The sequence below is a fragment of the Actinoplanes utahensis genome, from assembly GCF_016862455.1.
GTDB lineage: Bacteria > Actinomycetota > Actinomycetes > Mycobacteriales > Micromonosporaceae > Actinoplanes > Actinoplanes utahensis.
On the sequence record NZ_BOMZ01000109.1, the window covers coordinates 1 to 57190 of the forward strand.

Genomic DNA, 57190 nt, shown 5'->3' on the forward strand with positions numbered 1-57190 from the left:
GTGGGGCGGACAGCGCAATCTCCACGATCGACAAGAGGGGCGGCGAATCAGCCAGCAGGGTCACTGCTGTCTCGGAGTCGCCGAGACAGCGGTGCGACCAGCCAGAAAACCGCGGCCGGTTCGCACCGCTGTCTCAAGACGCGGGAGACAGCGGTGAGGGCCGGCCGGGCAAGATCCGACGCTGCGCGGGCAGTCCGGGCCGGACACGATCGGTGTGCTGTGGTCTCTGTCCGGGATCACCGTGAGTGGTCCGCATGGCCGTACGTTCGATAGGGCCGGAACCACCGCATTCAGCCCGGTGGCCGCGTCGCGGCCTCGACCCGGGACCACCTCGCGCGGAGACGGCGGAACGGTTGTGCTGGGCGGGGGCGGCGACGTGCGTACGACATCGGGGTGGGGAAGGACCGGAATCCGGGAGGCGCGGCAGCGACGTCGCGCCCGCACGCCTCGCGGATCCGGGGTGACCGTGAGCCGAAGGGAACCGACGGCCGGGCGGGTCAGGCGGGCGAGAGGACGATTTCGGCGCGGGCGCGGCCGGCACGTTCGCTGACGATGGCCAGGACCTCGCCGGAGGGGTCGAAGACGGCGTAGGGGCCGTCGATTCCGGCGGGGGCGAGGGGACCGCCGTGACGGAGGATGCGGGTCTCGTCGTCGGTGGCGGTGCGCTGGGGGAACGATCGGCGGGCGGCTTCGGAGAGCGGGAGGCCGATCACGTCGGGGGCGCGTTCCTCCAGGTCGGCGAGGGTGGCGGCGGTGTCGAGGGTCATGGTTCCCACGGCGGTACGGCGGAGCGCGGTCAGGTGGCCGCCGACGCCGAGGGTCGTGCCGAGGTCGCGGGCGATGGCGCGGATGTAGGTTCCCGAGGAGCAGGTGACGTCGATGTCCACGTCGATCACGTCCGGGTTCTCCGGGCGGCGGATGTCCAGGACGTCGAGACGGTGCACGGTCACCCGGCGGGCGGGGATCTCGACGGTCTCGCCCTCGCGGACCCGCTTGTAGGCGCGCTCGCCATTGATCTTGATGGCGCTGACCGCGCTGGGGACCTGATCGATCTCGCCGGTCCGGGCGGCCAGACCGGAACGGATCGCCTCGTCGGTCACCGCGCCCGCCGGAGTGGTCGCGGTCACCTCACCCTCGGCGTCGTCGGTGATCGTGGACTGGCCGAGACGGATCGTCGCGGTGTAGCTCTTCTCCGAACCGATCACATAGGTCAGCAGGCGGGTCGCCCGGTTGACGCCGATGATCAGGACACCGGTGGCCATCGGGTCCAGCGTGCCCCCGTGCCCGACTCGCCGGGTCTTCGCCAGCCGCCGAATCCGGGCGACGACGTCGTGCGACGTCATCCCCGCCGGTTTGTCCACCACGATCAGTCCGTCCGTGTTCACCCACCCACCCTATTTCCACCCGTGTACGCCTCCCCTCACCGCCCGGCCCATCCCCGCCCGGCCTTCCCATCGCCCCGGTTTTCCCGTGGCCGCCCGGCTTTCCCGTAACCGCCCCGCGGCCGGCCTCCGGAAAGGCCGGAGTTCGGAGCCGGAGGTGAGAGTGGCGGGGTCAGCGAGTGGCGGGGTCAGCGGGTCGCGCCGGGGATCAGCCAGTGGGGTGAGCGCCAGCGCCAGGTCAGGCCGGCGAAACGGGCGACGGTGAACAGCCCCAGACCGGCCCAGATGCCGGCGAGGCCCCAGTCGAAGGCGTACGAGAGCCAGATCACCGGCAGGAAGCAGAGCAGCGCCGACAGGATCGTCAGGGTACGGAGGAAGGCGACGTCACCGGCGCCGATCAGCACCCCGTCCAGGGCGTAGACGACGCCGGCGAACGGGAGCAGGCAGACGAACCACGGCCAGATGACGGCGGCCTGGGCGTGCACCGACTCGTCGGGGGTGAACCAGCCGGGGACGACCGAGGAGCCGGCGGCGGCCAGGGCGGCGAAGAGCACTGCCGCGATGCCGCCGGCCACGGTGACACGGCGGGCCACGTCGCGGGCTTCGGCGGTGTTGCTGGCGCCGAGGGCGGCGCCGACCATGGACTGCGCGGCGATCGCGACGGCGTCGAGGGCCAGGGCGGCGAAGAACCAGAGTTGCAGGGCGATCTGGTGGGCGCCGACGGCGGCGATGCCGAACCGGGACGCGACGGCGGTCGCGGAGAGGAAGCAGGCCTGGAAGGCGGCGCCGCGGATCAGCAGGTCACGGCCGAGCACCAGCTGCTGGACGATGATCGGCGGGACGGGCCGCAGGGCCCGGGTCTCGCGGATCAGGGCGAGCAGGAAGAGGGCGCCGCCGACGGTCTGGGCGGTGACGTTGGCGATGGCGGAGCCGGTCAGGCCGAGGCCGGCGGGATAGACCAGCACCGGGCAGAGGATGGCGGAGAGCACGTTGGCGCCGAGCACGATCCAGAGGGGGCGGCGGGTGTCCTGGACGCCGCGCATCCAGCCGTTCCCGGCGGCGGCGAGCAGCAGGCCGGGCGCGCCCAGCGCGGCGATCCGGAGCCATCCGGCGGCGGCCTCGGCGGTGCGTGGGTCACCGGCCAGCAGGCCGGCGAGCGGACCGGCGAAGGTGACGCCGAGCACCGCGAGGACGACCCCGGCGGTGAGGGCGAGCCAGGACGCCTGGACTCCTTCGGCGACGGCGGCGGCCCGGTCCCCGGCGCCGAAGCGGCGGGCGGCGCGGCCGGTGCTTCCGTACGCCATGAGGGTGCCGAACCAGACGGCGAACGACATCACGGTCCCGCCGACGGCGACGGCGGCGAGCGGAACCGAACCGAGATGACCGACCACGGCGGTATCGACCAGGACGTAGAGCGGCTCGGCGGCGAGCACCACGAGCGCAGGTAGTGCCAGACCGGCGATCCGGCGGGCGGTCGCGGTCGGCTGCGCGGCAGGCGGGCTCATGGTTTCCCATGATGCCCGCCTACGGGTAAGGGCCACAATGATCCCTCTTACTTACAGTGGCCCCTTAGAACACGATTACTGCCGCGTGTCCATGGATGTCTGGAGGGCACGGCGGGCCTGCTCGGCGGCGTCGTCGGCGGGCTTCGGCTCGGGCTTGGCAGCCATGAGAGGGCTTCCTTCCAACAGATGGGGGCATGCCGCAGCGACGGTGCGGATGCGGGTGCGGGCGCACCGTGGCACGGGGCGCCCGACGGTCGAGCGGGAGTCACCGGCCGGCCCGGGATCGCCGGGGCTTGTGGCGCGGGTGACTCGACCGGGCCGGTGGGCCCGGGTGGCTCGAGGTCTCGCGGCTGGCGTGTCGGTGGCGGCCGCACGAGACCAAACAACCGTTCAGGCCCAAACTAACGTTCAGTCACCGGTTCGCAGGGCTGGTTCCCGCGATCCGGGACGTGAAAAGCGGGGGCCACCCGTTCAGGGGACCCCCGCTCAGCAGGGCGGACATCGATCAGTTCAAGTGTTCGTCAAGAAGGCGACGCACCGTGGCCACCACGTCGGCGGCTTCTCCGTACCCGGTGAATCCGGCGGCCAGCCGATGCCCGCCGCCACCCTGGGCCACCGCGACGCCGCTCACGTCGACCGCGCCCTTGCTGCGCAGGGACACCGACCATTCGCCGGTGGCGACCTGCTTCACCACCACCGACACGTCCGCCTCGGCCACCGAGCGCACCGGGTCGATGAGGCTGTCCAGGACGTACGGCGGCTGCCCGTGTCGTTCCAGGTCGGCGAGGGTGGCGTAGGTCCAGACCATGCCGCGCCCGCCGGCTGCCGACTCGTCCAGCACCGCCCGCCCGATCACCTCACCGGTCAGCTTCATCGCCCCGAACGGCCGGCTGTCGAAGATCCGCCGGGAGATCTCCCCCGGCCGGATCCCGGTGGCGATCAGCCGCGCCGCCAGCTCATGAACCGATACCGTGGTCATGTCGAACTTGAACGACCCGGTGTCGGTCGCCAGAGCGACGTAGAAGCACTCGGCGATCTCCGCGTCCAGCGGCACCTTCAGGCGGCTGAGCAGCCCTTCGGCGACCACCGACGTCGCCGCCGCGTGCGGGTCGACGAGCCGGACACCGCCGAACCCGGTGTTCGACGCGTGGTGGTCGAGCACCACGCTGGCCGGGGCGGCCGCGACGCGGCTCGCGAGCGCGCCGAGGCGCGACTCGCTCGCCACGTCGAAGACGATCACCAGGCGCGGTTCGCTGAACGCCTCCGGCTCCAGCAGATCAGAACCGGGAAGAAGACGGTACGGCTCCGGCACCACGAAGTCGCCGGGGAACGTCGCCCGAACCCTGGTGAACCCCAGACGCCGCAGCCCGAGCCCGAACCCCAGCATGCTGCCGAGCGCGTCCCCGTCCGGGTTCACGTGGCAGATGAGCTGGATCTCGTCGTCGGCCCCGGTCGAGCGGACCGCCTCGACCGCGGCCGCCCAATGCTCGGCGGTCGGGCCGGACAGGGTCACCCGTTGTCCTCGCGGGCTCCGACCGTCTCGGCCTCGTCCTCGTCGTCTTCCTCGACCTTGTACGGGTCGGGGTCCCCGGCGTACTTCGCGCCGGCCGCAAGACGCTGGACCTCCTGGTCCTTGTGCCGCGCCTGCGCGAGCAGGTCGTCGATCTCCTTGACGTGGGTCTGCACGTTGTCGAGCACGAACGTCAGGCTCGGCGAGTGCCGCAGGCCCAGGGCGTGCCCGACACGGCTGCGCAGCATCCCCTTGGCGCTCTCCAGGGCCGCGGCGGTCGAGGCCTGCTCGGCGGTGTCCCCGAGAACGGTGTAGAAGACCGTGGCCTCGCGCAGGTCTCCGGTGATCCGGGCGTCCGTGATCGTCACCATGCCGAGGCGGGGATCCTTGATCTCCCGCACCAGCCGGGCCACCAGCTCCTTGATGCGCTCCGCGTGCCGGCGCGTCTTGGCTGGGTCAGACATATCGCCCACCTCCGACTGTGTATCCCGCGGGTCGTACCGCTCCCGCCCTTAACTGCTGAAGCGTACCTACCGCCTAATCGTCGTCGCCGTACAGCCGACGCTTGACGGAGAGCAGCTCGATCTCGGGACGGCCGGCCACCTGGTTCTCACAGGTGTCGACGACCGCACGGGCCTGAGCGGGCTCTCCCGCCACCACGGCTACCCCGATCAGAGCGCGGCCATGCAGGTCGTGGAAACCCACCTCGGCGACGCTGACCTCGTACTTCTTCAGCATCGCGATGATCGGGCGGACGTAGGAACGCTTCTGCTTCAGCGACTGCGAGTCACCGGGCAGGAGCAGGTCGAAGACTGCGGTCTCGGTATACATCAGCGAGCAGGGTACGCCCGCCGCGCCCCCGCGGTCAGCCGGATTTACGCGCCACCAGCACATCGCGTTCGATGCCCTGGTCCACCCGGTGCGACAGCGGCAGGTGCTCGACCAGCTCCAGCCCGTTGGCCAGCAGGATGTCCTCGGCCTGCTCACGCCCGGCCACCTTGGTGTTCCAGGACAGGCCGATCGCGCCACCCGGGCGCAGCCGCGGCAGCCACTCGGGAGCGGCCCGCTCCAGCAGGTCGAGCGGGCTCCGGGTGATCCTGCCCTCACCGTCGTGGCTGCCGTGCGCGACACCGTAGGGCAGGTCGGCGACCAGCACGTCGGCGAGGTTCCGGCCGAGCAGCCCGTCCAGATCGGTGGTGTCACCCTGGATCACGGCCAGGGTCTGCGCGCCCGCTTTGAAGTCGTCCTTGGTGGGGGCGAGTCGCACCTCCAGGCGACGGGTCCGCTTGCCGTTGGCGCGCATCGGCACCATCTCGGACGTGTGCTTCAGACGCTTGATCTTGAGCCAGGTCTGGAGGAACAGCTTGTACGCCTCGAGGTCGGTGCCGTCGATCTCCACACCGATGGCGTCGTAGCCGTACATCAGCGCCTGGTTGAGTGTGGTGCCCCGGCCGCAGAGCGGGTCCAGGACGGTGAGATCCCCGTCGAGCATCCGGCCGGCGGACGCGGAGGCGAGCACCGTGAGGTTCAGCACCAGCTTGGTGAACTGCTCGTTGGTCTTGCCGGCGTACTTCGGGATGGTGATCAGGTCACTGTCGTAGACCGCGAGCGGGCTGAGCGTCAGCGGGCGCAGCAGCTCCTCGCCGGCCCGCTCGAAGAGCGCATAGGCGGCGGACAGATTCGAGAGGTACGCGATGTCGCGCTCGCTGAGCGAGCCTTCGAACGTCAGGTACTCCACCCCGCCGAGGACGGTCACCTCGACGTCGGCCAGCCCCGACGACAGCACCGGCCCGAACGCGGCCAGCTCCGCCTGGGCGATGCGGGACGCCTGGTCGGCGTAGACGCGGTTGGCGGAGGGCGCGAGCAGCATGGCGTAGCGGGACATGCCGCCATCCTCCCAGCACCGGCAGTGTCCACCGGCGAGCGGGGTGACCCGGGAGCGTGTGACTTCCGGACGGCTGAGCGGCCGGGAGCGTGTGACTTCCGGACGGCTGAGCGGCGCCGGAAGCCAGGCGCGGAACGAGGCAGCGGCCCCGGTGCCGTAGCACCGGGGCCGCTGGAAATCGCGAAGCTTACGCCCGCGGCTTCTCGCGCATCTCCCAGGTCTCGATGACGTCGCCGACCTGCGGCGAGCCGTAACCCTGGAGCGTCAGACCACACTCGAAGCCCTCGCGGACCTCGGTGGCGTCGTCCTTGAACCGCTTGAGCGAGCTGATCGAGACGTTGTCCGCCACGACCGTGCCCTCGCGGATGATGCGAGCCTTCGCGTTGCGGCGGATGAGACCCGACCGCACCACACAACCGGCGATGAGACCGATCTTGGACGAGCGGAAGACCTCGCGGATCTCCGCGGTGCCCAGCTCGACCTCCTCGTACTCCGGCTTGAGCAGGCCCTTGAGAGCCGCCTCGATCTCCTCGATGGCCTGGTAGATCACGCTGTAGTAGCGGATCTCCACGCCGGCGCGGTCGGCCATCTCCTTGACCTTGTTCGAGGCCCGGACATTGAAGCCGATGATCGTGGCGGTCTGCTCCGACGAGGCCGACGCCAGGTTGACGTCGCTCTCGGTGATCGCACCGACGCCGCGGTGGATGACCTTGAGCTGGATCTCGTCCGGAATCTCGATCTTGAACAGCGCCTCTTCGAGGGCCTCGACCGAACCGGAGCCGTCGCCCTTGATGACCAGGGTGAGCGAAGCCTTCTCGCCCTCCTTGATGTCGCGCATCATCTCGTCGAGCGTCTTCGGGCGGCTCGAGTTGGCGAAGGTCGCCGCACGACGGCGAGCCTGCCGCTGCTCGGCGATCTGCCGCACCGTGCGGTCGTCCTCAGCCGCGAGGAACGTGTCGCCCGCGCTCGGCACCGAGGTCAGACCCAGCACCAGGACCGGACGCGCCGGACGCGCCTCGGACACCTGGTTGCCGTGCTCGTCGAGCATGGCCCGGACGCGACCGTGCGCGCCACCGGCCACGATCGAGTCGCCGGCCCGGAGCGTGCCCTTCTGCACCAGGACGGTGGCCACGGCGCCGCGACCCTTGTCCAGGTGCGCCTCGACCGCGACACCCTGGGCGGGGCCGTCGATCGGGGCGGTCAGCTCGAGCGCCGCGTCGGCGGTCAGCAGGACGGCCTCGAGGAGGTCGTCGATGCCGATGCCGGGCTTGGCCGCGACGTTGACGAACATGGTGTCGCCGCCGTACTCCTCGGCGAGCAGGCCGTAGTCGGTCAGCTGCTGCCGGACCTTGTCCGGGTTGGCGTCCGGCTTGTCGACCTTGTTCACCGCGACCACGATCGGCACGTCGGCCGCCTTGGCGTGGTTGAGCGCCTCGACCGTCTGCGGCATGACGCCGTCGTCGGCCGCGACCACCAGGATCACGATGTCGGTGACCTTGGCGCCACGGGCACGCATGGCGGTGAACGCCTCGTGACCCGGGGTGTCGATGAAGGTGATCGCCCGGTCCTCCCCCTGGTGGGGGACGACGACCTGGTAGGCGCCGATGTGCTGGGTGATGCCACCCGCCTCGCCGGCGACCACGTTGGTCTTGCGGATCGCGTCGAGCAGCTTCGTCTTACCGTGGTCGACGTGACCCATGACGGTCACCACCGGCGGCCGCGTGACCAGGCGGTCCTCAGCGATCTCGGCGTCGAGGTCGATGTCGAACTGCGCGAGCAGCTCGCGGTCCTCGTCCTCGGGGCTGACGATCACCACGGTGAAGCCCAGGTGCTCACCGAGCAGCAGCAGGGTGTCGTCGGACACCGACTGCGTGGCGGTCACCATCTCACCCAGGTTGAACATCTCCTGGACGAGCGAGCCCGGGTTCGCGTTGATCTTGTCGGCGAAGTCGGAGAGCGACGAGCCGCGAGACATCCGGACTTCTTGGCCGTTACCGCGAGGAGCACCGGAGCTCATCTGCGGAGCGGACAGGTTGTCGAACTCCTGACGCCTCTGCTTCTTCGACTTGCGGCCACGCGTCGGCCGGCCGCCGGGACGCCCGAAGGCACCCGCCGCGCCACCGCCACGGCCACGGCCACCGGGACCGCCGCCACCGGGACGACCCGGAGCGCCGGCGCCGACCGGGCCACCGGTGCCGCCACCGGGACCACCCCGGTAACCGCCACCAGCGCCGCCGCCACCACCGGGACGGAAACCGCCACCAGCGCCGCCGCCACCACCGGGACGGAAACCGCCACCGCCACCGCCGGGACCACCACGGCCACCGCCCGGACCACCGGGACGGCCTGCGCCGCCGCCGGGGCCGCCACGGCCCGCGCCGGGACCGGCGGGACGCTGCGAAGGCATCGAGGCGGGGCTGGGCCGCGGCGGCATCGAGGCAGGGCTCGGCCGCGGCGGCATGCCGGGCTGGTTGGGACGCGGCATCGAGGCCGGCGACGGACGCGAAGCGCCACCACCGGAGACACCGAACGGGTTGTTGCCCGGACCACGCGCGGGCGGCCGCGGAGCGCCGCCACCGGGGCCGGGACGGGGACCACCGGGAGCACCCGGCGTCGCGTTACGGCCGGCGGCCGGGGAACCCGGACGCGGCGGGATGTTGCCGGGACCCTGACCGGGACCCGGACGGCGGGACGGCTGCGGGGTGCCGCTCTCCGGCGAACCCTGCTTGCGCTCGGCGTCACGGGTGCGGGCTGCCTGCGCGGCCTTGACCGCGGCCTCCTGCTCCGCCTTCAGCGCCGAGGCGCGCGCCTCGGCGGCCGCCACCTCGATGTCGTGCGCGCTGGCCGGCTTGGTGACCGGGCCGGGCGTGGGGCCCGGACGGCCGGGAACCGGGGGCTTCGGCCGCACGAACGGGCCGGGCGAAGGCGCCGGGGACGTAGGAGTGTTGCTGGGCGCTCCACCCTGCGGCGGGCCCGGACGACGGGGCGGCTGCGGCCGGCCCATCGGCGGTCCCGGACGGGGGGAGGGAGAGGCGCTCGGGCCGCCCGAGGGGGCGGGAGCGCTGGACGCCGGAGCGGACGGCGACGCCGGAGCGGCGCCACCCTGCTGCAGGGCGTCGCGAAGCCGCCGGGCCACCGGGGCCTCGACGGTGCTAGACGCGGATTTGACGAACTCGCCCATCTCTTTGAGCGTGGCGAGAACGGACTTGCTGTCGACCCCGAGCTCTTTGGCGAGCTCGTGTACGCGGGCCTTTCCTGGCACTGCACTCCTCACTTCGAGGTCGTGCGAGCGCACCCGCACAGACCTCACTCGTGCACTAGAAGCCTGGTCATTTCAGGGACTTCATCGTGTGCTCATCTGGGTCGTCCTACCTTGCTAAGTCGTGACGGGGCGACAACGTCCCGTCATCGTTGGTTCCACACGGCACGGAGACCGTGCGGATGTGCTCCGCAAGCAGCTCGGGGTTAGCAAATCCAGTGAGTCGCAACGCACGCCCGAAGGCGCGACGCCGCTCTGCCTGTGCGAAGCAGGCCGGATCGGGATGCAAGTGTGCTCCCCGGCCCGGCAGCCGGCGCTTTGGATCGGGCAGAAGCCGGAGATCATCCCCAGTTCCTGCCGCGACGAACCGCAGCAATGAGTCGGCCGGCGCGCGGTTGCGGCATCCGACACAGGTTCGCGTCGGGCCGACCGAGTCCAAGTCTACCCCTCGATCGCGCCGGACGCGTATCCGGTCAGTTCCCCGCCTCGGCCGCATCACGGTCCGAGACTCCGGCGGGCTCGCTGTCCGGCCGGATGTCGATGCGCCAGCCGGTCAGCCGAGCGGCCAGCCGAGCGTTCTGACCCTCCCGGCCGATCGCCAGCGAGAGCTGGAAATCCGGCACGGTGACCCGGGCCGTCCGGCTGGCCAGGTCGACCACCTCGACCCGCAGCGCCTTGGCCGGGGAGAGCGCGTTGCCGACGAACTTGGCCGGGTCGTCCGACCAGTCGATGATGTCGATCTTCTCGCCGTGCAGCTCGCTCATGACGGCCCGCACCCGCTGGCCCATCGGGCCGATACAGGCGCCCTTGGCGTTCACGCCCGCAACGGCCGATCGCACCGCGATCTTCGTCCGGTGACCTGCCTCACGGGCGATCGCGGCGATCTCCACGGTGCCGTCGGCGATCTCCGGCACCTCGAGGGCGAACAGCTTCTTCACCAGGGCCGGGTGTGAGCGGGACAGGGTGATCTGCGGGCCGCGGAAACCCTTCGCCACGTGCACCACGATGCAGCGGATCCGGGTCCCGTGCTGGTACGGCGCCTCGCCCGGCACCTGCTCGGACTGCGGCAGCACCGCCTCCAGCTTGCCGAGGTCGACGGTCACGATGTTCTTCTCGGCGCGGGCGGCGTCGGCCTGCACCACACCGGTGACCAGGTCGCCGTCGCGGCCCGCGTACTCCCCGAAGTGCTGCTCGTCGGTCGCCTCCCGCAGGCGCTGGAGGATCACCTGCTTGGCGGTCATCGCCGCGATCCGGCCGAAGTCGTGCGGGGTGTCGTCCCACTCGCGGACCAGGGTGCCGTCCGCGTCGAACTCCTGCGCCAGCACCGAGGCGACGCCGCTCTTACGGTCGATCTCCACCCTGGCGTGGCTCTCGGCGCCCTCGGTGTGCCGGTAGGCGGTCAGCAGAGCGGTCTCGATCGCCGCCAGAATGGTCTCGAACGGGATCTCCCGCTCGCGCTCCAGGGCGCGCAGCGCCGCGAGGTCGATGTTCATTCCTCGCCCTCCCCTTCGTCGTCGTCTTCGTCGTCGTCCTCGGTGTCGTCACCGAAGTCGGCCTCGTCCATACGCTTGAACTCGATCTGGACCTTGCCCGCCCCGAGACCGGCCCATGCCAGCTCACGGGTGGTCCCGTCGACGTCCAGCACCACGCCGGCGTCGCTGGTGGCGGTCACCCGGCCCACCACGCCGCCGACCTCGACCAGCCGGCCGATGTTGCGCCGCCAGTGCCGGGGCTCGGTGAGCGGCCGGTCCACCCCGGGCGAGCCGACCTCCAGCTGGTACTCCCCCGCGAGCAGCTCGCCGCCGGCCTCCTCGGCCGTGTCGAGCGCCTCGGAGATCTCCCGGGAGATCGCCGCCACGTCATCCAGGCCGACACCACCGTCGGTGTCGACGAGCACCCGCACCACGAACCGGCGGCCGGCCCGGGACAGGTGCAGGTCCTCCAGGTCGTAACCGGCCTTGGTGACCACCGGCTCGACCACCTCACGGATCCGGGCGCGAGCGGCGCTCAGATCGACACGGGGCGGGACTGGGGTCCGGTTCTCCGGCTCCGGCCGGTTACGCCGGGTGCCGGGGCGACCACCGGGCCGGGCCCCGGCGCGACCACGCTGCGTCATCGGGCTCGACCTCTCACTAGCTTTCTCGCAGGAACGACTATATGCCGCCGGGCACTTTGCGGCCCCGCGGCTGACCCTGAGCGTAACGCGCCGGTGGGCGGGGCGGAGCAGCGCCGCTCCGAATGGTTGACTGGCCGGGTGCGCAATCACTCACGGCGGGTCTTCCTGGGTGCGGCGGCGGCCGGCTCGGCCGCGCTGGCCGGCTGCGGCCTCCTCGACGGGGAACCGGCGCCGGATCCCGCTCCGGATCCCCTGCAACCCCTGCTGGACGAGGCTCTCGCGCTGGCCGCGGCGTACGACCGGGCGATCCTCGCGCAACCCGCTCTGGCCGCCCGGCTCACCCCGATGGCCGAGGACCACCGGGCGCACGCCGCCGAGCTGGCGAAGGTGATCGGCGCGACACCGCCGTCGGCCGCCCCGTCCGCCTCGGCCGGCGCCGGCGCGGCGGAGACCGCGGCCACGCTGCGTAAGGCGGAGCTGGCGGCGCAGAAGACCGCGGTCGCGGCCTGCAAGGCGGCCCCGGCCGCACGGGCCGCCCTGACCGGCTCGATCGCCGCCTGTCGTGCCACGCATGCCGAGGGGCTGCGCTGACCGGTTAGGGTTCCGGCGTGACCGAACAACTCGCCGCCGCCCTCGCCGCCGAGGAGGCGGCCATCTATGCGTACGGCGTGATCGGCGTGCATCTGACCGGCTCCGACGAGGTGTCCCGGGCGCGCGCCGCCGAGCAGGAGCACCGGGTCCGTCGGGACGACCTGGTGGCCCGCCTGGACGAGCTCAAGGCCACCGTGCCCGCGGCGCCCGCGGCGTACGCGTTGCCGTTCGAGGTCACCGACCGGGCGACCGCGCTGGACCTGGCGATCCACGTGGAGGACGGGGTGGCCCAGGCGTGGCGGGCGCTGCTGCCGGTCACCGAGAACACGGAGCGCGTCGAGGCCCTGTCGCATTTGACCGACTCCGCGGTTCGTGCGACCCGGTGGCGGCGGATCGCGGGGGCCGTACCGCTGACCCTGGCTTTTCCCGGCCGCCCGGGAGCATGACCGGCCGCCCGGGGCATGACCGGCCGCCCGGGAACACGGAACGGGCGCCCCGGGGACCGGAACGGGGTCGACCGACGACGGGAATAGCGGAGAATGAGGGCGTGATCGCCGAGCTCGACGCCTCCACGCCTCGCGGTTCACTCGCGATCCGGCTGCGCGACGCCATCCTGGAGCGCTGGCCGGCCGAGGTCAAGGCCGTCGGGTTGTGCGGTTCGATGGCGCACGGCGACGACACCGACAGCAGCGACGTGAACGTGATCGTGGTCACCTACCGGCCCAAGACCGGGCCGAAACCCACCCAGCGACGCGTCGACGGCATCCCGGTCGACCTGCGGGTGGTGACCGCCGAGGAGGGGCTGGGCCAGGCCCGGTCGCTGACGCCGAACTGGCCGCTGCTGGCCGACGCCTTCATCACCACGTTCCCGCTGCACGACCCGGAGGACTGGTTCAAGGACCGGCGGGAGGCCCACCTCAACCTGCTCTCCGAGGCCCGGCCGATGGAGTTCACCGGCCTGGCCCGGCACAACTGGGCGATCGCCGGCGGCGCGCACACCCGGGCCGCCCGGCTCGCCCAGTGGTACGACACCGACGCCGCCCTGATCCTGATGGCCCAGGCCCGCCTGCACACCGCGCTGGTCGCCGGCCTGCTGACGCACACCCATTTCCGCAGCACCGTCGACGCGGTCAAGCACACCGGGGTGGCCGCGGCCGACATGCAGGAGCTCGGCGCGATCCTGAAGTATCAGGCGGAGGAGCTGACCGCGCGCGGCCGGCCGGTGGACGGCCGGCTCGGCGCGCTGTTCGACTGAGCGGGCTCAGGGCAGGGTCAGGATCTCGTAACCGTCGTCGGTCACCACGAGGGTGTGCTCGAACTGGGCGGTCCACCGGCGATCCTTGGTGACGACGGTCCAGCCGTCCTTCCAGATCTCGTAGTCGTGGGTGCCGAGGGTGATCATCGGCTCGATGGTGAACGTCATGCCCGGCTCCATCACGATCTTGAGGTCGGGCTTGTCGTAGTGCGGGATGTAGAGCCCGGAGTGGAAGGCCTCGCCGATCCCGTGGCCGGTGAAGTCCTCCACCACGCCGTAGCCGAAACGCCGCGCGTACGCCGAGATGACTCGGCCGATCGCGTTGACCGGGCGGCCCGGGGCGACCGCGCGGATGCCCCGCATCATCGCCTCGTGGGTCCGCTCCACCAGCAGGCGGGCCTCCTCGCTGACCTCGCCCACGCAGAACGTGGCGTCGGTGTCGCCGTGCACCCCGTTCAGGTAGGCCGTGACGTCGACGTTGATGATGTCGCCGTCCTCCAGCACGGTGGAGTCCGGGATGCCGTGGCAGATCACCTCGTTGAGTGACGTGCAGCAGGATTTCGGGAAGCCCTTGTAACCCAGGGTCGACGGGTACGCGTGATGGTCGAGCAGGAACTCGTGCACCACCCGGTCGATCTCGTCGGTGGTCACGCCCGGCTTGCAGTGCTCACCGGCCAGCTGGGTGGCCTGTGCCGCGATCCGCCCGGCGATGCGCATCTTCTCGATCGTCTCGGCGGTCTGGACGTGGGAGCCGCGCCACTGTTTCGGGCTCTTCTTGCCGACGTACTCGGGACGGACGATCTGCGCGGGGACCGGTCGCTGGGGCGATTGCCTTCCCGGCACGAGTGGGGCACGTACGGTCATGTCCACAGCCTATCCGCCCGGGAGAGCACCGACCCGCCCCGTCCTTGCCGCCCCCGGACCCCTGTGAAATCGTGTTCTGGTGGATCAAGAGGGTGTGGACCCGGACTTCTCCGCGGTGGGCGAGGTCGACGGCGACCGCGTCACCGTGACGGTGACCGGCGAGGTCGACATGGCGACCGCCGGGGAGCTCTTCCGGGCCGCCACGCCCGGCCCCGCCCGGGCCGCCACGGTGGACCTGCGGGCGGTCACCTTCTTCGACTCGGCCGCCATCCACACTCTGGTCCGCCTGGCCGAGCACTATCCGGGCACGCTGGAGGTCCTGCCGTCGGAGCGGGTGCAGCGGGTGCTGGACATCTCCGGGCTGGGCTCCCAGCCGTGGCTCAGGGTGGGCTGAGCGGCCGCCGCAGGGTGACCTCGGTGCCCTCCGGGGAACGGTGCACCGACAGCTCGGTGAGCGCCCCGATCAGGGCGAGACCGCGGCCGCGGAATCCCGGCTCGGTGGCGGGCCGCCAGCTGCCGGTGTCACGGACGGTCACCAGCACCGCGTCCGGTTGCCGCGACGCGGTCACGGTGATCACCGGCTCGGCCGGGTCGACCGGATGCTCGATCGCGTTGGCGGCCGCCTCGGAGACCGCCATGATCAGGTCGAAGGCGTCGGCCTCGAGCACGCCGTGGGCGGCCAGGAAGTCCTCCAGGCGCCGGCGCAGCACGGTGAGCCGGTCCGGTTCGGCGGGCAGCCGCAGCACGAACTCGCGTGGCTCGGTGACCTCCAGGGCGACCAGGGCGATGTCGTCGCGGCGGGTCCGCCGGGACGCCTTGGCCAGCAGGTCGTCCAGCAGGTCGTCGACGTGTTCGGTGGGTTTCGCGACGTCCACGATCAGTTCGGCGAGGCCCTCGTCGATGCCCTGCCGGCGGTCCTCGATGAGCCCGTCGGTGTAGAGCAGCAGCCGGGTGCCGGCGGCCAGCCAGGTCTCCCGGGTCGGATAGGTGACGGCGCCGAGCGCCCCGATCGGCGGGCCCAGCGCGGTGTCGTACAGGAAGGTGCCCAGCTCGCCCGGCGGGCACAGCACCGGGGACGGATGCCCGGCCGAGGAGAACCGCACCCGGCGGGTCCGCGGGTCGAACCCGACGCAGAGCACCGTCGCGAACTGCCGCCGCCCGAGCGTGTCGACGAGCCGGTTCAGGCGGCTCAGCGCGGTGCCGCAGTCGAAACCCTCCAGCAGGTACGCCCGGAGCGCGTTGCGCAGCTGGCCCATGCCCGCGGCGGCCTGCACGCCCTTGCCCACCACATCGCCGATGACCAGTAACAACTCACCGTCGGGGCCGACGATCACGTCGTACCAGTCGCCGCCGACCCGGGCCTCGCTGCTTCCCGGCACGTACCGGCCGGCCACGATGGCGCCCGGCACCCGCGGCAGGGTCTGCGGCAGCAGGCTGTGCTGCAGGGTGGAGGCGATCCGGTGCTCGCTCTCGTAGAGCCGGGCGTTGGCCAGCCGCAACCCGATCAGCCGGGCCAGCTGGGTGAGCACCGCAGGGTCGGCCGGCCCACCGGAGCCGGACCACACCAGCAGCTCACCCAGCGGCGGCCCGCCGGTGTCCGGCAGCGGCAGCACCACGTCCGGCGACGCCGAGGCGGCCGCGCCGCCGTCACGTTCGGCCCGTCCCTCGGGAGTGGTCAGAACCACCCGGCCGGCTGACGTCATGGCCTGCACGTGCCGGGCCGCGACGTCGAGCACCTCGCCGGTGGTGGGGACCGCGTTGAGGGCGACCGCCGCGTCGGCGAGCCCGCGCAGCCGGCTGACGATCTCCCGGCGCAGCTGGCCCAGCTCCAGGTTGGCCCGGACCCGGGCGATCAGTTCGCGAGTGGAGAACGGTTTGACCAGGTAGTCGTCGGCGCCGGCGGCGAGGCCCTCGACCGCGGGCTCCTCCCCCGCCCGGGCGGAGAGCACCACGATCGGCACATCCCGGGTACGCGCGTCCGCCCGCAACTTCCGGATCAGGCCGAACCCGTCCAGCCGGGGCATCATCACGTCGGTGAGCACCAGGTCGAACTGCTGCTCCCGGGCCAGCTCCAGGGCCGTCACCCCGTCCACCGCGGTCGCCACCTCCCAGTACGGCCGCAGCAGCCGGGACACGTGCTCGCGCAGGTCGGCGTTGTCGTCGGCGAACAGGATCCGGCCGCCCGGCGCCTCGGGTCCCGGCTGCGGCAGGTCCGGGCCGTCACCGGCCCACCAGGTCGCCTCGTCGACCCACAGCCGCGGTTCGACCGGGTCGCCGGACGCCGCCGGATCGTCGCTGACCCGGTCGACGGGAAGGTGGGCGGTTCCGTACGGGATCCGCACGGTGAACTCGCTGCCCTGCCCCGGCCGGCTGCGCACCGCGACGGATCCGCCGTGCAGCCCGGCCAGCTCCCGGACCAGCGCCAGCCCGATCCCGGTGCCCTCGTGACTGCGCGACCAGGCCCCGGTGACCCGGTGGAAGCGGTCGAACAGCTTGCCCTGCTCCTCCTCCGAGATACCCACGCCGGTGTCCCGGACGATCAGCTCGGCCCACCCCTCGGCGGACCGGACCCGCACCTCGATACCGCCCTCCCGGGTGAACTTCACCGCGTTGGAGAGCAGGTTGAAGACGATCTTCTCCCAGAGCTCGTGGTCGACGTGGACGCTCTCGGCCAGCGGCGGGGTGTCCACGGTGAGCGCCAGCCCGGCCCGCTCGACGGCCGGCCGGAACGTCTGCGCCAGCCGGGCGGTGTGCCCGGCCAGATCGGTGGGCCGGTAGACGGCCCGGGCCCGGCCGGACTCCATCCGGGAGAAGTCCAGCACCGTGTTGACCAGCTTGAGCAGGCGCAGCCCGTTGCGGTGCACCGGGACCAGACGGTCGTGCAACGACCCGGCCACGGCGGGGTCGTCGAGGAGGTCCTCCAGGGGACCGAGGATCAAGGTCAGCGGGGTACGGAACTCGTGGCTGACGTTGGAGAAGAAGTTGGTCTTCGCCTGATCCAGCACGGCCAGCTCGGCGGCCCGGCGGCGCTCCTGCTCGTACGCCCGGAGGTTGGTCACCGCCCGCGCGATCTGCGCCGTCGCGAGGTCGAGGAAGTCGCGGTAGCCGTCGTCCAGCGCGAGGTACCGGCTCACCCCGAGGACCAGGGCCCCGGCCGTGTCCGCGCCCGCCCGGACCGGCAGGACCAGCGCCTCCTCGGCGGCGGAGGGGGCCGGCCGGGTCACCTCGGCCAGCGGGATCCGGCCGGGACGGCCGGTGGTGATCACCGCCCGGATCGCCGGGTGCGGGTCGGGGTCGTCCAGGATCAGCGCGGCGAACGGCACGTCCTCGGCGTCGCCGGTGAGCACGGCGGCGGTGTCGGCGGCGAGCGCGGTCTCGTCGGGCGAGTCGGCCAGGCGCCGGCCGAGGGCGCTCAGGGTCCGCACCCGGCGCTCGCCGAGCACCCGGCCGGTCGTCTCGTTGACGATGCACAGGACCCCGCCGGGCACGCCGTCGTCGGAACGGACCGGGTCGTAGGAGATGTCGAAGTACGTCTCCTCGAGGAACCCGTACCGCTCGATCATGAACAGGTGGTCCCGAGCGTAGAACGCCCGATCGTTGGCGATCACCCCGTCGAACAGCTCGCGCAGCACGTCCCAGATCTCGCCCCACAGCTCCCGGCCCGGGCGCCCGAGGAAACCGGGGTGCTTGCCGCCCATCGTCTGGGCGTAGGTGTCGTTGTAGAACGTCACGTACTCCGGGCCCCAGAACAGGACGATCTGCGCTCGCGACGCCAGCATCGTGGCGACCGCGTCGACGAGCTCGCGCGGCCACGAGGACGGGTCGCCGACCGCGGTGCCGGACCAGTCCAGTGCGGACATCCGGGCGCCCATCTCGCCGCCCCGTGCGAAGGCATTGCTCAGCCGCCTCGGCAGGGCGCCCATGCGTGCCTCCTGAAACTCACCGGGATCCGCCAGGCACGTTAACACCGTGGCGGCGGGCGCGCCCGGAACGTCAGGCCGCCGCGACCGCCCGGCCCCGGACCGCCGCCTCCACCAGCGCGGCGAACGACCGCAGGTCGGAGGTGCGTTCCGGATGCCACTGCACGCCCAGCGCGAACGCCTGGCCCGGATGCTCGACGATCTCCACCACCCGATCGTCCGGGCACCAGCCGACCGGGAGGAACTCACCCGGATCAGCGACCGCCTGGTGGTGGAACGAGTTCACCGTGAGGGAACGGCCGAACAGCCGGTACGCCAGCGAGCCGTCCTCGACGACCACGTCGTGCCGGCCGTAGTCGGAGGCGCCGGCGGCGAGCGGGTCGGTGCCGGTCGCGGCCCGGTGCCGTTCGTGGTTGACCAGGTCCGGCAGGTGCTGGTGCAGCGAGCCGCCGGTGGCCACGGCCATCAGCTGCATGCCCCGGCAGACCCCGAGCATCGGCAGGCCGGCCTCCAGGGCGGCACGCATCAGCATCAGTTCGGAGGTGTCGCGGACCTTGTCCACCTCGGTGGCCGGGTGCGGCGGGGCGCCCCAGTTCACCGGATCGATGTCCCCGCCACCGCAGAACACGATCCCGTCGAGCGACTCGATCACGTCGGTGCCGGGGTCGTCGGGGGTGATCAGGACGGCCCGGCCGCCGACGGCGTGCACCGCCTTCACGTAGGTCATCGGGAGCATTCCCGCCACCAGGTCGTTCCGGCCGTACTGAACCTGTTCGGCGTAGGCGGTGAGGCCGATCAGCGGTCTGCGCATGTCTCAGGGATCTCCTTCGGTCGCCGCCGCCACCAAGGCGCCGAAGAGCCGGCGGTCACGGCTGACCTCGGGGTGCCACTGCACCCCGAGGACGAACCGCCGCCGGGTGTCCTCGACCGCCTCGGGCAGGCCGTCCTCGGCCCACCCCGTCACCGTCAGTGAGCCGGGGTCGGCGACGCCCTGGTGATGGAAGCAGTTGATGGTCGTGTCGTCACCCATCAGGGTGGCGATCCGGCTGCCGGGGGCGAACCCGGCGGACTGGGAACCGTAGACGCCCGGGCCCGGCCGGTGCTTCTCGTGGCCGAGCACGTCCGGCAGGTGCTGGTGCAGGGCGCCACCGGCCGCGACGGTGAGCAGCTGCATGCCGCGGCACACGGCGAGCACCGGCATGTCCCGGTCCAGGGCCGCGCGGAGCAGCAGCAGCTCGGCGGTGTCCCGCTCCGGGTGCGTCACGGTGTACCGGCCGGTCTCCTGGCCGTACAGCGACGGCTCGAGATCGGGGCCGCCGGCCAGCACCAGGCCGTCCAGCCGCTCCAGCACGTCGGCGTCGAGGTCGTCCGGCGGCAGCAGCACCGCCCGGCCACCGCCCAGGCGCACCGCCTCGGCGTAGTCGTGCGGCACCAGCGCGCTGGGCAGATCGGCCCAGACGCCCCACGTGGCCGGAAGCACATAGGACGTTATGCCGATGATCGGACGCATCGCACCACCGTAGTCACAGGCGCGCGGCGCCGGAGAACCGGCGCCGCGTCACGGGCCCCTCTGTCCCACCCGCACGGGGACTCGACCGTACAGGCGGGGATTCGACCCCACACACCTTGTTGAACTGGGCGTATGAGGTTCCATCCCCACCGTAGCGGGTCGTTAAACCTCAGAGCGGAGTTACGTACGCCCCGGTGATGCCGCCGTCGACGACGAACTGCGAAGCCGTCATGAACGACGCGTCGTCACTGGCCAGGAACGCCACCGCGGCAGCGATCTCCGCGGGTTCGGCGAACCGGCCCATCGGCACGTGCACCAGCCGGCGGGCGGCCCGTTCCGGGTCCTTGGCGAACAACTCCATGAGCAGCGGGGTGGCCACCGGGCCGGGGCAGAGGGCGTTGATCCGGATGCCCTCACGGGCGAACTGGACGCCCAGCTCCCGGGTCATCGCCAGGACGCCGCCCTTGCTCGCGGTGTAGGCGATCTGCGAGGTCGCGGCGCCGAGCAGGGCGACGAACGACGCGGTGTTGATGATCGAGCCCTTGCCCTGCCGCTGCATGTGCGGGATCGCGTACTTGCAGCAGAAGAAGACGCTCGTGGTGTTGACCTTGAGCACGCGCTCCCACGCGTCCAGGCCGGTGACCAGGATCGAGTCGTCGTCCGGCGGGGAGATGCCGGCGTTGTTGAAGGCGATGTCGACCCGCCCGTGCCGCTGCACGACCCCGTCGAAGAGCGCCTTGACCTGCTCCTCCTCGCTGACGTCGCAGGCCACGAACTCGCCGCCGACCTCCTCGGCGACGGCTTTGCCGGCGTCCTCGGAGATGTCCACGGCGACCACTCGGGCGCCCTCGGCGGCGAACCGCCGTGCCGTCGCCAATCCGATACCGCTACCGGCGCCGGTGATCACGGCGACCCGGTCCTGCAAACGATCCACTTGATCTCCTGTAGGCGTAAACGCGTTATTCCCCGGTAGCCAGGAACACGTTCTTCACGTCCGTGAAGGACGACAATGCGTCCGGTCCGAGCTCGCGCCCGAGGCCGGACTGCTTCATGCCACCGAACGGGGTCCAGTAGCGCACCGAGGAGTTGCTGTTGACGCTCAGCGCGCCGGTCTCCACGGCCCGCGAGACGCGCAGGGCCCGGCCCACGTCCCGGGTCCAGATCGAGCCGGACAACCCGTACTCGGTGTCGTTCGCCAGCCGGATCGCCTCGTCCTCGTCCCGGAACGGCAGCACGCTCGCCACCGGCCCGAAGATCTCCTCACGCCAGTGCCGGTCGGCGGCGGAGCGCGCGAGCAGCACGGTCGGCGGGAACCACCAGCCTCCCCCGTCCGGCGCCGTGCCCTGGAAGGCCAGGTCGGCGCCGTCCAGATAGGACGACACCGAGGCGCGCTGACCGGCGGAGATCAGCGGGCCCATCTCCGACGAGTCGTCGGACGGGTCCAGCACCCGGAACGCCCGGACGGCGGGCTCGAGCCGGGCGAGGAACTCGTCGTACACCGAAGCCTGGACCAGCAACCGGGACCGGGCGCAACAGTCCTGGCCCGCGTTGTCGAAGACCGCGCCGGGCGCGGCAGCGGCCGCGGCGTCCAGGTCGGCGTCCGCGAAGACGATGTTGGCGCTCTTGCCGCCCAGCTCCAGGGTCACCCGTTTCACCTGGTCGGCGCAGCCCGCCATGATCGACTTACCGACCTCGGTGGAACCGGTGAAGCAGACCTTGCGCACCGCCGGATGGGTGACGAACCGCTGCCCCACCACGCTCCCCTTGCCCGGCAGCACCTGGAACACGTTCTCCGGCAGGCCCGCCTCGAGGGCCAGCTCACCGAGCCGGATCGCGGTCAGCGGGGTCAACTCGGCCGGTTTCAGCACCACGGTGTTGCCGGCCGCGAGCGCCGGGGCGAAACCCCAGCCGGCGATCGGCATCGGGAAGTTCCACGGCACGATGATCCCGACCACGCCGAGCGGCTCGTGGAACGTCACGTCGACGCCGCCGGCCACCGGGATCTGCCGGCCGGAGAGCCGCTCCGGCGCGCCCGCGTAGTAGTTCAGCACGTCCCGGACGTTGCCCGCCTCCCAGCGCGCGTTGCCGATCGTGTGACCCGCGTTGCGTACCTCGAGAAGTGCCAGCTCCTCCAGGTGTTCCTCGACCACCGTGGCGAACCGGCGCAGCAGCCGCGCCCGATCACCGGGCGCCACCCGGCGCCACTGGCCGAAGGCCTTCGCCGCACGGTCGATCGCCGCGTCGGTCTCTTCCGAACCCAGCGACGGTACGGTCGTGAAGACCGCCCCCGTCGCCGGGTCGATCACGTCAGTCGTCCCCACCCGAAGATCCTCACACACTCAGAGGCGCTCGAAGCCGCGTCGCAGCTCCCAGTCGGTGACCACGGCGTCGTAGGCGGCCAGCTCGACCCGCGCCATGTTGGCGTAATGGGCCACCACGTCCGCCCCGAACGCCGACGCGCCGATCTCGCTCGCGGCCCACAGGTCGTGCGCCTCCCGCAGCGTCCCCGGCACCCGGCCGGCCGTCTCGTCGTGGTAGGCGTTGCCGCGGAACTCGTCCTCCAGCGACAGCTCGTTCTCGATGCCGTGCAGCGCCCCGGCGACCAGCGCGGCGATCGCCAGGTACGGGTTCACGTCCCCGCCCGGCACCCGGTTCTCCACCCGCATGCCCTGCCCGTGCCCGGCGATCCGCAGCGCGCAGGTCCGGTTGTCGACGCCCCAGCGCAGCGCCGTCGGCGCGAACGAGCCCGGCTGGTACCGCTTGTACGAGTTGATGTTCGGCGCGAACAGAAGGCTGAACTCGCGCATCGTGGCGAGCAGCCCGGCCAGCACCCGCTGCCCGGTCTCGCTCAGATGGGCCGGCCCGTCGCCGAGCATCGCCGACCCGCCGTTCTCGTCGCGCAGCGAGAAGTGGATGTGGCAGGAATTGCCCTCCCGCTCGTTGGGCTTGGCCATGAAGGTGAGCGCCATGCCCTCCTGCGCGGCGATCTCCTTCGCCCCGTTCTTGTAGATCACGTGGTTGTCGGCGGCGGTGAGCGCCTCGGCGTACCGGAAGGCGATCTCGTGCTGGCCCAGGTTGCACTCGCCCTTGGCGCTCTCCGGGACGAGGCCGGCGCCGTACATCTCGTTGCGGATCCGCCGCAGCAGCGGCTCCACCCGCGCGGTGCCGAGCAGCGAGTAGTCCACGTTGTACTGATTGGCGGGCGTGAGGTCCCGGTAGCCCTTGGTGAACGCCGTCTCGTAGCTGTCCTTGTAGAGGACGAACTCGAGCTCGGTCCCGGCGTACGCCGTCAGCCCGTGCGCCGCCAGCCGGTCCAGCTGGCGGCGCAGGATCTGCCGGGGTGAGGCCGGCACCGGCTGCCCGGACGTGTCGAGCAGGTCGGCGAGGACCAGCGCGGTGCCCGGCTGCCACGGGACCCGGCGCAGCGTGCTGAAGTCCGGCTTCAACACGAAGTCGCCGTAGCCGGTGGACCAGGAGGACATCTCGTACCCGTCGACGGTGTTCATGTCCACGTCGACGGCGAGCAGATAGTTGCAGCCCTCGCTGCCGCCGGACACCACCTCGTCCAGGAAGAACCGCCCGTGCAGCCGCTTGCCCTGCAGGCGGCCCTGCATGTCGGTCAGGGCCAGCAGCACCGTGTCGATGCCGCCGTTGTCGACGGAGACGTCGAGCTCCTCGAGATCCATGAATCAGTCCTATCGGTGAGGGTTGTTCATGACGGTGTGGATGTATGCCGCTGCCTCACACGTACCCGCTGGTCAAGGTAGGTCATGAACAACCCTCAGTCAGTGGGCTCGCCGTGGGCTGCCTTCTCCAGGAGGTTCTGCTTCGGCCCGGTGAACCACTTCCGGGCGCTCGCGAACCACCAGATCGCGGCCGCTCCGAGCACCACCGCCACGGCGACGATCGTGTAGTTGAAGGTCTCCGCGGTGATCGGCGATGTGGGCGGCAGCACGAAGAGGACACAGATGACACCTACCCAGACGATCGCGATCCAGCCGATCGGGGCACTCCATTTCCCGAGGTTCCACGGGCCGGGCCGGAAGTCGGTGCTGAGCCGCCGCAGCAGCACCGGGCCCACGTAGGCGATGTACAGGCCGATCACCGCGATCGAGGTGGCCGCGGCGTACGCCACGGTGTTCCAGAGCGACGGCAGGACCAGGATCGTCGAGAGGGTCACGCACAGCCAGATGGAGTTGGTGGGCGTACCGGTGCGGGGGTTGACCCTCTTCCAGATCCGCGAACCGGGGATCGCGTCGTCGCGGGCGAAGGCGTAGGACATCCGGGAGTTGGCGGTGACCGACGCCATGCCGCAGAACCACTGCGCCACCATGCAGATGAAGAGCAGGAACACACCCAGGTCGTGGCCGACCGCGTCGATGAAGATCTGCGCCGGGGGCAGGCCGAGATCGGTGCCGAGAGCACCCTCGTAGTCCGTGATGGACCACGTGATCGCGACCAGCAGGACGAACCCGGCGATCACCGAGACGACCACCGACATCACGATGCCGCGGGGCGCGGCGTTGGCGGCGTCGTGGGTCTCCTCGGCGACGTGCGCGGAGGCGTCGTAGCCGGTGTACGTGTACTGCGCCATCAGCAGACCCATCAGCACCGCGTAGACGCCCGCGCCGGCAAAGGTGAAGCCGGTCGCGTTGTAGACCTCGGTGAACACCTCGGAGATCGGTTTGTGCTGATCCGGGACGACGACGAGGATCCCGACGATCACCGCGACACCGACCAGGTGCCACCAGGCGCTCACGTCGGACAGGATGCGCACCAGGTTGACGCCGAAGGTGTTCAGCAGCCCGTGCACGACGATGATGACCAGGAAGATCCCGAACGTGGAGAGCGCCGTCACCTCCAGCCCGAACGTGAGGCTGAGGAACGCCGCCGTGGTGATCGCCGCACCGAAGTCGATGGCCGCGGTCACCGCGACCTCGCCGAGGAAGTTGAACCAGCCGATGAACCAGGCCCATGCGGGCTTGTTCCGTTTGGCCAGCGCGGCGGCCCACCAGTAGAGGGCGCCCGCGGTCGGATAGGCCGAGCAGACCTCGGCCATGGCCAGGGCCACGAAGGTCACCATGACGCCGACGAACAGCCAGCCGAGGGTGATCGCGATCGGGCCGCCCGCCTTCATCGCGATGCCGTACGAGGTGATCGCCCCGGCCAGGATCGAGATGATCGAGAACGAGACGGCGAAGTTGGAGAAGCCGGAGAGCCGGCGGTGGAGTTCCTGTTTGTATCCGAGTTGGGCGAGTCGTTCTTCGTCGGTACTCATCACGACCTCCTATGTGACCTGAGCCACTGACGCGGTGATCTTCGCTCCACCGTGTTACGGGAGTCAATGCATAGCGTTAATTGCATTGCCGCCAACCAGCGCCGATGGGAGCCTCGAAGGCATCCGGACCTCTCTCCGGGCCGGCGGCGCGGGGCGCGGTCACCTCTCTCTCGGCATAGCGCCCGCCCCGCGCCGCCGCCTTCTCGATCACAGCGTTCTCGCAGGTCAGTCAGACTTTTAGCGGAAAAAATCTACAGCGGCGACTCTAGAAATCTCGCCGGGACCGGCCTACCGTTAAGGAGTCGGCCACGGCCGGCAACGCAACTGGCACTGTCGCTTAGTTGGAGAGGGAGGACGAGATACCGCAGCAACGCGTAATCAAGACGTCCCCGGCCCGACATGAGGTGATCGCAGCCGATGCCCATCACTCCGGTCGACCGCTAGCGGCACGCAGCCGGTCGACCACCTGCGCCGGCGAAGACCGGCACAAGAATTGAAAAGCCAGGGCCCCGGTTACCCGCCGGGGCCCTGGCCTTATGTCTAGATGGACGGCATGGACCGTGACCGTCCGATTTACAGCATGGGCCGTGCCGCCGAGACGATCGGTGTGACAGCGGCCTTCCTCCGCAGTCTCGACGGCACCGGCCTGATCGAGCCGGAACGGTCGGCCGGCGGCCACCGCCGGTACTCCCGCCACCAGCTCGACCTCGCCGCCCGCGTCCGGACCCTGCTCGACGAGGGCTTCCTGCTCGCCGCCGCCTGCCGGATCGTCACCCTCGAGGACCGTCTCGAAGCCGCCCACCGCCGGATCCGGGAACTCGGCGGCCGGATCACCCCCGACCAGGACGCCAGCATCCCGACACAGACACGGCGCGACTGACATGCGAGGGTCACCGCATGGCATCGGTGACCCTCGACGCCCGGCAACGGCGTACCGACATCGGGATCGGACTGGCGGTGGCGGCCGTCGCGGTCGTCAACCTCTTCCTCGCCCGCGGCGCGAAGATCCTGGAATCGGAGTACGCGGCCGCCCTGCCCGAACAGATCTGCTGGGTGGTCGCCACCACGCTGCCGCTGATGTTCCGCCGCACCCACCCCGACGTGGTCGCCGTCGTGATCGCCGTCGCCTTCATCGGCGGGCAGTTCCGCGGCTCCCAGGAACAGCAGGTCACCTCCGGCGCGCTGTTCGCCGCGATCTACGCCCTCGGCGCCTGGGGGCGGAACCGGCGCCGGTCCCGTTACCTGCGGCTCGGCATCGTCGCCGCGATGTTCGCCTGGCTCGCCGTCACCTTCATCGTCTTCGGCGGACGGTTCGACAACGCCGCCGAACGGGCCTCCATCGCCTTCAACTCGCTGGTGGTGAACGCCGCCTTCTTCGCGTTCTGCTACCTGATGGGCGACGCGGTGTGGCAGAACGCCCGCCGTCACGAGGCGCTCGTCGCCCAGACCGCCGAACTGAAGGCCGCCCATGCGCTCGCCGGCGAGCAGGCCGTCTTCCGGGAACGGGTCCGGATCGCCCGCGAACTGCACGACGTCGTCGCCCACCACGTGTCGGTGATGGGCATCCAGGCGTCCGCCAGCCGCCGCGCCCTCGACAAGGACCCGGCCCGCGCCCGGACCGCGCTCGCCGCGATCGAGGAGGGCGCCCGCACCGCGGTCGCCGAACTGCGGCGGATGCTGGGGGCGCTGCGCTCCGGGGACACGACGGAGGAACAGGCCGCACCGGCCGGTATCGACCGGCTCCCGGAGATCACCGACCGGGCCCGGGAGGCCGGACTGACCGTCAGCTACGCCGTCTACGGTGATCCGGTGCCGCTGCCCGAATCGCTGTCCCTCGCCGCCTACCGGATCGTCCAGGAGGCCGTGACGAACACCCTCAAACACGCCCACGCGCAGACCCTCGACGTCCGGGTCCGCTACCTCAACGAAGAACTGGAGCTCGACGTCACCGACGACGGCCGGGGCGGGCCGGCGACCGGCGGCGGCATGGGACTCGTCGGCATGCGGGAACGGGTCACCGTGCACGACGGCGCCCTCGAACACGGCAGCCAGCCGGGCGGCGGGTACCGGGTGCGGGCCCGCTTCCCCTACCCGGCCGGAGTCGCCGCGTGAGCATCAGCGTGCTGCTCGCCGACGACCATCAACTCGTGCGGACCGGCTTCCGGGTCATCCTCGAGATGGAGGACGACATCACGGTGGCCGGCGAGGCCGCAGACGGCGTCCAGGCGGTCGAGATGGCACTGCGCCTGCGGCCCGACGTGGTGCTGATGGACGTCGAGATGCCCGGTATGAACGGCCTCGACGCCACCCGCCGCATCGCCGCCGGCGGTGGGCCGTCGGTGCTGATCCTGACCACCTTCGACCGGGACGACTACCTGTTCGACGCGCTCCGGGCCGGGGCCAGCGGATTCCTGCTCAAGAACGGCACCCCGGAGGCGCTGACCGAGGCGATCCGGGTCGTCGCCTCCGGGGAGGCGCTGCTCGCCCCGGCCGTGACCCGGCGGGTGATCTCCACCTTCACCGCCCCGGCGGCCGCCGGGGTCCGCCTGGACCGGCTCACCCCGCGCGAGCACGAGGTGCTGGTCCTCCTCGCGGGCGGCGCCACCAACGCGGAGATCGCCGCCGCCCTGCATCTCGGCGAGACCACCGTGAAGACGCACGTCAGCCGGGTGCTCATGAAGATCGGCGCCCGCGACCGGACACAGGCCGTGGTCCTGGCGTACGAGCTCGGGGTGGTCCGTCCCGGAGGGTGACATCCTCCGCGAGGAGGACCTCCCTCAGCCGGACGACACGGCATCGACCCGCGTCTAGCGTTCTGGTCATGAACACCGTCCTGAACGTCGATGCCGTGAACCGGTCCTTCGGCGAACGCCACGTCCTCAAGGACGTGTCGTTCACCGTGGACTCCGGGCGCCTCACCGGCTTCGTCGGCGCGAACGGCGCCGGCAAGACCACCACCATGCGGATCATCCTCGGCGTGCTCGCCGCCGACACCGGGACGGTGACCTGGAACGGCGTCCCGGTGACCCGCGAACACCGGCAGCGCTTCGGCTACATGCCGGAGGAACGCGGCCTCTACCCGAAGATGACCGTGGCCGAGCAGATCGTCTACCTCGGACGGTTGCACGGGCTCGGCCACGCCGACGCCCGACGCCGCACCACCGCCCTGCTGGAACGGCTCGAACTCGCCGAACGCGCCGGCGACCTGGTGGAGAAGCTGTCGCTGGGCAACCAGCAGCGCGCCCAGATCGCCGCCGCCCTGGTGCACGACCCGGAACTGCTGGTCCTCGACGAGCCGTTCTCCGGCCTCGACCCGCTCGCCGTCGAGAACGTCCTCACGGTGCTCCGCGAACGGGCCCGCTCCGGCGCCGCGGTGCTCTTCTCCAGCCACCAGCTCGACCTCGTCGAACGCCTCTGCGACGACCTGGTGATCATCGCGGACGGGACGATCCGCGCGGCCGGCGCCCGGTCCCGGCTCCGCGAGCAGTACACGCTGCCCCGCTTCACCGTCGAAGTGGACACCGACGCCGGCTGGCTGCGTGACCACCCCGGCGTCACCCTCGTCGAACTCGACGGCCCCCGGGCCGTCTTCGACCTGGAACCGGAGATCGACGAGCAGTCCGTTCTCCGCGCCGCCCTGGCCCGTGGCCCGGTCCGCGTCTTCACCCCGGTCCGCCCGTCCCTCGCCGAGATCTTCCGAGAGGTTATCCAGTGACCACGTACCAAGCCGCCAAACTGGTCGCGGGCCGGGAGATCCGGGTCAAGCTCCGCGACAAGACCTTCCTGTTCAGCACGGTCTTCCTGCTCCTCTTCAGCGCCCTCGGCGTGGTCCTGCCGGCCCTGATGGACAGCGGCCCCACCAAGGTCGCCGTGGTCGGCTCCACCCACGTCGCCGCCCTCGAGAAGGCCGGCCTGGAAGTCCGCACCGTCACCGATCAGGCCGCCGCCGCGCAACTCGTCCGCGACGAGGAGGTCGAGGCCGCGGTCGTCGACGGCCCCCGGGTGCTCGCCCTCGAGGAGGCCCCGCAGGACGTGGTCTCCGCGCTCAGCACCTCTCCCCCGGTCGACTTCCTCGAACCCGACGCCCTCGACCAGACCGCCCGCTTCCTCGTCCCGTTCGCGCTGGCCCTGCTCTTCTTCTTCACCACGCTGATGTTCGGCGTGCAGATCGCCCAGAGCGTCACCGAGGAGAAGCAGACCCGCATCGTCGAGATCCTGGTCTCCAGCGTCCCGGTCCGGGCCCTGCTGATCGGCAAGGTCTTCGCCATGACGCTGCTCGCCTTCGGACAGCTCGCCCTGATCGCCGTCGTCGCCCTGGTCGGCATGCGTGTCGGCGGCGCCGGCTCGCCCCTGATCGACGCCCTGCTCCCGGCGATCGGCTGGTTCCTGCCGTTCTTCGTCATCGGCTTCCTGATGCTCGCCACCCTCTGGGCCGGCGTCGGCGCCCTCGCCGCCCGGCTGGAGGACATCAACGGCACCTCCGCCCCGCTCCAGCTCGTCGTGATGACCCCGTTCTTCCTGGTGCTCTCCCTGCAGTCGAACCAGGCCGCGATGACGGTCCTGTCCTACATCCCGTTCTCCGCCCCGGTCGCCATGCCCGTCCGCCTCTTCAACGGCGAAGCCGCCACCTGGGAGCCGCTCGTCGCGCTCGCGCTGCTGCTGATCACCAGCGCGATCACCCTGATCGCGGGAGCCCGCATCTACGAGGGTTCGCTGCTGCGCACCAACGGCCGCACCTCCTTCGCCACCGCCTGGCGAAGCCCCACGACGGCCGGCTGAGCACCAGCTTCGGAGCGTGGCCCGGCAGCGATGCCGGGCCACGCTCCGTCGCCCCACAGCCCCCACCCACAGCCCCGCCCACCCACAGCCCCGCCCACCCACAGCCCCGCCCACCCAGGGGGGCCGGCCCACCCAGTCCTGAGAACCGGCTTCGGACGCTACGCCGGTTGTGGGGCGGGGCCTCGGGTTGTCCACAGGGTGGGGTTGTCCACAGGGATCGGCAAGGCGGTGGACATCACACTGCCGGGGACGGCAGGATCATGGGCATGTCGATGCGATGGGGCATGACCGTGCCGTTCGGCGGCGTTCCGCTCTCCGAGCACGCCGCAGTCTTCTCGGCGCTGGCCGACGCGGGGTTCACCGACGCGTGGTCGGCCGAGGTCAACGGCACCGATGGGTTCACCCCGCTGACGCTGGCGGCCGCCTGGGAGCCGCGGCTGCAGCTCGGCACCGCGATCGCGCCGGTCTTCACCCGCGGGCCCGGTCTGCTGGCGATGACCGCGGCGGCGCTCGCCGAGGCCGCGCCCGGCCGTTTCCATCTCGGCATCGGCGCGTCCTCGCCGGTGGTGGTCGGCGATTGGAACGCGGTCGATTTCGAGCAGCCGTTCGCCCGCAGCCGGGACGTGCTCCGGTTCCTGCGGGCCGCGCTCGCCGGCGAGCAGGTGAGTGAGAGGTTCACGACGTTCGAGGTGCGCCGGTTCCGTCTGGAGCGCCCGCCGACCGTCCCGCCGCGGATCATGCTGGCCGCCCTGCGCCCCGGCATGCTGCGACTGGCCGCCGCCGAGGCCGACGGGGTGATCCTCAACTGGCTGGCCGCCTCGGATGTCGCCACCGCGCTGGCCGAGACCAAGGAGGCGGCGCCCGGCTTCGAGGTGGCGGCCCGGATCTTCGTGATTCCCACCGAGGACGCCGCCTACGCACGCACGGTCGCCCGCCGGATGATCACCGCCTACCTGACCGTTCCGGCCTATGCCGCGTTCCACCGCTGGCTCGGCCGCGAGGAGACCCTCGCTCCGATGTGGCAGGCCTGGCAGTCCGGCGACCGTAAGGGCGCACTGGCCGCCATCCCGGACAGCCTGGTCGATGAGCTGATCGTCCACGGCTCGCCGGCGGAGTGCCGCGCCCGGGTGCAGGCGTACGCCGACGCCGGTGTCACCGTCCCGGTCATGGCACTGACCCCGACACCCGAGCTCGAGCGCGGCGGCCTTCCGGCGCTGCTCGATCTGATCGCCACTCTCGGCCGTTAGCACTGTCCCGCCGGATCCCGGCTTGAAGCGGTTCCAGTCTCAGCGCAGCTGAGACAGCCGTGACAACCAGCCGGGGGTGACCGGGACGGGCATGCATGAGTGGCACCCGGGAGCGGTCGTGAGGGGACGCCTGCCGTGGCCGCCGCGAGGCACGGGACGGTCCGTGGCCCGTACGAGCGCATGGTGGGACAGAAGCGACGCGGACCGCGAGCCGGGCGGCGGTCTCAGCGGCGGTCGAGGGCCTCGCGGAGCCGTTCCAGCAGTTCGTGCTGGGTGAAGGGCTTGGTGATCAGGATGGTGTGGGGGTCGAGGGTGCCCTCGCCGGTGATGAACGGCTGGGCGTAGCCGGACATGTAGACGATCGGCAGGCTGGGGCGGATCCGGCGGATCCGGTCGGCCAGTTGCTGGCCGTGCATGTGCGGCATGATCACGTCGGTCAGCAGCAGGTCGATGTGCAGCTCGGGGTTCTCCGCGAGTCTCAGGGCTTCGGGGCCGCCGCCCGCGCTGACCACCTGGTAGCCGTTGCGGGTCAGGATGCGTTCGGTGACCTCGCGCAGGGCCGCCTCGTCCTCGACGACCAGGATGGTCTCGCCGCCGCGCTGGAGCTGGGCGGGCGCGGCCGGCGCGGCGGGGGCGGCCGGGGTTTCGTCGGTGGCCGGGAGCAGGGCGGTGAAGGTGGTTCCGGCGCCGACCGTGGATCGCAGGTGGAGATGGCCGCCGGCCTGCGCGACGATGCCGTAGACGGTGGCCAGGCCCAGACCGGTCCCCTCGCCGGGGGCCTTGGTCGTGAAGAACGGCTCGAAGACCCGGTCCAGCGTCTCGGGCGGGATCCCGGTGCCGGTGTCGGCGACTCGCAGCCGCACGTACCGGCCGGGCCGTGCCGGTGGGTGCAGTTCCGCGGTCTCGTCCTCGCCGATGTCCCGGTTGGTGGTGTGGACGGTGAGCGTGCCGCCGCCGGGCATCGCGTCCCGGGCGTTGACGGCGAGGTTGACCAGCACCTGTTCGATCTGGCCGGGGTCGGCCCGGACCGGCCACAGCCGCGATTCGAGTTCGGTGTGCAGGCGGATGTGCTCGCCGAGGGTGCGCAGGAGGAGCTGCTCCACCTCGCGGATCACCACGTTGAGGTCGAGCACCCGGGGGCGTACCACCTCGCGGCGGCCGAAGGCGAGCAGCTGGTGGGTGAGTTCGGTGGCCCGCTGCCCGGCTCGCAGGACCTGTTGCAGGTCGCGGGCGGCCTGCGGCCAGGCGCCGTCCGGTTCGGCGTCGGCCGCGTCCTGGATCTGGTCGGCCACGAATCCGGTGTAGTTCAGCATGACGGCGAGGAGGTTGTTGAAGTCGTGCGCGACGCCGCCGGCCAGTTGGCCCAGGCTCTCCAGCCGGCGGGCCTGGTGGAGCTGGGCTTCGAGGCGTTCGCGTTCGGCGGCGGCTTCGAGGCGCTGCCGTGCGGCGGCGGCTTCGAGGCGTTCGGTGACGTCGCGGATGGCCGCGGAGACGATCAGGCCGTCCTCGGTCTCCAGCGCGGAGAGGCTGATCTCGGCGGGGAACTCGCTGCCGTCCTTGCGCCGGGCGGCGAGCGGACGGCCGGATCCCATCGGCCGGGGGCGGGGGTCGGCGAAGTAGCGGTCGCGTTTGCCGGGATGCCCGGTCCGGGCCGAGTCCGGTACGAGCACCTCGATCGGCTGGCCCAGCAGTTCGCTGCGCGGATAGCCGAAGAGCCGTTCCGCCTGCGCGTTGACCAGGGTGATCCGGCCGTCGGCGGCGACACCGACGATGGCGTCCGGCGCGGCTTCGAGCAGTCCGCGGAACTTCGCCTCGCGGCGGACCCGGTCGCTGACGTCGCGGACCGCGGCGACCACCAGGCCGCCGGACTCCAGCGCGGACAGGCTGATCTCGGCGGGGAACTCGCTGCCGTCCTTGCGCCGGGCGGCCAGCGGGACTCCGGCGCCCATCGGCCGGGGCTGCGGATTGCCCTGATACTCCCGGCGGAATCCGGGGTGGTGGTCGCGGAACCGTTCCGGGACGAGCAGTTCGATGGACCGGCCGAGCAGTTCGTCGCGTTCGTAACCGAACATGCGGACGGTCTGCGCGTTGACCACCACGATGTGCCCGTCGGGACGGACCGCGATGATGGCGTCCGGCGCCGCTTCCAGCAGGCCGATCACCACGGCGTCGGACGGCTTGCTCACCCGCACCTCACCAGGTCGCAGCCGGCGTTGGACCTTCTCCCGAGCGTAGGCGGCGAACCGCGCCGGGGTGGCCGTTTCGCTCACTGCGGGACGGCGAACGCACCCGGCGGGAACCGGGTGCGTCTCGTTGCGGGGGTGTGGGTCATTCGCTCTCGGCGAGGATGGCGTAGAGCTTGCGCTTGGTCTCGTTGAGCACCTCGAGCGCTTTCTGCCGCTGCTCGGCGGTGCCGCTGAAGCCGACCTGCTTGAGCGCGCCCATGATGCCGACCGCCGCATCGCGGAAGTCCTGCACCTGGGACATCGTGTCGGCGCCGATCTGGCTCCACGGCGGGTTCTGCGCGGCGGTCTCGGCCTCGGGCCGGCCGTCCTCGGTGAGCCGGTAGCTCTTGCGGCCGCCCTCGGCGGTCACCTCGATCAGGCCCTCGTCCTCCAGCAGCTGGAGCGTCGGGTAGACCGAGCCGGGGCTCGGGCGCCAGACGCCACCGGTGCGGGAGTCGAGCTCCTGGATCATCTCGTAGCCGTGCATCGGGCGCTCCACGAGCAGCGCCAGGATGGCGGGCCGCACATTCTGGCGGCCGCCGCGGCCGCCGCGCCGATGGCCGGGCCGGCCGCCGAAATCGGGCGGCGGGAACCCGGGGCCGCCAGGACCGCCGGGACCGAAGGGGAAACCGGGCGGGAAGTTGAAACCGCGGCGGCGCGCCTCGCCGATCCAGTCGTGTCCACGTCCTCCATGCATGTGCCGCATGACCTTCTCCGTTCTGTCGTCGATAGTTAGACGATATATCGGCAACGTGTCGGCGGCAAGGGATTCTGGGATACCCGGGTCGCGGTACGTGTCGGCGGGCGCTCATCTGGCAATCTGGTACCTGTGTTGACGGTGCCCATTCGCCAGCTCGGGGAGCCCGAGCGCGCGGTCGTCGAGCGGATCCTCGACGCCGACCCCTACGCGGGCGCCCAGATCGCGGAGCGGGTGGCCGCACACGGTCTGAACTGGTGGCGTTCCGACGGGCGGATCTACGGCTACGAGCCGGGCCGCCACGTCGAGTCGATCATCTGGTCCGGCGCCCACCTGGTGCCGGTCGGCGCGACCCCCCCGGCCACCGCGGCCTTCGCCGACCTGCTCGGCGCCGAGCCGCGGATCTGTTCGTCGATCATCGGCCGTTCCGAGGCGGTGCTCGATCTGTGGGACCGGCTCGGCGGCAACTGGGGCCCGGCCCGCGACGTGCGGCCGCACCAGCCGCTGCTGGTCACCGACCGCGACCCGCTGGTGCACCCCGACCCGTCGGTACGCCTCGTCCGGGCCGCCGAGGTCGACCAGCTCTTCCCGGCCGCGGTGGCGATGTACACCGAGGAGGTCGGGGTCTCGCCGCTGCAGGACGACGGCGGGCGGGGTTACCGGCGGCGGATCGCCGAGCTGGTGAAAGCGAAACGCGCCTACGCGAAGTTCGACGGGGACCTGGTCGTCTTCAAGGCCGAACTGGCGATCGTGACCCGGCGGACCACGCAGGTCCAGGGCGTCTGGGTGCACCCGGACTATCGGGGCAACGGCCTGGCCACGGGCGCGATGGCGGCGGTGGTGGCGGACGCGCTGCGGCGGGTCTCCCCGACGGTCAGTCTCTACGTCAACGACTACAACACGGCGGCCCGCCGGGTTTACGCGAACTGCGGCTTCGTCTCGGCCGGATCCTTCGCGACAGTGCTCTTCTGACGCTCGAGGGCCCCTCGCGGGGCCCTCGGCGTGCGGCTCTCAGTGGACGGTGACTGTCGGCCCGGGGAGCAGCTCGCGCAGCTCGTCCGGCAGGTCGGCGCCCATCTCGTCGGCGAGGCGCAGCGCCTCCTCGACGAGCGTCTCCACGATGATCGCCTCGGGCACCGTCTTGATGACCTTGCCCTTGACGAAGATCTGACCCTTGCCGTTGCCGGAGGCGACACCGAGGTCGGCCTCACGGGCCTCGCCGGGACCGTTCACCACACAGCCCATGACGGCGACCCGCAGCGGCACCGGGAATCCGTCCAGCGCCGCGGTGACCTGCTCGGCGAGCGTGTACACGTCCACCTGGGCGCGGCCGCAGGACGGGCACGACACGATCTCGAGGCCGCGCTCGCGCAGACCCAGCGACTCGAGGATCTGGTTGCCGACCTTGATCTCCTCGACCGGCGGGGCGGACAGCGACACCCGGATGGTGTCGCCGATGCCCTCGGCGAGCAGGGCGCCGAACGCCACAGCGCTCTTGATGGTGCCCTGGAACGCCGGCCCGGCCTCGGTGACGCCGAGGTGCAGCGGGTAGTCGCACTGCTCGGCCAGCTGCCGGTACGCCCGGATCATGACGACCGGGTCGTTGTGCTTCACCGAGATCTTGATGTCCCGGAAGCCGTGCTCCTCGAACAGCGAACACTCCCAGAGCGCCGACTCGACGAGCGCCTCCGCGGTGGCCTTGCCGTACTTCTCCAGCAGCCGCTTGTCGAGCGAGCCGGCGTTCACCCCGATCCGGATCGGGGTGCCGGCCGCGGAGGCCGCCTTCGCGATCTCCTTGACCTTGTCGTCGAACTGCCGGATGTTGCCCGGGTTGACCCGGACCGCGGCGCAGCCGGCGTCGATCGCGGCGAACACGTACTTCGGCTGGAAGTGGATGTCGGCGATCACCGGGATCTGCGACTTCTTCGCGATCGCGGGCAGCGCCTCGACGTCGTCCTGCGACGGCACGGCGACCCGGACGATCTGGCAGCCGGACGCGGTCAGCTCAGCGATCTGCTGCAGCGTGGCGTTGACGTCGGAGGTGAGGGTGGTGGTCATCGACTGAACGCTGACCGGGGCGCCGCCGCCGACCAGCACTCCACCGACGTTGATCTGGCGGCTCTGCCGGCGCGGGGCCAGGGGCGGCGGGGGGACGGCCGGCATTCCCAGACTGATCGCAGTCACATCTCACTCACTTGAAGATCGTAATGGGGTTGATGATGTCGGCGGTGGCTGTCAACAGCGTGAACGCGCCACCGATCAGAATGACCGCATAGGTGAGCGGCATGAGCTTGTAGTAGTCGACACGCCCCGGATCGGGCCGTCGTAGCCGCTGGTAGAGCCACGAGCGCACCCTCTCGAACCAGGCGATCGCGATGTGCCCGCCGTCCAGCGGCAGCAGCGGCAGCAGGTTGAAGAGCCCGATGAAGATGTTCAGTGAGATGAAGACCTGCCAGAAGACCTCCGGTACGCCCTTCTCGATCGCCTCGCCACCGATCCGGCTGGCGCCGATCACACTGATCGGGGTGTCCGGGTCCCGTTCGTCGCCGGTGATCGAATTCCACAGCGCGGGGATCTTCTCCGGGATGCGTGCCATCGCCCGGAACGAGTTCTCCACCAGGTACCAGTTGAACTCGCCGGATGCCGGAACCGCGCTGAGCGGACTGTATTCGACGACGGTCGGCTGGTCCGTCTCCCAGCTCACACCCGCGACCGAGACCTGCGAGATCGAGCCCTTCGGGTCCTCCACCGGGCGCCGTTCGGCGGTGACCAGGCCGACTTTCGCGGTGGCGGTCTTACCGTCCCGCACGTACTCGAAGTCGGTCGGTCCGGCCGCGGCGGCCCGGATGGCGTCGGTGAGCTGCCCGTAGTTGGCGACCGGGGTGGCGCCCACCTTGGTGATCACGTCACCGGTCTGCAGGCCGGCTGCTTTCGCCGGGGCCGCCACGGCACTGCCCTGGCCGGGCTTGCACTCGGCGGTGGTATCGGTGAGCGAGGTCTTGATGCAGTCGCCGACGTAGATCATCGCCGGAGCGGCCCGCTGCTCCTCGGCGTTCTGCGGCAGGCTGATGTTGGGCAGACCGACGCTCCAGGCCATCACCCAGGCGCCGACCAGGGCGAGCGCGAAATGGGCGGCCGAGCCGGCGCTCATCACGATCGTCCGCTTCCAGACCGGGAACCGCCACATGGCCCGGTGCTGATCCTCCGGGGCCACGTCGTCGTCCTGCGGCGTCATCCCGACGATCTTGCAGAAGCCGCCGAGCGGGATCGCCTTCAGGCCGTACTCCGTCTCGCCGCGCTTGAACGAGAAGATCGTCGGGCCGAAGCCGACGAAGTACTGCGTCACCTTCATGCCGAAGCGTTTGCCGGTGATCATGTGCCCGAGCTCGTGCAGGCTCACCGAGATCAGGATGGTCAGCGCGAAGGCCGCCGCACCCAGCCAGAAAAGCATCAGGCTCCTTCAGCCACAGTCGCGATCGTCCGCTGTGCCTGGGCACGCGCCCATGCCTCCGCGGCAAGCACGTCATCGACGGTACCCGGCTCCCCGAAACCGGGGGCCGCCGCCAGCACCCGTTCCAGGGTGTCGACGATGCCCAGAAACGGTAGCCGACCGGAGACGAACGCGGCCACACACTCCTCGTTCGCCGCGTTGAAGATCGCCGGTAGGCAGTGCCCGGCCCGGCCCGCCTCCTTCGCCAGGCGCACCGCGGGGAACGCGTCGTCGTCGAGCGGCCGCAGCTCCCAGTTGTGCGCCTGCGTCCAGTCGACCGCGGCGGCGGCCCCCGGTACCCGCTCCGGCCAGGCCAGGGCCAGCGCGATCGGCAGCCGCATGTCCGGTGGGCTGGCCTGGGCCAGGGTCGACCCGTCGGTGAACTCGACCAGGGAGTGCAGCACGGACTGCGGGTGGACCATCACCTCGATGTCGTCGTACGCCACCCCGAACAGCTCGTGCGCCTCGATCACCTCGAGCGCCTTGTTCACCATGGTCGCCGAGTTGATCGTGACGACCGGTCCCATGTCCCAGGTGGGGTGCTTGAGCGCCTCCTCTGGGGTGACGTCCGCCAGCTCCTCGCGCCGCCGGCCGCGGAACGCCCCGCCGCTCGCGGTGAGCACCAGACGGCGCACCTCGGCGGCGGTCCCGCCGCGCAGGCACTGGGCCAGCGCCGAATGCTCGGAGTCGACCGGGACGATCTGCCCCTCCTTGGCGATCCGCCGGACCAGCGGGCCGCCCGCGACCAGGGACTCCTTGTTGGCCAGGGCGAGGATCCGGCCGGACTCGAGAGCGGCCAGGGTGGGCGCCAGGCCGAGGCTGCCGACGACGCCGTTCAGCACCACGTCGCACGGCTGGCGGGCCAACTCGGTCATCGCGTCCGGCCCGGCCACGATCTTGGGGAGCTTGAAGTCGCCGGTGGCCCAGCCGCGCTTCTGCGCCTCGGCGTAGAAGGCGAGCTGCAGGTCCTGGGTGACCGAGGCGCGGGCCACACCGACCACCTCGACGTTCAGCTCCAGGGCCTGCGCGGCGAGCAGCCCGACGTTGCCGCCGCCCGCGCCCAGGGCCACCACCCGGAACCGGTCCGGGTTGCGGCGGACGATGTCGATGGCCTGGGTGCCGATGGACCCGGTGGAGCCGAGCAAGACGAGGTCACGCATACCGCTCATCTTCCCCTGTTGGTGCACGGCCGGGCGCGGGCGGGTATGAGCACCGTCATGCGGATCGCGAGACTCTTTCAGCCACTGCGCGGCAAGGACGTCGCGCTGCACGCGGCGGCGATCACGTTCTACTCCGGGATCGCGGTGGTTCCGGTGGCGCTGCTGGCGATCTGGCTGACCGGGCTGGCGGTCGGCGGGGATCGGGTACGGGACCTGGTAGGCCGTACCATCACCGCTCTTCCGGACGCGATCGGCGCGCCACGCGCGCTCGGCGCCCTGATCGATGCGGGCCTCGCGCTCACCCCGACGCTCGCGCTGGCCAGCCTGCTGCCCGCCACGCTGTACGGGGAGGGCCTGCGCCGCGCCTTCGCCTCGCTGAGCCGTCCCGGCGAGAAGATGGTCGGCTGGCGTGGGCGGCTGCTCTGGCTGCCGGTGCTGGCCGCCGCGCCGGCCCTGCTGCTGGCCCTGTTCCTGGCACTGCCCACCACCAGCGGTCTGTGGCTGCGCGGCGGCTGGTGGGCGGCGCTGGGTGTGGTGCTGTCGTTCCTGGCCACCTGGCTGGTGCTGACGCCCGTGGTGATCTGGGTGTTCCGGTACGTCGCGCCGGGCCGCCCGGTCTGGCCGGCGACCGTGCTGATCGGCTCCTTCACGGCCGCGAACCTGGCCGGTTTCCTGCACGGGTTCGTGCTGTTCTGCTCGCTGCCGCTGGACCTGGGCCTGCCGTTCGGCGGGTTCACCGAGATCGGCGGGGTGGTGGCGGTCGGCCTGTGGCTCTACCTCTTCCACGTGGTGCTGCTGGCCGGTTTCGCGGCGACGCACGCTGTCTCGCCGAACGAGGATGTCGTAGCCCAGGGGTAGCCTCCGGAGCCATGACCTCCATCCCGGACCGTGCCGATGTGGTGATCATCGGGGCCGGTCACAACGCGCTCGTCTCCGCGATCCTGCTCGCCCGCGCCGGGCTCGACGTCGTGGTGCTGGAGGCGGCGCCGGTGCTCGGCGGCGCCACCCGCACCGAGCGGCCGTTCGCCGAGGCGCCGGGTCTGGGCCAGTCCACCGGGTCCTATCTGCTCGGCCTGATGCCACCGGAGCTGCTGCGGACCCTGGACGTGCGGATTCCGACGCTGCGCCGCGACCCGCACTACTTCCTGCCGGGCATCGGGCCCGGCTCGGCGTACCTGTTGTTCGGCGCCGACGGCGACGCCAACCGCCGCCAGCTGTCGGACCGGGACGCCGCCGCCGACGAGGCCCTGGCCTGCGAGATCGGCGCGCTGCGGGCCGATCTCGCGCCGTCCTGGCTGGAGGAGCCGCTGCCGGTGGAGGAGATCGCCGAGCGTCACATCCGGCCGGCGTTGCAGAGCACCTTCCTCGATCTGGTGCGGGGGTCGGTCGCCGGCTATCTGGGCCGGTTCGGGTTCAAAAGTGAGCTGCTCGTCGCGATGTATGCGGTCACCGACGGCCTGTCCGGGCTGAACGCGGGTCCCGATGATCCGGGCACCGGGCACAACTTCCTGGTGCACAACATGTGCCGGCTGCCCGGGTCGGACGGGACCTGGCTGATCGCCGAGGGCGGCATGGGCACGGTGGCCCGGGTCTTCGCCGGGGCGGCACGGGCGGCGGGAGCGCGCCTGTTCACCGATGCCCGGGTCACCGCGGTGACGGTGGACGGCGGGGCCGCCAGTGGTGTGGTGCTGGCCGACGGCCGGGCGGTGGCGGCGAGTGTCGTCCTGGGCGGCTGCGACCCGTACCGGTTGATGGATCTCGTCCCGGCCGGGTCCCTGCCCGCCGCGCTGACCCAGCGGATGGCCGCGGTCAAGCGGCCCGGCACCACCCTCAAGGTCAATCTGGCGCTGCGGGGCCTGCCCCGGTTCCCCTGTCTGCCCGAGGGCGCGCCGTCACCCTTCGGCTCGACCATCCACCTGCTGCCGGGCGACGCGTCGCCGATGGCCAATCTGCGGCGGATGTGGGCCGACGTGCAGGCGGGCGTGCTGCCCGCCGAGCCCACCATCGAGTGGTACCTGCACACCACCGTCGACCCGTCGCTTCGCGACGAGGCCGGACACCATTCCTCGGCGTTGTTCGTGCAGTCGGTCCCCTTCGAGCCGGCGGGCTCGTCGTGGGATCACGAGCTCTCGGGGTACGTGGACGCGCTGCTCGCCCTCTGCGACAGGTACGCGCCCGGCACCTCGGACCTGGTCGCCGGCGTGTTCCCGCTCACCCCACCGGGGATCGAGCGGCACTTCGGGATCACCGGCGGGCACATCCACCACGTCGACAACACCGTCGCCTTCGATCAGCGGATGCCCTATTTCACCGGCCTCGACGGGCTCTACCACGGCTCGGCCGGGGCACACCCGGCCGGCAGCGTGATCGGGGCGGCGGGCCACAACGCGGCCCGCCGCATCCTGCGTGACCTGGCGCTCTAGGCTTTCTTGCTGGCCCGGATCTTGTGGCCGACGCCGGTCAGGCAGCGGCCGCTGGGCAGGTCGAACTTCCAGCCGTGCAGCTGGCAGGTCAGCACGTTGCCCTCGACGAAGCCGAACCGGGACAGGTCGGCCTTCAGGTGCGGGCAGCGCCGCTGCACGGTCCAGTCGCCGAATTCGATGTCCTCGGCGTCGACGGCCTTCTCGTGCTCGTCGTACCAGCCCTCGGCGTACTGCAGGCGCTCCTCGGAGAGGCACTTGAAGAAGGCGTAGACGAACTCGTTGTACTGCCCGATCCGGGCCGCGGAGAAGCGGCAGGACAGGAACAGCGAGTTCACCCAGTCGCCCTCGTCGATGAAGATGAGGTGCTCGATCAGCTCGCGCTGGGTGCGGAAGCGGTAGCGGACCTTCTCGTCGGCGTACGCCCGGACCTGCTTGCCGGGGAAGTCCACCACGATCGACTCGATCTCGTCGCCGTCGTAGGACACCAGGTCGAACCGGACCGGACCGCCGACGCCCTTGGCCAGGTAGATCGACTCCTCGAGCAGCGGCTCGATCCGCTTCTTCAGCTCGCCGAGCACGTCGATCTCCGGGTGCCGCCAGGACGCCTTCTCCGCCTCGATGATGCCGCGCTTGCGCTCGCGCATCTCCTCGAGGTGCGCCTTCTTGTTCGCGAAGAACTCGTCGACGGGCACCGGGTGGGTCGTGGTCTGCTTCGTGCCGCCGTCGGTCAGCTCGGTGACGCTGCCGGGCAGCTGGACGACCGCGTTGGTGCCGCCGACCTTCGCGTACTCGGTCAGGAACACCGACTGGTCGGGGAAGATGTTGCCCTCGTCACCGTGGATGTCGTTGAACTGCCACAGCTCGTCGTCGAGGAAGCACGGCGGGCCGGCGATCGGGAAGACGAAGTCCGCCTTCAGGTCGTCGATGTAACGCCAGGTGCGGTCGAACTGCCGCTCCCGCTTCTGCTTGCCGAACGCCGTCTTCGCGTTCTCCGGCAGCTCGTAGACCATCGGGTACCAGATCGCGCCGGAGAACTGCAGCATGTGCGCGTGCACGTGGCCCAGCTCGTTGAACCGCGACAGGTCGGCGGGACGGGCGTCGTTCTGGTTCAGGACGCGGATGCCGTCGTGCTCCACCCACAGCGACGAGTCACCGATCGGGCCGTCGGTCGGGCTGATCAGCGCCTGGATCATCACCTTGAGGCCGCCGTCGAGCTCGTGCACCTCGTCCGACTTCGTCCGGTAGAAGCTGGAGAAGCCCAGCGCCCGCAGCTCGTCCTCGAGTTGGCTGGTCGGGTACTCCGGCAGGAGCACGGTGGCCTTCTTGTTGATGAACCTCTTCAGGTGCTCCGCGTCGAAGTGGTCCCGGTGCAGGTGGGAGACGTAGAGGTAGTCGACGTCACCCAGGGTCTCCCAGTCCAGCAGCGAGTTGTCCGGGAACGGGAACCACGAGGCGAAGTACGCCGGGTTCACCCACGGATCGCACAGAATGCTGCCCGCGGCGGTGTCGATCCGCATGCTCGCATGGCCGGTGCCAGTGATCCGCACTTGTCGCTCCTCTGCTTGCGGCTTCTTGACCGCCTCGAAAGTACAGCCGGGTTGGTGCGGTTCGCCCAGCGACCCCGTGACAGACTATTTCCGATTCAACATCGACTAGGAGGTTGCGACGTGGCTGCGGAAGAACACCACGAGGAGGTCTACGCGCCCGACCAGCTCAAGCCCGGCAACCGCAAGCGGGCTCAGAAGGGCGCGATCATCTCCGCCGCGATCATGCTGCTCTTCTTCTGGGGCAACCAGCAGGGCAACACCGAGAAGGTCTGGCTCGTGGTGATCGCGATCGGCCTGGTCGCCGTCGTCATCGGCGACATCGTGCTGCGCCGCAGCGGTCTGCGCCCCAACGACCAGTGATTTCGTTCAGGGCGGCCCGCTGTGACAGCGGGCCGCCCTGTCTGTCTCACCTGCGCCGCAGGAGGATGTCCTTCACCTCGCGCAGCGCGGCATCGACCTCGGCCTCGAAATAGCCGTTCGGCACCAGGCCGAACTGCAGCATGTCGAGATCGTTCTCGTTCACCGGCATCGGGCCGCGCCCGGTCATCGCCTGCAGGATGCCCTCGAACAGCCGGTCCACCTGGGACGGGTCGTAACCACTGCCGAACCGGCGCGGCTGGAACGTGCGCCGCAACTGGTCGACCCGGTAGAGCTCACCACCCGGCTCACCCAGCGGCGGGCCGAGCTGAGGCTGCTGCGGGCCGCCGTAACCGCCGCCGCCGTAGGGCGGGCCGCTCATCGGCGCGCCCGGCATCGGCGAACCGGGCATCGCCATCGGGGAACCCTGCATCGGAGCGCCCGGCATCTGGCCGTACCCGCCACGGGGATCCCGGTCCGGCATCCGGATCTCGGCGGTCATGTCGGTCTTGCCGTGCCGGCCCGGCTCGAAGCCGTCGAAGCCGCCCTGGTCGTAACCGCCCTGGTCGTAACCGGGCGGGTCGTAACCCGGCGGCGGGCCGGGACGCTGCGGCGGCTGCTGCTGACCGTAACCGGTGGGCTCGTCGTAGCGCCCGTACTGATCCGAGGCCGGCGGCAACTGCTGCTGGGGCTGGCGCTGCGGCATCTGGGGCGGCATCGTGATCCGCTCGGTCGGCGGCGAGGCCGTCCGGGCCGCCGGGTTCATCTGCGGGGCGCCGGGCGGCTGCATCGGCTGGCCGGGGAAGCCCTGCGGCTGCATCGGCTGCTGGCCGGGGAAACCACCCTGGCCCTGGCCGGGGAAGCCCTGCGGCTGGCCGGGATAACCCTGGGGCTGCGGGGGCTGGCCGCCGGGGCCACGGTCGAAGCCACCCCGGTCGAAGCCGCCGGGACCGCCGGGGCCGGGACCACCGGGGCCGGGGCCCATCGCGGGCGGGCCGGAGATGGAGCCGGTGGTGAGGCCGCTGCGCATCGAATCGCGCATCGGGTCGGTCGCCGGGCGGCCGCCGCGCTCCTCGAACTCGGCGAGCTGCCGCTCGACCCGGTCCAGGTGCAGGTCGACCTGCCACTCGTCGTATCCGCCGAACCGCACACGGAAGACGACGTCGTGCACCTCCTGCGCGCCGACCGGCGGGCCGACCTGCTCCCCGGCCAGGGTCGCCTCGACCCGGTCCAGGAAGGCGTCGACCTCATCGACCTTGTAGCCACGCCGCAGCGCACGCCTTCGGAAACGCTGCCCCTGACTCGTCACAACGTCTCCCACTCCGCTCGCTGGGACCTACGCCCAGTCACTGTGCCACCTCCGCGTCGGCTGCGGCGCCCCCTGCGCTCGCGTCCGTCAGCTCACCCGCGGCCAACTGGCCGCACGCGCCGTCGATCTCCCGGCCCCGGGTGTCGCGAACGGTCGTCGAGACGCCGGACTCTCGCAGCCGGCGGACGAACTCACGTTCGACCGGTTTCGGGCTCGCATCCCACTTGCTACCCGGAGTCGGGTTCAACGGGATGAGATTCACATGGGCCAGCTTGCCGTTCAGAAGGCGGCCCAGCAGGTCGGCACGCCAGGGCTGATCGTTTACGTCCCTGATCAGGGCGTATTCGATGGAAACCCGACGGCCGGTCTGCGCCGCGTAATCGAACGCGGCGTCGAGCACCTCGGCCACCTTCCAACGCTGGTTGACGGGCACAAGCTCATCGCGCAGATCATCATCGGGGGCGTGCAGGGACAGCGCAAGAGTCACCGAGAGCTGTTCGGCGGTCAACCGGCGCATAGCGGGCACCAAACCCACCGTGGACACCGTGATGTGCCGTTGTGAGAGTCCCAGACCCTCCGGCGCGGGAGTGGTCAGGCGGCGCACCGCCTCGATCACCCGCGGATAGTTCGCCAGCGGCTCGCCCATCCCCATGAACACGACCCGGGACAGGCGCGGCGGCGAACCGGTGACGGCGCCGGACGCGGCCACCCCGGCGAGATAGACCACCTGGTCCACGATCTCCGCCACCGACAGGTTGCGGGTCAGGCCCTGCTGGCCGGTCGCACAGAACGGGCACGCCATGCCACATCCGGCCTGACTCGAGACGCACGCGGTCACCCGATCGGGATAACCCATCAGCACGCTCTCCACGAGCGCCCCGTCGTGCAGCTTCCACAGGGTCTTGCGGGTCGCGCCGTCGTCGCACGCCTGCTCCCGGATCGGGGTCAGCAGGGTGGGCAGCAGATCGGCGGCGAGCCGGTCCCGCGTGCCGGCCGGCAGGTCGGTCATCGCGGCGGCGTCCCGGACCAGACGGCCGAAATAGTGGGTGGAGAGCTGCTTGGCGCGGAAGGCGGGCTCGCCGAGGCTCGTCACCGCGCTCTGGCGGCCGGCGAGGTCCAGGTCGGCCAGATGGCGCGGGGGCATGCTGGGACGGCGGCGGGTTGTCGCGGGCCCGGATTGCAGGATGTCGGGCTGCTCGGGGCTGATCGGGATGACCGGAAGAATCGTCATGGCCTCTCCAGTCTCCCACGTCCGCCGAGTCGGTCGCCCACAGCTAGCTCGGGGTGATGATCGAGAAGAAGAGGTACGCCGTGGGGATCGCGAACAGGATCGAGTCCAGCCGGTCCATCAGCCCCCCGTGGCCGGGCAGCAGATTGCTCATGTCCTTGACCCCGAGGTCCCGCTTGAGCATCGACTCGGCCAGGTCGCCGAGCACCGCCACCACCGAGATGAGCGCGCCGAACAGCAGGCCCCAGTACACCGGCACGCCGACCATGAAGAACAGCAAAGCGGCGCTGCCGATCGCGGCCGCCGTCACCGAGCCGGCGAAACCCTCCCAGGACTTCTTCGGGCTGATCTTCGGGGCCATCGCGTGCTTGCCGAGGAAGACGCCGGCCGCGTACCCGCCGGTGTCCGAGAGCACCACCGCGACCAGGGTGCCGATCACCAGCAGGTTGCCGTGCTCCATCTGCCGCACCAGCATGGCCGCGAAGCCGAGCAGGAACGGGCCGTAGACGGCGATCAGCACACTCGGCGTGAAGTCGCGGCGCACCGCGGCGACACCGTCGGCGAGACGCCACAGGGCGGCCGCGCCGATCGTCACGATCAGGCCGAGGAACAGGGCGTCGGCGCCTTCGTACCAGGCCAGGCCGGTCATCAGGACACTGCCGGCGATCAGCGGGATCAGCGGCGGGCGGGCGCCGGTGGTGGACAGCGCGCGCGCCATCTCCCAGGCGCCGACACCGGAGGCCGCGACCAGGACGGCCAGCAGGGCGATCGGCTCGATCAGCAGCGCGGCCAGGAGGACCAGGCCGAGGCTGAGGCCGACCGCGATGGCGGCCGGAAGATTACGGCCGGCGCGGCCGCCGCCCTGCGGCGTGCGGCCCTTCCCGGCACGGCGGCGGCCCTTGCCACCGGTCCTGAGGTTCTCCTCCGGCTGAGGGTTACCGGGCTCGGTCATCGATTCCGTTCCGGGGTACGCGGGCGGCGCCGCCGCTGGATGCAAAGACAATGCCGACCCCTACCTCATGCTCACAGAAACCGTGCAGAGCGTACTGCAAACGTGACGTCTGAACAGCGGTCGAGGCGGCGCGCAATTCAACCACCCGTGACGGGGCACCGGCCGAACAGGCCGAAGCCCGGCACATTCCGGTGGGATGCGCCGGGCTTCCTGCGATGTCTAGACCTCGAGCAGTTCGGCTTCCTTGTGCTTGAGGAGCTCGTCGACGACCGCGACGTAGCGGTGCGTCACGTCGTCGAGCTCCTTCTCCCCGCGCCGGCCGTCGTCCTCGCCGGTCTCGCCGTCCTTGACCAGCTTGTCGATCTGGTCCTTGGCCTTGCGGCGGACGTTGCGGATGGCGACCCGGCTGTCCTCGGCCTTGCCGCGGGCGACCTTGATCATCTCGCGGCGGCGTTCCTCGGTCATCTGCGGAAGGTGGATGCGCAGCTGCGTACCCTCGTTGTTGGGGTTGACCCCCAGGTCCGAGTCACGGATCGCCCGCTCGATCGGGCCCAGCTGGGACGCGTCGTAGGGCTTGACGATGACCATGCGCGGCTCCGGGATGCCGACGGAGGCCATCTGCGTCACCGGGGTCGGCGCGCCGTAGTAGTCGACCAGGATCTTGGAGAACATCGCGGGAGTAGCCCGGCCGGTACGGATGGCGGCGAACTCCTCCTTGGCGTGCTCGACCGCGCTCTCCATCTTCTCCTCGGCCTCGAAGAGGGTTTCCTCGATCACCGGCTCTTCTCGCCTCCTTGCTGTCTTCGGTGGTGCGGGATGCTGCGGGAATCGAAAAGCTCTCAGGCGGTGATCAGGGTGCCGATCCGCTCGCCCGCGCACGCGCGCACGATGGTGTCGTCGCCCTCCGCGCCGAAGACCAGCATCGGCAGTTTGTTCTCCTGGCAGAGACTGAAGGCGGCCTGGTCGGCCACCCGCAGTCCGCGCTGCAGGACCTCCTGGAAGGTGATGGCCTCCAGCTTGCGCGCGGTCGGGTCGATCCGCGGGTCGGCGGTGTAGACCCCGTCGACGCCGTTCTTGCTCATCAGCACCATGTCGGCGTGGATCTCCAGCGCGCGCTGGGCGGTCACCGTGTCGGTGGAGAAGTACGGCATGCCGGCGCCGGCGCCGAAGATGACGACCCGCCCCTTCTCCAGGTGGCGGATGGCACGCAGCGGCAGGTACGGCTCGGCGACCTGGGCCATCGTGATCGCCGTCTGCACCCGGGTCTCGATGCCCTCCTTCTCCAGGAAGTCCTGGAGGGCCAGGCAGTTCATCACCGTGCCGAGCATGCCCATGTAATCGGCCCGGTTCCGGTCCATGCCGCGTTTCTGCAGCTCGGCACCGCGGAAGAAGTTGCCGCCACCGACCACCACGGCGACCTGGATGCCCCGGCGCGTCACCGTGGCGATCTGCTTGGCCAGCGAGTGCACGATGTCGGGCTCGACCCCGACGTCACCCCCGCCGAACACCTCACCGGAGAGTTTCAGCACGACCCGCCGCGGCCGCATGGTCGGCGGAGTCTGATCGTCATCCGTGGCGGACTGCTCGGTCACCATCGTCATGAGACCCGCCTTCCCTTCGCTATCTGCAGGAGACCTTATGCGACCGGGAGGCCGGACGCTCAATCGCGTACCCGACCTCCCGAGCCATTGCTTTATGGAGCCTTACTCCTGGCCGACCTCGTACCGCACGAATCGGGTGATCTCGATACCCGCCTCGGCGGCGACCTGCTTGACCGTCTTCTTGTTGTCGACGACCGAAGCCTGCTCGAGCAGGACGAAGTCCTTGAAGAAGGAGTTCACCCGGCCCTCGATGATCTTGGGCAGCGCCTGCTCCGGCTTGCCCTCCTCGCGAGCGGTCTGCTCGGCGACGCGGCGCTCGGTCTCGACGACCTCGGCCGGAACCTCCTCACGGGTGAGGAACTTCGGGCGCATCGCGGCGATCTGCATGCCGACGCCTCGGGCGTCCGCGTCCGCGGCCTCGTCGTCCTTGCCGGTGTACTCCACCAGGACGCCGACCTGCGGCGGCAGGTCCTGCGCCTTGCGGTGCAGGTAGACCGCGACGGTGCCCTCGACGACCGTGAAGCGGTTCAGGACGATCTTCTCACCGATCTTGGCGGCGTAGTCCTGGATCAGGTCGGCGACGGTCTTGCCGTCCTCGATCGTCGCGGCCAGCAGCGCGGCGGCGTCAGCGACCTTGTTCTGCTCGCCGAACTCGACCAGACGCTGGCCCAGGGCCACGAAGTCCGGGGTCTTCGCGACGAAGTCGGTCTCGCAGTTGAGCTCGAGCAGCGCCTTGCCGGAGTGGCTGACGATGCCGTTCGCGGCGGTCCGGCCGGCCCGCTTGCCGACGTCCTTGGCGCCCTTGACGCGCAGGAACTCGACGGCCTTGTCGAAGTCGCCCTCGGACTCCTCCAGCGCCTTCTTGCAGTCCATCATGCCGGCACCGGTGAGTTCGCGGAGCTTCTTCACGTCCGCGGCGGTGTAGTTAGCCATGACTCTTCTCTCGATGTCAGTCGGGATTTCGGCCGCCGCCGCCCGGTGAGCGGCGACGACCGGAAGCAATCGGGACTTACTCGGCGGGGACGGCAGCCGCGACGGCGGCGGGCTCGTCGGCCTTCGCCTCAGCGGCGGCGGGCTCAGCGGCAGCAGGCTCAGCGGCGGCGGCCGGCTCGTCGGCCTTCTTCTCGGCGCCCTCGTAGAGGTCGCGCTCCCACTCGGGCAGCGGCTCGCCGGCGGCGACGGTGCCCGCCTCGGGCTTCTCCTCGGCGCCACCACGGCCACGGCCGGACCGCTTGATCAGACCGTCGGCCACGGCAGCCGCGATGACCTTGGTCAGCAGCTCGGCGGAGCGGATCGCGTCGTCGTTGCCCGGGATCGGGAAGTCGACCTCGTCCGGGTCACAGTTGGTGTCGAGCACCGCGATGACCGGGATGCCCAGCTTGCGGGCCTCGTCGACGGCGATGTGCTCCTTCTTCGTGTCCACGACCCAGATCGCCGACGGCGTCTTGGTCATGTCACGCAGACCACCGAGGGTCTTGGTGAGCTTGGTCTTCTCACGGAAGAGCTGGAGGGTCTCCTTCTTGGTGTAACCCGCGGCGGTGCCGGTCAGGTCACCCAGAGCCTCGAGCTCCTTCATGCGCTGGAGACGCTTGTACACCGTCTGGAAGTTGGTCAGCATGCCGCCGAGCCAGCGGTGGTTCACGTACGGCTGGCCGACCCGGGTCGCCTGCTCGGCGATGGCCTCCTGCGCCTGCTTCTTGGTGCCGACGAAGAGGATGTGGCCACCCTCGGCAACGGTGTCACGGACGTACGCGTAGGCCTTCTCGATGTAGTCGAGGGTCTGGCGCAGGTCGATGATGTAGATGCCGTTGCGCTCGGTCATGATGAAGCGCTTCATCTTCGGGTTCCAGCGGCGGGTCTGGTGCCCGAAGTGGACACCGCTCTCCAGCAGCTGGCGCATGGTCACGACGGCCATGGTGGGTGCTCCTAGCTATCCCTGGTTGTCACGCTCACCGACGATGAGCGTCCTGGCGCCCGGTCGGCGGCCACATTCGGGCCCGACAGCATCGGGACCAGGGAGGACCGCCACCGACGGCCACTGACACTGGCGAGACCAGTGAGCGGCGCAGCCGGAAGGCACGCGAAGTCGACCGCCTGGGCGGTCGCCGTGGACAAGCATACGCCAACCCGCCGGCCGGCCCGGTCCGCCCTGGCGCTAGCACATCTCGACAGGCAGCGGAAACCCGTCCACACCAGCGGTCGGTCCACAGGCCGTCGCACATGGTGACGAATCTCGTGTGAAAGTGCCCCGCCATGACGACTCAGCGACGAGCGGTCGGCGCCTACGGTGAGCGATTGGCCGCCCGGCACCTCGAGGAACGCGGCCTGGTGCTGCTCCAGCGCAACTGGCGCTGCGCGGACGGAGAGATCGATCTCATCCTGCGTGACGGAGACGACGTGGTCTTCTGCGAGGTGAAGACCCGGCGCACAGCCGCCTTCGGACCGCCGGCGGCCTCCATCGATCACCGCAAGGTGCGCCGGTTGCGGCATCTGGCGTCCCGGTGGCTGACCGAGTCGGGGGTGCCGGCCGCCCGCGTCCGCTTCGACGTCGTGGAGGTGCTCCCGCAACCGCGCGGCAGAGCACACGTGTCACACATCCGGGACGCGTTCTGATGAGCTACGCCCGCGTGCTCTGCGCCGGCCTGGTCGGCGTCGCCGGCCACCTCGTCGAAGTGGAGGCCGACCTCTCCAACGGCCTGCCCACCCTGGTCCTCACCGGGCTCCCGGACACCGCGCTGAACGAGGCCCGCGACCGGGTGCGCGCCGCCGTGGTCAACTCCGGCCACGACTGGCCCAACCGCCGGATCACGGTCAACCTGCTCCCCGCCGCCCTGCCCAAACACGGCAGCGGCTTCGACCTCGCGGTCGCCGCGGCGATCCTCACCGGCGTCGGCGCGCTGCCACCGGACCGTCTCGACGGCGTGGCGCTGCTCGGCGAACTCGGCCTCGACGGGACGGTCCGGCCGGTCCGCGGCGTGCTGCCGATGGTGGCCGCGGCCGCCCGGGCCGGGATCACCCGGGTGATCGTGCCGCTGGCCAACGCGCGGGAGGCCACGGTCGTGCCCGGGGTGACGGTGCGGGCGGTCGACACCCTGCACCGGCTCGCCGGGTTCGTGCAGGGGACCGGGACGCTGCTGGAGCCGCCCGTCGTACCCCCGGTGGCGGAGCCGCCCGGCCCCGACCTGGCCGACCTCGCCGGGCAGGAGACCGGGCGGTACGCCCTGGAGATCGCCGCCGCCGGCGGTCACCACCTGGCCCTCTTCGGCCCGCCCGGCGCCGGCAAGACCATGCTCGCCGAACGGCTCCCGTCCATCCTCCCGGAACTCGACGACGACGCCGCGCTCGAAGTGACCGCCCTGCAGTCGATCGCCGGGGTGCTGCCGCCGGACGGGCGCCTGGTGCGGCGGCCACCGTTCCAGGCACCGCACCACAGCGCCAGCCTCGCGGCGCTGATCGGCGGCGGATCCCGGCTGCTGCGGCCGGGCGCGCTCTCCCTGGCCCACCGCGGGGTGCTCTTCCTCGACGAGGTCCCCGAGATGAGCAGAGTCACCCTTCAGGCGCTGCGGCAGCCGCTGGAGAGCGGGCGGGTGGTGCTGTCCCGCGCCCATGGCACCACCGAATACCCGGCCCGGGCGCAGCTGGTCGTGGCGGCGAACCCGTGCCCGTGCGCGTCACCGGCGGGCGATCAGGCCTGCCACTGCAGCCCGCTGGTGCGGCGGCGATATCTGGGGCGCCTCTCCGGGCCACTGCTCGACCGGATCGACATGAAGATCAATCTGCTTCCGGTACGGGCGGCGCAGCTGATGGTCACCTCCGCCTCACCCCTGGCGGAACCGTCGTCGGTGGTCGCCACCCGGGTCGCGAAAGCCCGATCGGCCGCCGCCGAACGGTGGGCGGCAGGCGGATGGCGGCTCAACGCCGAAGTGCCCGGACCCCGGCTGCGGCAGTCACCGTGGCAACTGCCGCCCCGGGACACCGGGATCCTGTACGACGCGCTGGACAGCGGGACGCTCTCCGCCCGCGGTTACGACAGATGCCTGCGCCTGGCCTGGACGATCGCGGACCTGGACGGCCGGACCCGGCCGGACGGCGGCGACGTGGGCCAGGCCTATCAGCTCCGGATGGGAGAGGCCAGTGTCCGCAGCCGGAATTGACTGCCTGCTCGGGCGGCCGTTCCGGCTCCGCCCGCCGCCCTGTCGCGCGGTCCAACCGGCCGACACCACGGCACGCCGCGGCACCGGCCTGCGGCATCTGCTTCGCGCCTCCGTATCGGCGTCGCCTCTGCGGCCCCGCCATCGCCTCCTCCGATCCTCCCTTCACCGCACAGCCCTTTCCCGGTCCTCACCTGATCCCTCCCTGTCTCTCTCCCCTCCTCGGTACATCGCCGACCTTCCGGAACGGATGACCAATGACTCCCTCGACTGGACCCGAGCGCCGCACGAACGAATCGCCCGGACACGCGCCTCATCCCGGCACAGGCGGTCGCACGCCGGCCGGAAGCGATTCGGCCGGACCTGAACCGGCCGGACCTGAACCGGCCGGACCTGAACCGGCCGCGCCTGAACGGGCCGGGCCTGAACGGGCCGGACCTGAACCGGCCGCGCCTGAACGGGCCGGGCCTGGGCCCGGTTTCGATGGAAGGGCTCGCTGCCTGTCCGGGCGGTTGCGGGGTGAGCAGGCATGAGCGGGGAGCGGGAACCCGGCGGGCCGGAGGACCGGGCGGCGCGGGCCGCGCTGACCTGGCTGGCCGAGCCCGGCAATCGGACGGTGTGGACCCTGGTGGAGCAGGACGGCGCGCCCGCGACCCTGGATCGGTTGCTCAGTGGCGACATCCCGGACAATCGCCTGCGATCAGCGGTCACGGCCCGCACCTCCACCGGCGATCCGCGCCGGGTCGCCGAGATAGCGATGCGGCGGGCGGAACGACTCGACGCCCGGCTGGTCGTCCCCGCCGACGACGAATGGCCGGCACGCGTGAACGACCTGGCCACCCTCGAACTCGACACCGGCGGGCGGGTCAACACCGACACCCGTCCCCCGCTGTGTTTCTGGGTACGGGGCCCCTGGCCTCTCGGCGAGACGCTGGAACGGTCGATCGCGATCGTCGGCTCCCGGGCCGCCACGAACTACGGTGACCACGTCACGACCGACATGGCGTACACGGTCGCCCGGGAGGGCTGGACGGTGATGTCCGGTGGAGCGTTCGGCATCGACGCCGCGGCACACCGCGCGACCATCGCCGCCGGCGGCCGTACCGTCGCGGCACTCGCCTGCGGGGTCGACCGCCCGTACCCGGTCGGGAACTCGGCCATGTTCGACCGGATCATCGAGACCGGCCTGCTGGTGAGCGAATGGCCGATCGGCGCCGAACCGCTCCGGCACCGCTTCCTGATCCGCAACCGGGTCATCGCCGCGGCGACCGTAGGCACCCTCGTGGTCGAGGCGGCCGCCCGCAGCGGCGCGACCCAGACGATGAGCCGGGTCCTGGCCCTGGGCCGGCCCGCGATGGTGGTGCCGGGACCGGTCACGTCGGCGATGTCGGTCGGCTGCCACGAGATCCTGCGCGGCAACCCGTACGCACGGGTGGTCACCCGCCCGTCCGAGGTGCTCGAGGAGGTCGGCCGGATCGGCGAATACCTCGCCGACCCGCCGCGGGGACCCCAGCGCCGCCACGACCACCTGGACGAGGAGAGCGCGCTCGTGCTGGAGACGCTGCCCGCGAACGGATCGTCCACCCCCGAACGGATCGCCGCGAAGGCCCGGCTGACACTGCGCACGGTGCTGCGGCGGCTCGCCCTGCTGGAGGTCGCAGGCCTGGTCGTACGCACCGGGAACAGCATCTCGCTGGCACCGGAATCCACCCGGCAGAGCACCTCACCCACGCCGCAACCGGCCCGGCAGAGCACCTCGCCCACGGCGGAACCCACCCGGCAGAGCACCTCGCCCACGGCGGAACCCGCCGGAAGGAGCCGCGTGCTCGGGCCGGAAACCGCCGGAGACGAGGCTTCGCCCGGCCAAGAGACCCTGGGAATCAACCCTGATGGTGACTGATCCGGCAGGTGATCACTGTCCTGCGGGCATGGTGAGGACCGGCCTGTCCACTCCGGCGACCTGAACGGTCACCGGCCACAGGCCGGTCCAACGGCCACCGCGCGTGGCCTGGCGAGTCAGTCCTCGGACTCGTCCAGGTCGCGGCGGTGAACCTTCATCCACGCCTCGACGTCCTCAGTCAGCCATACCTTGCCCTGGGCCAGGTCGGCGACCGGCTTCGGAAAATCGGCACGGCTCGTGATCTGGTACGCCCGCTGGCGACTGACTCCACCGAGACGGATTCGGATCTCGTGCGCGCCCATGAGGCGGATCGGCTTCACTCCCACATGATCGACCGTAGGCGCGGGACTATTAGTCTTTTATCAAGTTGATAGGAGACAGGTAGTCTCTTGTCAATTAAGGTGGCTCTATGCCTAGAAGTCGCCCGACTACCGGGCCCGTGCCGTTCCACCCCCGCCACCGCCGCGATTGGCGCACCCTGTGGCGCCGCTGCATCTGCGGTCTTCCCGCCCCCTGCATCGACCGCATCCCGCCCTCTCCACCCCCGCCCTATCCACCTCGCGACTCACCTCTCCCGGAGGGCCCTGAGCTGGGACGGCGCGGCCTGTACCGGTCACGGCACGCCCGCCTCGACGCTGCCCCCCGCCCCACCGCCGAGACCCGTCCCACCGACGATCCCCGCCCCACCGTCGAGCCCCGTCCCGCCCCGGCCACTCCCGCCCGGACATCGCACACCGACGCCAACATCGGCCGCGCCGGCCGTCTCACCCCCGCCCAGGAGCACCGCGCGAGCCAGCATCCCCGGCCCCGTGCGCACCGCCATCCCCGCAGCCACTGATGCGCCCACGTACCAGCCGCTCACTTCCGGGGGAGTCCAGTTGTCCACAACTCAGAGACCCGAACACCTGAGTGACCGCCCGGACTGGCTGTGCCGGGCCTGCGGCCACCCGTGGCCATGCCCTGAGGCGCGGGCCTGTCTCCTCAGTGAATACCGCGCCTTCCCATCCCTGCTGAGGATCTACCTATCCGCCCAGATGTACGACGCTCTCGAAGACCTGACCGCCCACGGCACTCCGCCACCGCTGAACATGTATGAACGCTTCCTGTCCTGGGCCCGCCCCACCCCACCCACCTGACCGTCACCACAGACACCCTTCCCGCACACCACCGAGACCGGTCCACCTGCCGTTCGGTTCCTGCCGCGCCCCACTGCCGGCCCGGCCGCTCGAGCCGCCCCTTCCGCGGCTGCCGATGATGGCGCTCCGGCCCGACCCGCACCGGCCCGCTCCGCCACCCCACCTCCCGCTGGCATCCCCGTGCCTTGCGACGGCACCCCATCCAGCTGATGTCCGTAAGCTGCGACGGAACCTCATTCGGCCGGCGCCCAAACTTTTTGGCGGCACCCCATCCGTCCGGCACCCGACCCACGGCGACACCCCATCCGGCCGGCACCCCGAACCTGGAGCGGCACCCCATCCGCTCCGGACAGGGGCGAGAGGCGGGCAGCGGCCAGCGAACGGCCAACAGCAGGCGAACGGCCAGCCGTGGGGGACGGACAGCAGCAGGCGACGGGCAGCAGCAGGCGAACGGCCACCAGCCGGGACGGACAGCGGCGGGTCACGGGCAGCGGTCGGCGAGCGGGCAGGGGCGGGTGACGGGCAGGGGCGGGTGAGGGTCAGGTCCGGGTGCGGCGGCGGTGGCCGTGAGCCGGGTGCCACGACTCGATGACCAGGTGGTCGGCGGGCGTGCCGACGTAGGTCAGGACCACCTCGGTGATGTCGATGCGGAAGAAGCCGGCATCGACGTGCGGGGTGTCGACGGGAGGTGGGATCTCGATCGCGCGGCCGGACAGCTTGGCGTCGCCGGGGCCGCTCGAGGGGTCGTCGGCTGGTGGCTCCAGGGTGGGGCTGTGCATCGCGATGCGGGGGTCGCGGCGCAGGTCACGGAGTTTCACCGAGCCGGGCATCATGCCGAAGGTGAGGTCGCCGTCGAGGAACTGGGCCTCGGACGCGCTGATCCGTGGGGAGCCGTCGCTGCGCAACGTGGCGATGGTCTTGTTGGTGCCGGCCTCGAAGAGGGCCCGCACACGGGCGGCGAATTCCGGAGCGTCTTTCTCGATCTCTTCCCAACGTGCCATGCCCGCGAGGCTAGACCGGGGGTATGACAGAAACGCCGGACCGGAAACTTGACGGGGAGGCCGGGCCGGTGGACGGTCTGAGGCGATGCGGATCCGTGAATTGCACGAGCGGCTGCCCCCGGCCCTGCGCGAGGCGGTCGACGAGTTCGGCCGTCATCTGGCGGCGGTGGAGGGGCGGTCGGAGCACACCGTCCGGGCGTACGTCGGGGATGTGGTCTCCCTTCTCGATCATGCGGCGCTCGAAGGGCGGACGACGCTCGCCGACCTGGACATCACCGTCCTCCGGGGCTGGCTCGCGGCCCGGATGGGCGCGGGTTCCGCGCGGGCCTCGCAGGCTCGGCGTGCGGCGGCGGTCCGGGTGTTCACCGGGTGGGCGCACCGCACCGGCCGGTCCCCCGACGACCCGGGCGCCCAGTTGGCGAGCCCTCGTGCGCACCGCCCCCTCCCGACCGTGCTGCGCGCCGACCAGGCCGCCGCCCTGATGACTCCGGCCGTCCCCGCGACCCGCCCGGATCGGGCGGAGACCCGTGAAGCCACCGGCGACACGAGGGCCCGGGTCCACAGCGGCACAGCGACACCGGATGGCGCAGGCCCGGCAGGACGCGCGGAGCCACTGAGCACCACGAACCACGACGACGGCACCGCAGGGGACGACGGTGCGGAGGAGACGCCGAGTGCCACAAACCAGAACGAGGGCGCCGCGGAAGGCGACGGAGCAGAGCAGGCGGACGGGTCCGCCCGGAGCGGTGGAGGCGACGGCGCCGGCGATGCCGTGGCGATCAGGGATCGGGCGGTGCTGGAGATGCTGTACGCGACAGGCGTACGTGTCAGCGAACTCTGTCAGCTCGACCGCGCCGACGTCGATCACGCCCGTCAGGTGGTCCGGGTGTTCGGCAAGGGGGCCAAGGAGCG

The 57190-nt window shown here is 71.1% G+C and carries 51 protein-coding genes (1 of these 51 cut by a window edge); 18 read left to right on the plus strand and 33 right to left on the minus strand.

Annotation, left to right across the window (positions count from 1 at the left end):
• Positions 1-497: 497 nt before the first annotated feature.
• The 10 genes from truB to rimP all read right to left on the minus strand — a co-directional run bounded on the left by truB (position 498) and on the right by rimP (position 11657).
• On the minus strand, positions 498-1385 hold the full coding sequence (gene truB, locus Aut01nite_RS38550) for a tRNA pseudouridine(55) synthase TruB (protein WP_043532571.1): 888 nt from the start codon (positions 1383-1385) through the stop codon (positions 498-500).
• 185 nt (positions 1386-1570) lie between these two features.
• A complete protein-coding gene (locus tag Aut01nite_RS38555) occupies positions 1571-2887 on the minus strand; it encodes an MATE family efflux transporter (protein WP_043532575.1) in 1317 nt (438 codons plus the stop codon).
• Positions 2888-3392: 505 nt separating this feature from the next.
• A complete protein-coding gene (locus tag Aut01nite_RS38560) occupies positions 3393-4400 on the minus strand; it encodes a DHH family phosphoesterase (RefSeq protein WP_043532576.1) in 1008 nt (335 codons plus the stop codon).
• Entirely contained in the window at positions 4397-4861 is a 465-nt protein-coding gene (gene rbfA, locus Aut01nite_RS38565) for a 30S ribosome-binding factor RbfA (RefSeq protein WP_043532578.1), read from the minus strand. The genes Aut01nite_RS38560 and rbfA overlap by 4 nt, the downstream gene beginning before the upstream one ends.
• A 73-nt stretch (positions 4862-4934) precedes the next feature.
• Entirely contained in the window at positions 4935-5228 is a 294-nt protein-coding gene (locus Aut01nite_RS38570; RefSeq protein ID WP_043532580.1) for a DUF503 domain-containing protein, read from the minus strand.
• A gap of 34 nt (positions 5229-5262) precedes the next feature.
• Entirely contained in the window at positions 5263-6282 is a 1020-nt protein-coding gene (locus Aut01nite_RS38575; RefSeq protein ID WP_043532582.1) for a TRM11 family SAM-dependent methyltransferase, read from the minus strand.
• A gap of 187 nt (positions 6283-6469) precedes the next feature.
• Entirely contained in the window at positions 6470-9544 is a 3075-nt protein-coding gene (gene infB / locus Aut01nite_RS38580) for a translation initiation factor IF-2 (protein WP_204037900.1), read from the minus strand.
• Between the two features lie 106 nt (positions 9545-9650).
• Entirely contained in the window at positions 9651-10037 is a 387-nt protein-coding gene (locus Aut01nite_RS38585) for a YlxR family protein (protein WP_084000013.1), read from the minus strand.
• Positions 10015-11034 carry a transcription termination factor NusA gene (nusA, locus tag Aut01nite_RS38590; protein ID WP_043532585.1) on the minus strand — a complete coding sequence of 340 codons (1020 nt, stop codon included), beginning with the start codon at positions 11032-11034 and terminating at the stop codon, positions 10015-10017. Before nusA ends, Aut01nite_RS38585 begins: the two co-directional genes overlap by 23 nt.
• A complete protein-coding gene (rimP, locus tag Aut01nite_RS38595; RefSeq protein ID WP_043532587.1) occupies positions 11031-11657 on the minus strand; it encodes a ribosome maturation factor RimP in 627 nt (208 codons plus the stop codon). Before rimP ends, nusA begins: the two co-directional genes overlap by 4 nt.
• Before the next feature lie 138 nt (positions 11658-11795).
• Here rimP and Aut01nite_RS38600 point away from each other — a divergent pair, with 138 nt between their 5' ends.
• From Aut01nite_RS38600 to Aut01nite_RS38610, 3 genes are all read left to right on the plus strand, one after another.
• Complete coding sequence (locus Aut01nite_RS38600) at positions 11796-12248, plus strand: hypothetical protein (RefSeq protein ID WP_052164527.1); 453 nt, start codon at positions 11796-11798, stop codon at positions 12246-12248.
• A 17-nt stretch (positions 12249-12265) separates the two neighbouring features.
• Complete coding sequence (locus Aut01nite_RS38605) at positions 12266-12694, plus strand: ferritin-like domain-containing protein (RefSeq protein WP_043532589.1); 429 nt, start codon at positions 12266-12268, stop codon at positions 12692-12694.
• Between the two features lie 101 nt (positions 12695-12795).
• Entirely contained in the window at positions 12796-13503 is a 708-nt protein-coding gene (locus Aut01nite_RS38610; protein WP_043532591.1) for a nucleotidyltransferase domain-containing protein, read from the plus strand.
• Positions 13504-13509: 6 nt separating this feature from the next.
• Here the strand turns inward: Aut01nite_RS38610 and map are convergent, their stop codons facing one another.
• Positions 13510-14367, minus strand: a complete 858-nt coding sequence (gene map, locus Aut01nite_RS38615) for a type I methionyl aminopeptidase (protein WP_043532594.1) — start codon at positions 14365-14367, stop codon at positions 13510-13512.
• A gap of 79 nt (positions 14368-14446) precedes the next feature.
• On the opposite strand from map, the gene Aut01nite_RS38620 reads away from it, so the two are divergent.
• Positions 14447-14761, plus strand: coding sequence for an STAS domain-containing protein (locus tag Aut01nite_RS38620; RefSeq protein ID WP_043532596.1), 315 nt, complete (start codon positions 14447-14449; stop codon positions 14759-14761).
• Here Aut01nite_RS38620 and Aut01nite_RS38625 read toward each other — a convergent pair.
• From Aut01nite_RS38625 to Aut01nite_RS38655, 7 genes are all read right to left on the minus strand, one after another.
• Positions 14748-18290, minus strand: coding sequence for a SpoIIE family protein phosphatase (locus tag Aut01nite_RS38625; protein WP_043532598.1), 3543 nt, complete (start codon positions 18288-18290; stop codon positions 14748-14750). The two genes, Aut01nite_RS38620 and Aut01nite_RS38625, sit on opposite strands and share 14 nt — an antisense overlap.
• Positions 18291-18360: 70 nt before the next feature.
• Positions 18361-19098 (minus strand): gamma-glutamyl-gamma-aminobutyrate hydrolase family protein, encoded by a 738-nt coding sequence (locus Aut01nite_RS38630; protein ID WP_043532601.1) that lies wholly within the window; start codon positions 19096-19098, stop codon positions 18361-18363.
• Positions 19099-19101: 3 nt separating this feature from the next.
• Entirely contained in the window at positions 19102-19797 is a 696-nt protein-coding gene (locus Aut01nite_RS38635) for a gamma-glutamyl-gamma-aminobutyrate hydrolase family protein (protein WP_052164528.1), read from the minus strand.
• 169 nt (positions 19798-19966) lie between these two features.
• On the minus strand, positions 19967-20731 hold the full coding sequence (locus Aut01nite_RS38640; RefSeq protein WP_043532605.1) for a 3-oxoacyl-ACP reductase: 765 nt from the start codon (positions 20729-20731) through the stop codon (positions 19967-19969).
• 25 nt (positions 20732-20756) lie between these two features.
• Positions 20757-22118, minus strand: coding sequence for an aldehyde dehydrogenase family protein (locus Aut01nite_RS38645; RefSeq protein WP_043532607.1), 1362 nt, complete (start codon positions 22116-22118; stop codon positions 20757-20759).
• Between the two features lie 18 nt (positions 22119-22136).
• Positions 22137-23483 carry a glutamine synthetase family protein gene (locus tag Aut01nite_RS38650; protein ID WP_043532609.1) on the minus strand — a complete coding sequence of 449 codons (1347 nt, stop codon included), beginning with the start codon at positions 23481-23483 and terminating at the stop codon, positions 22137-22139.
• Positions 23484-23578: 95 nt separating this feature from the next.
• On the minus strand, positions 23579-25075 hold the full coding sequence (locus tag Aut01nite_RS38655; RefSeq protein WP_043532611.1) for an amino acid permease: 1497 nt from the start codon (positions 25073-25075) through the stop codon (positions 23579-23581).
• 553 nt (positions 25076-25628) lie between these two features.
• On the opposite strand from Aut01nite_RS38655, the gene Aut01nite_RS38660 reads away from it, so the two are divergent.
• The 6 genes from Aut01nite_RS38660 (at position 25629) to Aut01nite_RS38685 (ending at position 31101) form a co-directional block, all read left to right on the plus strand.
• The gene (locus Aut01nite_RS38660) at positions 25629-25955 is read left to right on the plus strand and encodes a MerR family transcriptional regulator (protein ID WP_373871570.1); all 327 of its coding nucleotides are present in this window, start codon (positions 25629-25631) and stop codon (positions 25953-25955) included.
• Between the two features lie 17 nt (positions 25956-25972).
• Complete coding sequence (locus Aut01nite_RS38665) at positions 25973-27187, plus strand: sensor histidine kinase (RefSeq protein WP_043532615.1); 1215 nt, start codon at positions 25973-25975, stop codon at positions 27185-27187.
• Complete coding sequence (locus tag Aut01nite_RS38670; RefSeq protein ID WP_043532617.1) at positions 27184-27828, plus strand: response regulator; 645 nt, start codon at positions 27184-27186, stop codon at positions 27826-27828. Before Aut01nite_RS38665 ends, Aut01nite_RS38670 begins: the two co-directional genes overlap by 4 nt.
• A 68-nt stretch (positions 27829-27896) precedes the next feature.
• Entirely contained in the window at positions 27897-28790 is an 894-nt protein-coding gene (locus Aut01nite_RS38675) for an ABC transporter ATP-binding protein (protein WP_043532619.1), read from the plus strand.
• A complete protein-coding gene (locus tag Aut01nite_RS38680; protein WP_043532621.1) occupies positions 28787-29854 on the plus strand; it encodes an ABC transporter permease in 1068 nt (355 codons plus the stop codon). Before Aut01nite_RS38675 ends, Aut01nite_RS38680 begins: the two co-directional genes overlap by 4 nt.
• Before the next feature lie 257 nt (positions 29855-30111).
• On the plus strand, positions 30112-31101 hold the full coding sequence (locus Aut01nite_RS38685) for an LLM class F420-dependent oxidoreductase (protein ID WP_268871747.1): 990 nt from the start codon (positions 30112-30114) through the stop codon (positions 31099-31101).
• A gap of 224 nt (positions 31102-31325) precedes the next feature.
• Here Aut01nite_RS38685 and Aut01nite_RS38690 read toward each other — a convergent pair whose 3' ends face one another.
• Together Aut01nite_RS38690 and Aut01nite_RS38695 are read right to left on the minus strand one after the other, a co-directional pair.
• Positions 31326-33287, minus strand: coding sequence for a hybrid sensor histidine kinase/response regulator (locus Aut01nite_RS38690; RefSeq protein ID WP_043532730.1), 1962 nt, complete (start codon positions 33285-33287; stop codon positions 31326-31328).
• 142 nt (positions 33288-33429) lie between these two features.
• The gene (locus tag Aut01nite_RS38695) at positions 33430-34032 is read right to left on the minus strand and encodes a PadR family transcriptional regulator (RefSeq protein ID WP_084000001.1); all 603 of its coding nucleotides are present in this window, start codon (positions 34030-34032) and stop codon (positions 33430-33432) included.
• Between the two features lie 123 nt (positions 34033-34155).
• Here Aut01nite_RS38695 and Aut01nite_RS38700 point away from each other — a divergent pair, with 123 nt between their 5' ends.
• Positions 34156-34995: a GNAT family N-acetyltransferase gene (locus Aut01nite_RS38700; RefSeq protein ID WP_043532624.1), complete on the plus strand. Its 840-nt coding sequence runs from the start codon at positions 34156-34158 to the stop codon at positions 34993-34995.
• A 39-nt stretch (positions 34996-35034) separates the two neighbouring features.
• On the opposite strand, the gene ispG is transcribed toward Aut01nite_RS38700, so the two are convergent.
• Genes ispG through dxr form a run of 3 tightly spaced genes read right to left on the minus strand, consistent with a single transcriptional unit; the run spans position 35035 to position 38682 of the window.
• A complete protein-coding gene (gene ispG, locus Aut01nite_RS38705; protein WP_043532626.1) occupies positions 35035-36207 on the minus strand; it encodes a flavodoxin-dependent (E)-4-hydroxy-3-methylbut-2-enyl-diphosphate synthase in 1173 nt (390 codons plus the stop codon).
• 7 nt (positions 36208-36214) lie between these two features.
• Positions 36215-37474 carry a M50 family metallopeptidase gene (locus Aut01nite_RS38710; protein ID WP_043532628.1) on the minus strand — a complete coding sequence of 420 codons (1260 nt, stop codon included), beginning with the start codon at positions 37472-37474 and terminating at the stop codon, positions 36215-36217.
• Positions 37474-38682 carry a 1-deoxy-D-xylulose-5-phosphate reductoisomerase gene (dxr, locus tag Aut01nite_RS38715; RefSeq protein WP_043532630.1) on the minus strand — a complete coding sequence of 403 codons (1209 nt, stop codon included), beginning with the start codon at positions 38680-38682 and terminating at the stop codon, positions 37474-37476. The genes Aut01nite_RS38710 and dxr overlap by 1 nt, the downstream gene beginning before the upstream one ends.
• A gap of 48 nt (positions 38683-38730) precedes the next feature.
• On the opposite strand from dxr, the gene Aut01nite_RS38720 reads away from it, so the two are divergent.
• Together Aut01nite_RS38720 and Aut01nite_RS38725 are read left to right on the plus strand one after the other, a co-directional pair.
• The gene (locus tag Aut01nite_RS38720) at positions 38731-39531 is read left to right on the plus strand and encodes a YhjD/YihY/BrkB family envelope integrity protein (RefSeq protein WP_236643146.1); all 801 of its coding nucleotides are present in this window, start codon (positions 38731-38733) and stop codon (positions 39529-39531) included.
• Between the two features lie 11 nt (positions 39532-39542).
• Positions 39543-41096: a phytoene desaturase family protein gene (locus Aut01nite_RS38725; protein WP_043532634.1), complete on the plus strand. Its 1554-nt coding sequence runs from the start codon at positions 39543-39545 to the stop codon at positions 41094-41096.
• On the opposite strand, the gene Aut01nite_RS38730 is transcribed toward Aut01nite_RS38725, so the two are convergent.
• The gene (locus tag Aut01nite_RS38730; RefSeq protein WP_043532635.1) at positions 41093-42643 is read right to left on the minus strand and encodes a Rieske 2Fe-2S domain-containing protein; all 1551 of its coding nucleotides are present in this window, start codon (positions 42641-42643) and stop codon (positions 41093-41095) included. The genes Aut01nite_RS38725 and Aut01nite_RS38730 overlap by 4 nt on opposite strands.
• 120 nt (positions 42644-42763) lie before the next feature.
• Here Aut01nite_RS38730 and Aut01nite_RS38735 point away from each other — a divergent pair, with 120 nt between their 5' ends.
• Positions 42764-43003 (plus strand): DUF2631 domain-containing protein, encoded by a 240-nt coding sequence (locus tag Aut01nite_RS38735; RefSeq protein WP_043532636.1) that lies wholly within the window; start codon positions 42764-42766, stop codon positions 43001-43003.
• A gap of 46 nt (positions 43004-43049) precedes the next feature.
• On the opposite strand, the gene Aut01nite_RS38740 is transcribed toward Aut01nite_RS38735, so the two are convergent.
• The 7 genes from Aut01nite_RS38740 to rpsB all read right to left on the minus strand — a co-directional run bounded on the left by Aut01nite_RS38740 (position 43050) and on the right by rpsB (position 50005).
• A complete protein-coding gene (locus tag Aut01nite_RS38740) occupies positions 43050-44309 on the minus strand; it encodes a DivIVA domain-containing protein (RefSeq protein ID WP_043532637.1) in 1260 nt (419 codons plus the stop codon).
• 37 nt (positions 44310-44346) lie between these two features.
• Positions 44347-45540: a dual-specificity RNA methyltransferase RlmN gene (gene rlmN / locus Aut01nite_RS38745; protein WP_043532638.1), complete on the minus strand. Its 1194-nt coding sequence runs from the start codon at positions 45538-45540 to the stop codon at positions 44347-44349.
• A 43-nt stretch (positions 45541-45583) separates the two neighbouring features.
• Positions 45584-46489, minus strand: coding sequence for a phosphatidate cytidylyltransferase (locus tag Aut01nite_RS38750; protein ID WP_084000003.1), 906 nt, complete (start codon positions 46487-46489; stop codon positions 45584-45586).
• A gap of 219 nt (positions 46490-46708) precedes the next feature.
• Positions 46709-47266, minus strand: coding sequence for a ribosome recycling factor (gene frr / locus Aut01nite_RS38755; protein WP_043532640.1), 558 nt, complete (start codon positions 47264-47266; stop codon positions 46709-46711).
• Positions 47267-47328: 62 nt separating this feature from the next.
• Positions 47329-48036, minus strand: coding sequence for a UMP kinase (pyrH, locus tag Aut01nite_RS38760; protein WP_236643151.1), 708 nt, complete (start codon positions 48034-48036; stop codon positions 47329-47331).
• A 156-nt stretch (positions 48037-48192) separates the two neighbouring features.
• Positions 48193-49023, minus strand: a complete 831-nt coding sequence (tsf, locus tag Aut01nite_RS38765; RefSeq protein ID WP_043532642.1) for a translation elongation factor Ts — start codon at positions 49021-49023, stop codon at positions 48193-48195.
• Positions 49024-49099: 76 nt separating this feature from the next.
• Complete coding sequence (gene rpsB, locus Aut01nite_RS38770; protein ID WP_043532644.1) at positions 49100-50005, minus strand: 30S ribosomal protein S2; 906 nt, start codon at positions 50003-50005, stop codon at positions 49100-49102.
• Between the two features lie 338 nt (positions 50006-50343).
• Between rpsB and Aut01nite_RS38775 the strand changes: the two genes are divergently transcribed.
• The 3 genes from Aut01nite_RS38775 (at position 50344) to Aut01nite_RS38785 (ending at position 54141) form a co-directional block, all read left to right on the plus strand.
• Positions 50344-50703, plus strand: a complete 360-nt coding sequence (locus Aut01nite_RS38775; RefSeq protein WP_043532646.1) for a YraN family protein — start codon at positions 50344-50346, stop codon at positions 50701-50703.
• Positions 50703-52244, plus strand: a complete 1542-nt coding sequence (locus Aut01nite_RS38780) for a YifB family Mg chelatase-like AAA ATPase (protein ID WP_043532648.1) — start codon at positions 50703-50705, stop codon at positions 52242-52244. The genes Aut01nite_RS38775 and Aut01nite_RS38780 overlap by 1 nt, the downstream gene beginning before the upstream one ends.
• 526 nt (positions 52245-52770) lie before the next feature.
• Entirely contained in the window at positions 52771-54141 is a 1371-nt protein-coding gene (locus Aut01nite_RS38785) for a DNA-processing protein DprA (protein WP_084000005.1), read from the plus strand.
• A 116-nt stretch (positions 54142-54257) separates the two neighbouring features.
• On the opposite strand, the gene Aut01nite_RS38790 is transcribed toward Aut01nite_RS38785, so the two are convergent.
• Positions 54258-54443: an AlpA family phage regulatory protein gene (locus tag Aut01nite_RS38790; protein ID WP_052164533.1), complete on the minus strand. Its 186-nt coding sequence runs from the start codon at positions 54441-54443 to the stop codon at positions 54258-54260.
• A gap of 1373 nt (positions 54444-55816) precedes the next feature.
• The gene (locus Aut01nite_RS38800; RefSeq protein ID WP_043532653.1) at positions 55817-56278 is read right to left on the minus strand and encodes a pyridoxamine 5'-phosphate oxidase family protein; all 462 of its coding nucleotides are present in this window, start codon (positions 56276-56278) and stop codon (positions 55817-55819) included.
• Positions 56279-56363: 85 nt separating this feature from the next.
• Between Aut01nite_RS38800 and Aut01nite_RS38805 the strand changes: the two genes are divergently transcribed.
• Positions 56364-57190, plus strand: the 5' portion of a protein-coding gene (locus Aut01nite_RS38805) for a tyrosine-type recombinase/integrase (protein WP_204037902.1). It continues 361 nt past the right edge of the window; the window shows 827 of its 1188 coding nt (coding positions 1-827); its start codon is at positions 56364-56366; the stop codon falls past the right edge of the window.

What these genes read in the sequence shown, in the direction of transcription:
- Aut01nite_RS38555 (WP_043532575.1), bottom strand. Translation starts at nt 2,887, where the DNA reads ATGAGCCCGCCTGCCGCGCAGCCGACCGCGACCGCCCGCCGGATCGCC.
- rbfA (WP_043532578.1), bottom strand. Translation starts at nt 4,861, where the DNA reads ATGTCTGACCCAGCCAAGACGCGCCGGCACGCGGAGCGCATCAAGGAG.
- Aut01nite_RS38570 (WP_043532580.1), bottom strand. Translation starts at nt 5,228, where the DNA reads ATGTATACCGAGACCGCAGTCTTCGACCTGCTCCTGCCCGGTGACTCG.
- Aut01nite_RS38575 (WP_043532582.1), bottom strand. Translation starts at nt 6,282, where the DNA reads ATGTCCCGCTACGCCATGCTGCTCGCGCCCTCCGCCAACCGCGTCTAC.
- Aut01nite_RS38585 (WP_084000013.1), bottom strand. Translation starts at nt 10,037, where the DNA reads ATGCGGCCGAGGCGGGGAACTGACCGGATACGCGTCCGGCGCGATCGA.
- nusA (WP_043532585.1), bottom strand. Translation starts at nt 11,034, where the DNA reads ATGAACATCGACCTCGCGGCGCTGCGCGCCCTGGAGCGCGAGCGGGAG.
- rimP (WP_043532587.1), bottom strand. Translation starts at nt 11,657, where the DNA reads ATGACGCAGCGTGGTCGCGCCGGGGCCCGGCCCGGTGGTCGCCCCGGC.
- map (WP_043532594.1), bottom strand. Translation starts at nt 14,367, where the DNA reads ATGACCGTACGTGCCCCACTCGTGCCGGGAAGGCAATCGCCCCAGCGA.
- Aut01nite_RS38625 (WP_043532598.1), bottom strand. Translation starts at nt 18,290, where the DNA reads ATGGGCGCCCTGCCGAGGCGGCTGAGCAATGCCTTCGCACGGGGCGGC.
- Aut01nite_RS38630 (WP_043532601.1), bottom strand. Translation starts at nt 19,098, where the DNA reads ATGCGCAGACCGCTGATCGGCCTCACCGCCTACGCCGAACAGGTTCAG.
- Aut01nite_RS38635 (WP_052164528.1), bottom strand. Translation starts at nt 19,797, where the DNA reads ATGCGTCCGATCATCGGCATAACGTCCTATGTGCTTCCGGCCACGTGG.
- Aut01nite_RS38650 (WP_043532609.1), bottom strand. Translation starts at nt 23,483, where the DNA reads ATGGATCTCGAGGAGCTCGACGTCTCCGTCGACAACGGCGGCATCGAC.
- Aut01nite_RS38655 (WP_043532611.1), bottom strand. Translation starts at nt 25,075, where the DNA reads ATGAGTACCGACGAAGAACGACTCGCCCAACTCGGATACAAACAGGAA.
- Aut01nite_RS38660 (WP_373871570.1), top strand. Translation starts at nt 25,629, where the DNA reads ATGGACCGTGACCGTCCGATTTACAGCATGGGCCGTGCCGCCGAGACG.
- Aut01nite_RS38665 (WP_043532615.1), top strand. Translation starts at nt 25,973, where the DNA reads ATGGCATCGGTGACCCTCGACGCCCGGCAACGGCGTACCGACATCGGG.
- Aut01nite_RS38675 (WP_043532619.1), top strand. Translation starts at nt 27,897, where the DNA reads ATGAACACCGTCCTGAACGTCGATGCCGTGAACCGGTCCTTCGGCGAA.
- Aut01nite_RS38695 (WP_084000001.1), bottom strand. Translation starts at nt 34,032, where the DNA reads ATGCGGCACATGCATGGAGGACGTGGACACGACTGGATCGGCGAGGCG.
- Aut01nite_RS38710 (WP_043532628.1), bottom strand. Translation starts at nt 37,474, where the DNA reads ATGCTTTTCTGGCTGGGTGCGGCGGCCTTCGCGCTGACCATCCTGATC.
- dxr (WP_043532630.1), bottom strand. Translation starts at nt 38,682, where the DNA reads ATGAGCGGTATGCGTGACCTCGTCTTGCTCGGCTCCACCGGGTCCATC.
- Aut01nite_RS38720 (WP_236643146.1), top strand. Translation starts at nt 38,731, where the DNA reads ATGCGGATCGCGAGACTCTTTCAGCCACTGCGCGGCAAGGACGTCGCG.
- Aut01nite_RS38725 (WP_043532634.1), top strand. Translation starts at nt 39,543, where the DNA reads ATGACCTCCATCCCGGACCGTGCCGATGTGGTGATCATCGGGGCCGGT.
- rlmN (WP_043532638.1), bottom strand. Translation starts at nt 45,540, where the DNA reads ATGACGATTCTTCCGGTCATCCCGATCAGCCCCGAGCAGCCCGACATC.
- Aut01nite_RS38750 (WP_084000003.1), bottom strand. Translation starts at nt 46,489, where the DNA reads ATGACCGAGCCCGGTAACCCTCAGCCGGAGGAGAACCTCAGGACCGGT.
- pyrH (WP_236643151.1), bottom strand. Translation starts at nt 48,036, where the DNA reads ATGCGGCCGCGGCGGGTCGTGCTGAAACTCTCCGGTGAGGTGTTCGGC.
- tsf (WP_043532642.1), bottom strand. Translation starts at nt 49,023, where the DNA reads ATGGCTAACTACACCGCCGCGGACGTGAAGAAGCTCCGCGAACTCACC.
- rpsB (WP_043532644.1), bottom strand. Translation starts at nt 50,005, where the DNA reads ATGGCCGTCGTGACCATGCGCCAGCTGCTGGAGAGCGGTGTCCACTTC.
- Aut01nite_RS38775 (WP_043532646.1), top strand. Translation starts at nt 50,344, where the DNA reads ATGACGACTCAGCGACGAGCGGTCGGCGCCTACGGTGAGCGATTGGCC.
- Aut01nite_RS38780 (WP_043532648.1), top strand. Translation starts at nt 50,703, where the DNA reads ATGAGCTACGCCCGCGTGCTCTGCGCCGGCCTGGTCGGCGTCGCCGGC.
- Aut01nite_RS38785 (WP_084000005.1), top strand. Translation starts at nt 52,771, where the DNA reads ATGAGCGGGGAGCGGGAACCCGGCGGGCCGGAGGACCGGGCGGCGCGG.
- Aut01nite_RS38790 (WP_052164533.1), bottom strand. Translation starts at nt 54,443, where the DNA reads ATGGGCGCGCACGAGATCCGAATCCGTCTCGGTGGAGTCAGTCGCCAG.
- Aut01nite_RS38800 (WP_043532653.1), bottom strand. Translation starts at nt 56,278, where the DNA reads ATGGCACGTTGGGAAGAGATCGAGAAAGACGCTCCGGAATTCGCCGCC.